Here is a 48,930-nt window from a genome sequence, read left to right on the forward strand (position 1 = left end):
TCGATGCACTGATGCTGGCCAAAGCCATGCGCATGTCGCTGTGGCGCGAAGGCAGCCCTGAGTTGCGCGCTGATTTGGATAACTTTGGGGATCAGCTTGAAGCGATGATCGGCCGGGTCACAACGGCCGCGCAAGGGGTGCGTCTGCTGACGAGACACGCACCCGAGGCCCAGAAACTGGAGACGCAGGATGGCTGATGACACCGGCACCATCGAAGCCCTGGCCAGTTGGTTGGCGCGGATCATTCAGCCGGTGCGCGAACGGCTGAGCGAAGGGCAGGTTGTCGAACTGCTGGCCGAAATGGGGTACGAGCCGCGCGCCGGTGTCGAAACCGAAGGCGCACTGCAATCCGCGGGCGCGGCACTGGCGCAGGATGCCGCCGTGCTGTTGCCGCGGTTGGAAACCCTGATCGAGCATATCGAGGCCGAAGATTTCGGCGCGATCCTGTCCACGGCCATCCAACTGGGTCAAGACGTCAAATCCTTCATCGAAAACGCTGACGACTTTGCCACAGCGCTGCAGGCTCTGGGACCTCATCCGGGGGCCAGCAATGCCGAACTGGCGGAATTGCCGCGTCGCCTGCTGGATGTTCTGATCATCCGTTATGCGGAAAATAGCCCCGGAAGTGCCGAGGCGCTGGAACTGCTCGGCCTGTTCGATTTGGAACCCGTCATCGTGGGCGGACAACAGGTCGTGCACCGCCGGATCGCGCTCGAACGGTTGGGTGATGTGCTGACCAATCCGGCTCAGGCCATGGCAGACAAGTACGGCTGGGGTACACCGGGCTTTGACGGATCTGTGCTGTTGCCGATCCTACGGCGGCAACTGACGCGCAATGGGTTGCCTGCCATCGTTGATACAGGGGTGAACCCGCCGGTTCTGGATGCGGTTGTGGCCGAGATTTCGGCTGACACGTCGATGACTCCTCCGGGGTTGGAGATCCGCTTCAATGACACAATTGGCTTTGATGGGACACCGACATTCGACGGTGATGGCTGGTCGGTCGCGCTAGAGTTGACCTCGGAAATCGTGCCGGATTTCAGCGCCACAATCAGCCCGACGGGCAATGTGACATTTACGCCGCCGGCAGGGTCGGCGGCGGGCAAGGCGGCGCTGGTCTTTACGGCAGGCTCGGCAGATGGCCAGCCCTTCACAATTATTGGGCAAGCGGATGCCAGTCGGGTCGAAGCGCGACAGTTCGAGGCTCGGCTTGAGGCGCTGATGCAGGCCTCAGCCGCGGGTGCAGATGGTGAGGTTATTGTCGCGGGCGAGGTGCAGGGCGGCCGCGTCGTCATTGATTTCAGCGAAGGCGATGGATTTATTTCCACACTTCTGTCCGGGATCGAGCTGGAATCCGATTTCGATATCGGTATGGGCTTCTCCTCGGAAAAGGGTCTGTTCTTTCACGGTAGCGCAACACTGGAAGTGCAGGTGCCGCTGCATGTGGATCTTGGCGTTGTGAAGATCGGAGCGCTGACGCTGAGCGTCGGGATCGACAACGGTTCGTTCCCGATTGGAATCGCGACGGACATACAGGGTAATCTTGGTCCGTTGCAGATGGTGGTTGAACAGATTGGCATGACCGCCGATTTCGAGATTGCCGAGGACGGGCAGGGCAATCTTGGTCCGCTGGACTTTGGTGTCGGCTTCAAGCCGCCTGTGGGTGTCGGCGTTTCTATCGACGCAGGTGCGGTTCGCGGTGGCGGGTATCTGCGCATCGATCCTGACCGGGGTGAATATTCCGGCGTGCTGCAACTGGCCATTCTCGAGATCGTCGAGGTTACGGCAATCGGTATTATCAACACCAAGATGCCCGACGGATCGGACGGGTTCGCATTTTTGGCGATCATCTCGGTCGAGTTCAATCCGGGCATTCAGTTGGGCTTTGGGTTTACCCTTCTCGGGGTTGGCGGGCTTGTCGGGCTGAACCGGTCGATGGATCTGGATGCGCTGGTGGCTGGGGCCAGATCTGGTAGCATCGACACCATCCTGTTCCCACAGGATGTCATAGCCAATGCACCGCGGATCATTTCCGATCTGCGCACCTTCTTCCCGATTGAAGAGGACGTGTTCCTGATCGGGCCCATGGCCAAGTTCGGTTGGGGCACGCCGACGCTGATCAGCCTGTCCCTTGGGATCCTGATCGAGATTCCAGGCAATGTGGCGATTGTTGGCAAGCTGACGGTGGCGATCCCGGACGAACGCGTGCCGCTGATCATCATCAACGTCGCCTTCATGGGCGCCATCGAGTTTGACAAAAAACGCGGTTGGTTCTTTGCGGCGCTCTATGACAGCCGCGTAATTTACATGACGCTGGAAGGTGGCATGGGAGTTCTGGCGGCCTTCGGAGACGACAGCAATTTCGTGGTCTCAGTGGGCGGTTTCCACCCGATCTACAACCCACCGGCGCTACCGTTTCAGGATATTCCCCGGATCGCCATCAACGTGCTGAACACACCGGTGGCCAAGGTAATTGTGACGGCTTACTTCGCGGTCACCTCCAACACGGTGCAGTTTGGTGCCCGCGCCACGCTGTATTTCGGCATCAAGATTGCCAGCATCGAAGGGCATATCGCCTTTGATGCGCTGTTCCAGTTCTCGCCCTTCTATTTCAACATTACCATCTCTGCCTCGCTGTCGGTAAAGCTATTTGGCGCTGGGTTGTTTTCAGTCCGCTTCCGCGGCTCGCTTGAAGGGACATCACCCTGGCACATCGAGGGCACGGGCAGCATTTCGGTCCTGTTCTGGGATGTGGATGTGGATTTCTCGAAGACCTGGGGCGACAAGGAGGACACCAAGTTGCCGCCGATCTCGGTGATGCCGATCCTAGCGGCCGAATTCGAGAAAGTGGAGAATTGGACCGCCAAGCTGGAAAATGCCAATGCGCTGCTGGTGTCGCTGCGCACGGTCGATGCGCAGACCGAACTGGTGCTGCACCCGGTGGGCAGCCTGTCCATCACACAGCGCGCGGTGCCGCTGGGGCTGACGCTGGACAAGATCGGTAATCAGCGCCCTGACGATGCCAACAGGTTCAGCATTGAGACCGCCACGATAGGCATCGAACGGCGGGGTCGGATCGACGAGAGCTTTGCCATCGGGCAATTCCAGGATCTGAGCGATGATCAAAAGCTGAAATCGTCAGATTTCGAGATGGAAGAGGCAGGTGTAGAACTGTCGGTTACCGGCAATCAGACCAAGACCAGCCTGATGACCAAACGCGTCGTGCGCTATGAGACGATCATAATCGACAAAGCGTTCCGTCCGTTCCTGATGGGGATTGTCACACTGATTGCGGGTCTGTTCACTCATTTCCTTGGCGGCAATGCGGTGGCGCAGGCACCGATGTCGATCCGTTCCAAGACGCGCAAGCATCTGCTGGATGAAAAGATCGCGGTTTCGCCCAATGCCTATGTGGTGGCCAATCTGGCCGACAACACACCGCTTGAAGACGTAGGTGAGGTCGTGTTCCTCAGTCAGGCAAGGGCACAGGAATTCATGAACCAACAGACCCAGGCTGATCCGGAATTCGCCGGCAAGGCCCATGTGCTGCGTGGTCATGAAGTAAGGCAGGCGGCATGAGCGACACGCTTGGCACATATTCCTTCCTGCCGTGGCTACGTTTAGGCATGGCTAACAACATCTCCAGTGCGGATATGGACCCGTCCGTCACGGCCCGCGCAACAATGCAGGTCGCGCTGGAGCTGACGGGTGAGCCGGTCGAAGGCGACACAGATCTGACCGCCAATGTCACCCGTGACGTTGAACTCTACGGCCCGGGTGACGTCGTTGGCATCAATCAAAGCGCCATCGTCAAGGTCGAGCCACGCGCTAACATCACCAATTTCGAACCCAACTATCTGCCGTATATCGAGTTCTACGAAGAAGATTTCCCATGGCGCTACACGCCCGCAGCGCCAGATCTGGCGCTGCACCGGCTTCGTCCTTGGATCATCCTTGTGGTACTGCGCGATGACGAATTCAGCGAGGCGGGCATCAATGCGGCGCGCCCCTTACCCGCCATCGAATTGGGCGCTGCCACCGAGACCACCTTTCCCCCCGAGGATCAGCTTTGGGGATGGGCCCACGTGCATGTGAACCGCGATCTGATTAAGTCTGACGGCACAACACGTTCCACCGATGGGGATATGGCGGGCACCCGGCTTGAAAATGTGTTGAAATCCAATGCGGACCACGCCTATTCCCGCATTATTTCACCGCGCCGCCTTGCGCCGGATACCGGCTATCATGCGTTCCTGATGCCCAGTTTTGAAAGCGGGAGGCTTGCAGGGCTTGGCCTGCCGCCCGATGATGGCAATGCCGAACGCTTTGCAACGCAGGCGGCCTGGGCCAATTATACCGGCCGACCAGTGCCGGGGCTCTACCCCTTCTATCACCGTTGGTATTTCAAAACCGGCGAGATTGGTGATTTCGAATACCTCGTGCGTCTTTTACAACCGCGCCCGCCAGACCCCCGGCTGGGTCGGCGCGACATGGATGTGCAGCGCCCCGGTGCAAACCTGCCGGGGATTGCGATCCCGGAACTGGACGGAGTGTTGCGCCTTGGCGGTGCGCTGAAAGTGCCAGACGAAGCGCTGGATGACGATGAAGAGGCGGAACGCCAGGCGTATGAAGATTGGGACCAGCCATTTCCACATGCGTTCCAGACCGGGTTGGCCGATTTCATCAACTTAGCCGACGATTATCAGCAGAACGGCGATCCCGATCCGCTGATCACGCCGCCGCTGTATGGGCGCTGGCACGCGTTGCAAGATCGTTTGCTGTCAGAGGCCGATGGTGATCCGATCACACCCGATGAAAACTGGCTGCATGAGGTCAACCTGGATCCGCGCTTCCGCGTCGCGGCGGGGTTTGGCACTAAGGTGCTGGAGAAGAACCAGGAAGAATACATGGACGCCGCCTGGGAACAGGTGGGCGATATCATTGCCGCTAACCGACGCATCCGACTGGCTCAGATGGCACAGGTTGCCACGGGCGCTTGGTATGGCAGCAGCCTGGGCGGCGTGCGCGATCTGAGTACGCAGCGGGCGCTGTACCTGACCGCTCCGGTGCAGCGGCGGGTGCTGTCGCAAGGGGTGAACGTACGGCATCAGCTGCGGCAAAGCACGGTGCCAAGCGCAATCTTGTCGCCTACGATGCGGCGTATCCTGCGACCGCGCGATCATGTTGCCGCCGAGCTGGGGTTTGACAACCCAAAAGGCCCGGAGGATTTGGTGGACCGGGTCAACAGCGGCGAAATCAGCGCCGCGCCTCCGCGCGTGACACCAGAAGGTTTGCCGACTGTCGAAGAGCTGGCCGAAGAGCTTGAACAAGATGGCCCGTTGGGCGGGCTGCCAATCCCCGAAGACGTGTTGCGAAACCCGTTTCTGAAATGGATCGTGCTGGGGATCTTTGCGCTGATTGCGCTGCTGTTTCTACTGCTGGCGCTTTGGCTGCCAGCGCTGATTGCCATAGCTTTGGGCGTCGCCGGCTATATCCTGATCGAGCGGCTGCAAAGGGCGCGCGAGATTGCAGATGCGGTACTGCCCGAAGGCAATGCGCCCGAGGTCATTGATGCGCTGCCCGAGTATCCCGACTTTGAACTGGCGGACGTCCCGCCCCTGACCGGAACTGTACCCGAATTGCCCGAACTGGTGCCCGGAACCTCGGACAGCCCCGAGGCGATCCGTTTCAAAGGGGCGCTGAAAGATGTGCATGCGCTGCTGGATGTCAGCGCCAGCATCGGTCAGTTTCCGCAGCGTGACCCGATCGACATTCCGGCGATCGTCGGATCGGTCTATACCGGGTTGGATCCCAAGGTTACGATCCCGGACTTCACCTATACTGGCATCACCTTCCCTGCCCATATTGTGGCGCTGAATTTTGAAATCTTCCGCGAGGCGATGGCCTACCCGGAATTCGATATCCCCATGTACGAGCCGTTGCTGGCGCTGCCGGGGGACAATTTCCTGCCCAATATCGACAAGATCCCGCCCAACACGATCACCCTGCTTGAGACCAATCAGCGCTTTATCGAGGCCTATATGTTGGGCCTGAACGTCGCCATGGGTGCCGAGCTTTTATGGCGCGAATACCCAACAGATCAGCGCGGCAGCTATTTTCGTCAGTTTTGGGACCCGGCCGGCGTTCTGGACCGCGATGGGCTGAGCGCAGAGGAATTGCGCGAGAAACTTAGGGATATTCCGCCCATTCACCTCTGGTCGCGGTTCAGTGATCTGGGTGATCACGACCACCGCGAAGAACCCGGGGATGACGAGGAAGAGGTCGTTCTAGTGATCCGGGGCGAGCTTTTGAAGAAATACCCAAACGCGGTGATCTATGCGCAGCGCGCCCGCTGGCGGTTAACCGAAGAGGGCGAGATTGACCGCTTCAACCCGCGCGAATTCGAAACGGTAGGCAGCGAAGAGGATCTTGTCCGAACGCCGCTCTATGAGGCGAAAGCGCCACCTGATATCACCTTTATCGGGTTTGATTTGACAGCCTCAGAAGCACAAGGCGGTACGGGCGAAGAAGGCGACGAAGATCCTGGCTGGTTCTTTGTAATCAAGGAACGCCCGGGCGAGCCACGTTTTGGACTGGATATCGAAAGCGCGGGCGATCTGGTGACGTGGAACGATCTGGCCTGGCCCGACGTGTTTGATCCGGCAGCCGATGACGGGTTCCTGCAAATCGGCGCGGGTACGCCAACGCTGAACCTAAGCGCGCCGCCCGATGATGCCAACACATTCGTCGTCACCCAGCATCCCGAAGACCTGCAGATCGAATGGCGTCCGCAGATGAATGCCGCCGAACTGGCCTATATCCTCTATCAGGTGCCGGTTCTGGTGGGTGTGCATGCCGCCGAGATGTTGCCGGAATGAGCGGACAGGTTGGCATAACATACAGCGCGAATGCGCGGGGGAGGGGCCATGTCTGAGTTCGAAGACCGCCAAGTCGAGCTTGCCGCTGCCCACGCCGAGGTTGAAAATCAGGATTGCGCATTGCGATCTGCACGCGCGGCTTTGGAACGCAGCGGTCGTGCCCGTTGGCTGCAAGGGCGTGGCGGTGAGAACCCGGATGCAGCCGCAGAGCTGGACGCGCGCCTTGCCGAGCACGAAGCGGTCGTGACAGATCGACGGGCGCGCCTTGCAGAGGCGCGTCTGATTGAAAGGGACCTGGTGGCGCAGTTCGCCGCCGTACACCCGCGCGAGCGTATCTCCAATCTGAACGACCGTATTCCCATCTGTCTGGTGCCGTTGCGTATTGAAACGCGATTCAAACCAGCGGATGAGACCGATGGTGACACTGGGCAGCTTTGGGTGCGGGTATACCCCGACGATTTCTCGGTCGACAGTTTCGAAGACACGCCGTCAGATACCGAAGCGCAAAGCGCGCGCGCCTATTGGGCCGGGATTTGGGCAGCAGGGGATGTCGAAGCACAAGAGCGTGGCGCCTGGGCTGTGATGATGGCCGGGCAGGGCGCTGGGCGATCTCACTGGATCACGCAGGCCTACATGCCGCTGAACGAAGCCGACCGCCCGGATCCGCCTGAAACCGGCGCATGGATCGTCCTGACCATCCCGACCCGCTCTCCGCTGGGCCCTGCCGAGGCCGATGCCCTGCGGACGTATTGGGCCGCAACCTGGACTGCAGGCGAAGACCTTGCTGCGCAAGCCGCTGCGCTGAGCGCGCTGGAGGCTGCAACAAATGCGGCGCGCGCCCAGGAGTTACGCGAAAGCTACATTCCTACCAACCTCGCGGACACTCCGCCCGAGGGCGTGGCCCGTGCGGATGTGCAGGTGCAGGTCGCCTTTCTGCATTTCCCCACCGACGAGGATGCCGGATTGCGGCTGCAGGGCTGGGCCACAACACCACGCGCGCGGCTGTTGCCGGATCGTCTGGTATTCATGGGTCTCAATGATGGCGAAGTGACCGAGGAACACTTGGGCGCACCGATCCAGCCGGATCTGGCGGTGGCCCCAGATCCACAGGCCGAAGAGGATGAACAGATCCGCCCTGATGGTGATGATCTAAAGGTCGGCGATGAAATGGAATGGCTCACCGACTTTGATAGGGCCGTTTCGGTTGGCATGGGCTTTCGCATCCCGCTGGATCCGGTGGCATTTCGCCGTGGATTCGACAAGGTTCTGATCTTGGGCATGCGCCTGCGCGATGATGCCGAGGAAGGTCGTGCCGGGATGGAAGACCTGATCAGCCGCCATCACCGGTCCAAATCCGGCTTTACGATACTGCCGCAGGGACGGCCCACAAACAACGTGGAAAGCGCTGCCTCGGATTACAACTGGCGCGAAGATCCCGATGTCAGTTTTGATCACTATTTTGGCGCAGCCCCGCCCGACCCCGCAGGTTGGTATGACAAAACCGATGGGCGTTGGTTGGCCGAGATGCTGGGACTTGACCCGGGGGCGTTGCGCGTGATCCCGCATTACGGGCGCACCGATATCTGCGATGCCAAGGCGATGAATGTGGCGCTGTGGCCTGCAACGCTTGGCTATTTCTGTGACACGAAGCTGCAACCTGTGCTTGAGGATGCGACGATCCGGCGGCTGCGCGATTTCTTCAACCGGCATGTGACGGCGCGCGGCAATATCCCGGCGATCCGTGTTGGGCGACAACCCTATGGTATCTTGCCGGTCACACCTCGATCACGCCTGCGATGGATGGCGCCGCGACACCGCGATCCGATTGGTGCGGCCAGTGTGAACACTAGTGCGCTTGGGGGCGATCCATTCCTGCTCCGCCTGTATGGCATGATGCGGCAGTTCGAGGGTGATCTTGAGCCGCTTTTGGATCGCGTGTCTTTCATCGGCAAGCCTGGCACCACTGACCCACAGCAGGTGTTGTTGGATGTTCTGGGGTTGCATCCCGGTTCCGTCGAGTTTCAGCAGCGCTATGCCGAGAGCTTGCAACAACTGTATAACCGGATGCGGCTGAGCGGGGCAGGTGGCGGGTTGCTCGCGCTTGTCATTGCACTGGGATACGCTACCAGTGGGCTGAATTTGCTAAGGGAATACGGCTATGACCCCAATGCGGAAGACGCCGAAATCCCGTCCATTCTGGAAAAGTACTTCACCCGCGCGCCCAATAATCTGAGCGGGCCGCTGATCGATGATGTGGCGCTGTCGGAAACGGATGCGATCCGCGCCTATACCGATACCGGGCAGAATTATCTGGCTTGGCTGCGTGAGGCGGCGGCGACCTCTCATGACACGCTGCGCAAGCAAGAGGGCTTCGCCGATGGGCGGCCCCGCGCGTTGTTGTATCACATGATGCGCCACGCGCTGGACTTAAGCTATGTCGAGACCAGCGTGCAACTGTTCGTCAATGCCGGATTGATGACCTCGATTGAAGCGCGACAAGCCCGGCGTGAGCCGGAATTTATCCAGGTGAGCGAGGCCGCGCTGGCCGATCCCGCGCAAGAGGCGGCGGGCAATTCGCGCTGGGCGCGGTTGTACCAGCGCGAGGCAACGATCACAGGAGTGGCTGATCGGCGCATTGGCGATTTCATCCCGACGGTGATGAACACGATGACGGCCACGGCCTATCTGAGCCGTCAGTTGCGCGCACTGGATCATCTAAGTGGGCGGCCCACCGCCGCATTGGAACGGTGCTTTGCCGAGCATTTGGATTTGTGCACGTACCGATTGGACGCTTGGTATGGCGGGTTGATGAGCGCGCAGCTTGAGCAGATGCGCTATTCGGCGCCTGTTGATCTGGATGGTGACGGAGAGCTGGACCGGGGCGAAACCGGCGTGCAAACCGGGCTATATGTTGGCGCTTGGGGATATCTTGAAGACGTGCGGCCCGAGTTCAAGAATCTGGAGCCTGTGCGTCTAGACGGTGAGCTGGGGGCAATCTTCAACACACCGGACGCGCCGCCACTGGCCCGCGATGACAAGAACCAGGGATATATCCACGCGCCATCGTTGAACCATGCGGTGACAGCGGCGGTCCTGCGCAATGGCTATGTATCCAACGCAACCCCGGGCAATCCCGAGAGTCTGGCGGTGAACCTGACATCCGAACGTGTGCGTATGGCGTTGTCGATCATCGAAGGGATGAAGGCCGACCAAAACCTTGCCGCTCTGCTGGGGTATCAGTTCGAACGTGGCTTGCACGACCGTCACGATGTCGAGGTGGATGAGTTCATCTACGATTTGCGCAAAGTGTTCCCGCTGGCCGGGGACCGGCTGCGACCGACCCGCTCAGGCAAGGCGATCAGCATTCGCAAGGTCGAGGCGCGCAATGTGATTGATGGGCTGGAATTCGTTGATCACCTGAAAGACGGTGCGCAGGACTACCCATTTGGACTGGGTGATGATCTGCCTCCGGCAAGCCCGGCGCAAGCCGCCGCAATCAGTGATGAGGCAAAACGTCTTCTGGATATTGCCGATGCCGTGGCCGATCTGGCAATGGCCGAAAGTGTGCATCAGGTGGTGCAGGGTAATTACGACAGGGCAGGCGCTGTTCTGAACACCTATTCCAAAGGTAAATTCCCGGTTACGCCCGATGTGATCCGCACGCCGCGCACCGGTGTGAACCTGACGCACCGCGTTGCGCTGCATCTGCCGGTGGCGTTGGATCCGGCCGATGCCGCCCGCATTTCGCCGCGTGCGCGCTGTGAACCGGCGCTGGACGCCTGGCTGGCCGGGGTGCTGCCCGATGCCGGGCGCGTTGCCTGTGTTGTCGAGTTGATCGGGCCGGATGGTGCATCGCTTGCTGAACACGAGGTCAGTCAGGCCGACCTGGGACTGGCTCCACTGGACATGCTGTACGTGCTCGACCCCGATGATGATCGGGCGGGCAAGGCGCTGGATGACATGATAGAGGCGCATGTGATCCGCACTCATGCCCCGCGCCCGGATGTGGCGATGACGATCCATTATCGCCGCCGTATTGGTACGCTGGCCGGGCATGTGCCGTTCTTTGAATTGACGGCGATGATCAAACCTTTGCGTCGGATGTTGCTTGAATCGCGCCCGCTGCGACCAACCGACATGGCCCTGCAAGACGAGGCAACCGAGACACAGGACGTGAGTGTCTCGCTTGATCCACAACGCATTGCCCTGAACCGAACAGCCATGGCTGCGGCGCGAGACGATCTGGATAGTTTTGCGGTTGCGTTGTCGGCACAAATCGACGCCGACCCGCAGCCCACCGCCCAAATCGTGACACAGATTGATGTCACCGCCGACGATTTCGTGACCGCTATTCTTGCGGCGCAGCCCTTTGCGCAATTGGAGGCCGGAACCGGGGTGATCTATGGCGACCGGAGCCGGATCTTTGCAGGGCTGCAAACCACGCTCACCGACCGGGTGCAGCGCTTGGATGACCGGCTGGCCGAGTTCGATGCGGCGATCGCTACCTTTGACGGAGATCCCGGCGCGGGCGACAATGCTAAATTCGAAACACTGATCCTGGCCGAGCGGCTGATCGCAGCCACCAACACCGACCCGCAACCCGCCGACCCGGATGCTTATCGCAACGATCTGGTGAACACTGCGCGCCCCGCTTTCGTCGCCGGACGCGACGCGCTGGCAGCGATTGGCCCAGCACAGGACACCGCTTCCGGCCTGCATGACGCCATCGAGGCACGGCTTGCGACCTTGGCGGATTTCGACACCGAGCCGCTGGACCTGAGCGCTCATGTCACCGGCATTGTCACATTGGCCACTGACATGGCAAGCCGTGCGGCGGGCATGGCCGCTGAAATGACGACGCGCCTGGAAGCGGTGGACGCTTTGATGACCCAAGCGGATTCGCAAACTGATCCACGGCGACAGGTTGAAGACCGGACCAAGGCTGCGCAGGCGATCTTTGGCGACGATTTCCAGATGGTGCCCAGCTTTGCCCTGCCTCCCCTTCAAGGGGCCGAATGGCGCGCAGCCTGGGGGTTGGGGGCTACAGCCGATCGCGCGATCCTGTCCTATCAGGAAACCACGCTGGGCCGACCCTTCCCAGTGGATGATTTCATGACCGGTTTTGCCCGGGTCCGGGACAAAATCGGCGCCTTTGAGACCGTCACCCAATTGACCGAGGCCTTTGGCACCGCCGATCCGGCGCTGCAGCCGCTGCAATTTCCGCACCGGCCCGATCTGCCTTGGCTGGCGCTTGATTATCCGCAGACCTTGCCGGATGGCAGCGATCTGGTGATCGACGAAGACAAGCTGCTTTATACCGCCCACTACGCGGTGCCCTTCGACGAAACGCAAGATCAGGCCGGGTTGTTGCTGGACGAAATGACCGAGACCATACCCAGCCGGACAGAAGATACCGGCCTGACTTTCCACTATGATCGGCCAAACTCTGAGCCGCCACAAAGCCTGCTGCTGGCTCTGCCTGCCGAATTCACCGGGGCGTGGCGCTGGGACGATCTGGTGGACAGCGTACTGGAAACCATGGATCTGGCGCGCAAACGGGCGATTGAACCGGACCATATCGACACCACTGGCTATGGGCGGTTCCTGCCCGCAGTGATCTCAGCTGTGACCCTCTATCCGCTGACGGCGGCGCTCAACTTTGCGGAAAACAACAATTTTTCTGCCGTCATGGCCAATATTGCACAAGGAAACAGTGATGAATGATTTCGTTGCCCTTTCGAATATCGAGGCGGTGTTCACCGCCAAACGGACATTGCCGACGGTCACTTTATGGAACCGTCTGGAAGGGCGGCCGCGCCGGCATGATTTCGATCGTGCGCTTCAGGCCGAAGTTCGCGATGCGCTGTGGATGCTGACCAAGCAATGGCAGATGGGCGAATTCAAGGGCGACGACGCGGGATCACCGGTCACGGCCAAGGTGCATTTTGAAACCTCTCAGCTGACCAAGTATCGTCCGCGCGGCCATGATGCCGAAGCCTTCGATGACGATGTCCCGCTTGAGGCCAAAGTGGAACAGCGCCCGATCCCCTTTGAAGCGGGCGCGCAACCAATGGCAATCGATATCCGTGCCGAAATGGGCCGCCGTTGGCTTAAACTCGTTGACGGGATTGAAGTCGGCTTGCGGCAGAAATTCATCAATGAGTTCGGCTTTGACGAACCTGACCCGTCGGTGTCCGCAGATGCCGCCGTCTGCGCGCATCTGGACAGTTGGCAAGCGGTCTCGGCGTTGGCGGGCCGGGCAATGGACGGCTATGAGCTGCTGCTTTGGTTGCGCACGCCCGGCCAGCATGCGCATGACCGGATTACGCTAGACAATGCGGCGAGTGCCGGACCCATCGAGGATGCCGAGGCGGTGTTCCTTGCCTGGTATGAACGGTTGTTTTATCAGCCTGACGAAGGGGTCGGTGATGCCTGGCAACCACCTAAGCTAGAGTATTCCTTTGATACATCGGCGCCTATTCACGGCGGTGATGAGGCCCATCTAACGGCGGATGAGTATTATCACGGCCATCTGGATTGGTATAATCTGGATTTCGAACCGGGCGGCAACGGGCTTGGTCCGGTTGCGGATGCCCCGGCACCGGCTGATGTTCTGGACGCGACCACGTCGAGCTTCCTGCCCACTCCGATCAGCTTTGAAGGTATGCCGCACACGCGCTGGTGGCGGTTCGAGGACGGCAGCACCAATTTCGGCGACGTGGATCCTGACACGACCGAGATCAACAAGCTTTTGGTGATGGAGTTTGCGCTGGTCTACGCCAATGATTGGTTCATGCTGCCGCTGACGATGCCTGCAGGTACCTTGTCCAAGGTGCGGGGGTTGAGCGTGACAAACGTCTTTGGCGAACGATTGTGGATTGAGGCGGCGGGCAAAGGCGATGACGAGGATTGGCAGCGTTGGTCGATGTATAACCTGGCGACGCGCGGCTCGGATGACATTCCGGCTGATACCAGTCTGCTTGTGATCCCTTCGGCACCGAAAATCCACGAAGGTCGTCCGCTAGAGGCCGCCGAGTTGATCCGCGACGAGGTGGCGAACATGGTCTGGGGTATCGAAACTCGGGTGCCGTTGCCGCATGGTCAAAGCCGCTTCGGACGCCGTACCGGACACGAAACCCGGCGCTATTTCAAAAGGTTGGTCGAAGATGACGGCCCCTTGCCCGACCCCCCCGATCCGCTGGAAAACGACGCCGCGTGGCGTTACCGCGTGATGACTCGCGTCCCGGAAAACTGGATCCCCTTTGTGCCGGTACATGTACCCGGCAGTACCCGCGAAATCCAGCTACGCCGGGCCGCTATGCCCCGCCTGATCGACGGCGATCCAAACCCGCCCGAACCGATCCGTCCGCGCACTGCGTTGCTGCGCCACAATCTGGGCAGTGGCGATCCGTATGATTTGCACGAAGAGGAAGTGCCCCGCGCAGGTGCCAAGATCAGTCAGAGCTTTCAACGCACAAGGTGGTATGGCGGCGAAGTGTTCACCTGGCTGGGCGTGCGCAAACAGACCGGCCGCGGCGAAAAGTCCAGTGGCCTGCGCTTTGATCAGCTGCGGCGCAAGCGTCGCTGAAGCTAGTTTTGATTGTAACGAGTGCGCACTTGTTGCAGGTCTGTCGCACCCATCGCGTCGATAGGTCCTCTTTGCGGCAAAACCAAACCTTCGCCAGACCATCAAATTCCAGATTCATATTTCTGCAAGTGTTCAAGTATTCTATTCATGAAACGCTCACACAAATTAATCAATTTGTCGAATTTTCAATGGGAGCCATTTTCGCTCTACTGGCTTTGGCCTGCAGGTGGTCAGCAGTGTGCCATGGTGCACGAAAACCCAATCGAAACGGGATAAACAGACCGCTAAACGGCTATTGTGCAGCCTAGTCTATTGATAAATCCTTGTTTCACTTTGCGCGCGCTGCCGTCATCGAGACAACGACCGGAGAGTGTCCGGCATCGGCAAAAACTATCCAAGCGAAGCTATTTCTCTTTTGTGCAATTTGAACTCGAAGCATTCCGTTGTAGAATGAGTGGTATTATCAAGCAGTTCTGATTTAGACGGAAACCGTCCGAATGCGTCCGTCTGGCCGCTAGAGGTAAAAGACAATGCCTGTCTTCGTCGTTCTTACCGATGCCAATATATCTGATCCGTCATTCTGGGCGGGTCTGGACGTCGGCCCGGACAGTACAATCGACGCGCGCGGTATCAGTGACAATTTCCAGATCACCATAACTGGTAGCTCTATTACTTTTTCCGACACATCCACCGGCACGACCACGACCTACACCGATGCGGATCTGGCTGCGGGATCGTTCAACCAGTTTGTCCAGTATCAAGGCAACGATGCCGACAGTAACGTTAGCGGATCGGTCGGCCTGAATGGCAGTGGCTATACCGGTGGCAGCGGTAACGATACCTTTCAGGACGACGGCAGTCTTGGCGGCACTCTGACCGGCGGCGATGGCAATGATACGCTGATCGGCGGCACCGGGAACAACAATATTAACGGTGGCGACGGTGACGATCTGTTGCGTGGTGGTTCAGGGTCGAACAACCTTTCCGGCGGCGAAGGCAATGATGTACTTTTTGGAGAAGACGGTTCCGGGAACCTAGATGGCGGCGAAGGCGACGACATCATTAATGCGGGGCTTAACACGGTTTTCGTCCAGGGCGGAGCGGGAACTGATAGTCTGGTCCTGCCGGCGGGATCGACATTCGTACCGTTCTCGCCCGGCTCAACAGGGGGTAACGTCACCCTGCCCAACGGCAATACTTTCGTCTATGTCAATGTTGAGAATGTCACGGTCGCCTGCTTTACTGACGGTACGCCAATCAGAACACCCAAGGGAGATATGCTGGTCGAAGACCTTGTCTGCGGCGATCTGGTTGAAACCTTAGATCATGGCCCAAAACCGATCCGGTGGATCGGCAAACGGACTGTTTCCGGTCGCGGCAAGCATGCTCCAATCTGTTTTCTACCGGGCTCAATTGGCAACAAGCGGCGGATCCGACTTTCTCCACAACATCGCGTTCTATTGTCCGGTTGGAAATGCGAGCTTTGGCTTCAGGAACCTGAGTTGCTTTCCGCCGCGAAGCATCTGTGCAACGGCGACCGGATATTTCGCGAGCCCTGCGATCAAGTCACCTACACGCACTTCATGTTTGACCAACACGAAATCATCTTCTCTGACGGCGCGCTTCTAGAGAGCTTTTTCGCTGGCGATTACATTACGCAAGAGGAACAGGCAGGTTACGAAGAACTGACCGAAATCTTTCCAGAGTTATTGCACGGAACGAAAGATACGCACACTACAGCTCGACCGGTCATAAAGCGCTTCGAGGCGAGCCTGTTCAGTAGCCCTGAGCTTACCTGATCGAAGCATCGTGATACTTACGAGATTGGATTTGGCGCAAATTTTGATGCCTCGTCAAAGCGGGCTACTGCACCCAACCGGGCAGCCCTGGCATCGATGTTATGTCTGGAACGTAGGTCCCGATCGTCACAAATTCCCCACGCGCCATGTTCGTAACCCTTAGTTTGCTGAACATGTTGGCAAGCTCCACCGCGACTTGTTTAAGGGTGCTGATCTGCCCCGCCAGGTTCAAAAGAACAACAAGCAACAGGGGAGGGAGATCAGTTCGAGCATCAAGGCTCCTATGAGGCGCAGGCGGGGTGATCACGGCCATCGCACCAAGATCGGCTGTATTCCTCAGACCTTGAGCGGATGGGTCAAGCAGGCCGAGAAAGACAGCAGGATGTGAGACGGTATCCCCACCGAGGAAAGGGAGCGGATCAAAGCTCTCGAACGTGAGGTCCGCGAGCTACGCCAAGCGAGTGAGATCCTCTGCAAGACAAGCGCCTGTTCTGCGCAAGCGGAACTCGTCCGCCCGCTGAAGCGATGATCGCCTTCATTGAAGCTCAGCGCGTTGTTCACGGTACCGAGTCGATCTGCAGGGTGCTGCCGACTGCGCCGTCAACTTTCTATCATCAACTTGCATGCTGCGCTGTGCGGTAGAGCGCCGACTGAAACAGATTGGCATCCGGGGTGCCGCGCGCGGATGAGTGGCCAAAACAACGGTCCCCAACACGCCAGCGCGATGTCCACCTGATAAGGTGAACCGCGTGTTTCGGGCCCCAGCACCAAACTTGATGTGGGTCAGTGATTTACGTACATCTCTGCCTAGCAAGACATTGTTCTCGATGCTCTGGAACAAGCCCTGCATGATCGACGCTCTGTCCAGAAAGAGGGATTGATCCATCACTCGGATCGCGGTCGGCAATACCCGTCCAAACGATACACAGAGCGTTTGGCTGAAGCCGAGCTCGAGCCGTCGGTCGGCCGCGCTGGCGACAGTTACGATTATGCCCTCGCTGAGACGATAACGGTCTCTACAAAACCGAGCTTGTCTATCAGCCGGGGCCCGAGGCGCAACGTGCAGGATCTGGAAATGGCCACCCTCGTATGTATCGATTGGTCGCGCGAAATGAATCTAAGGGCCTCCGGCTAAACCGGAGCGATTCAGATTCCGCATGTTGAAATGCTCGATTCGGCGTGGTCGAAGCGACCTCTCAATGATCACCCTGCTTCCTCAGTGTTTGACATGGATCGGGCATTGGTAGCGTTGATGGCTGGCGCGCGTCAAATTGTTGCCACACCCCTAACGTAGACTGCTTTCAGATGTAAATTCACTTGCCTGAAATGATTGCAAAAACACGGCCCAAAATGAAGCCAATGCTCGCCACCATACTCTTCAAGCCCTTGCTTCGAAACGAACGAATACTTGCCTAATGCCGAATTAACTATACCCGGCAATCAACTCGGCATATGGCATGTATATAGGAAAAAGAATCCAAACCTTTCCCGGCACAGGTGTCGTGCTCGGGAACGCTCATTTCGACGGTAACGTCACGCTTTAGACTGTGTCCTTGCGGTAACCGGTATGGATTTTCGACCTAAAACCAGGACTGACGCCTCGCATCAAAGTTGCATAATCCTTAACAAACAGTTTAGCCGTTCAAATTAGTTCAGAATTTCAGTAAGAACCCGAAAGCAGAAGAATGTTCACCAACATACCCCGTCCCTCAGCTTCTTCCCCTCTCAGTGCCATTCAGGGTAATTATGCCTTTGGTGATGGGAATCCCAATACGGTTACGACCATCACGTATAGTCTCGCCCAGTATTTGGACACAGGGGCTTGGACGCCAAGCCTCAGAGCGCAATTCAAAATGGCTCTGGATGTGATTGAGTCGGTGGCGAACATAAATTTTGTTGAAACAAGCATCGCCAGCGCTGATCTGATCGAGGTTGTAGCACCCAGTTCGTTTTTTTCGCGGCCGTCAATTCTGGGCTTTCACCAGGCTCCGGTCGCCGGGGGCAGCACGCCATTGTATGGCGCCTTCAACACTGATTACTGGAACGCCTCGAACGGTGCACCTGGCGGGTATTTTTTCACTACGATTCTGCATGAGCTTGGTCACGCTTTGGGTTTGGGTCACCCTCATGATGACGGGTTAGGTTCTTCGGTGATGGCTGGTGTGACCCAGCCATTTGACTCGTTCGGTGTAGCGGGCCTGAACCAAGGTATTTTTACCGTCATGTCCTACAATGACGGGTGGACCAGTCAAAATGGCATCCTGCCTTTATCCGCAACCTCTGGTGGCTCTACAGGGCTTGGTGCTTTGGATATAGCGGCGTTGCAGGCAATGTATGGCGCCAATACCTCGACCAACTCTGGCAATAACACTTATACGTTGGATGCGGTAAATGCTGCGGGAACCGGCTATCAATCCATTTGGGACACCGGTGGTATCGATACATTGGCACATATCGCCGGCAACGATGCCGTTCTGGACCTCCGCCCGGCGACGCTTGACTATTCAGCCACGGGTGGTGGAGCGGTCTCGTCTGCCTCAGGCGTGAGAGGTGGATACACCATCGCCCATGGTGTTGTGATCGAAAATGCGTCCGGTGGATCGGGCAACGACATAATCTTTGGCAACCTTGCGTCGAACGTGCTGTCTGGCAACGCAGGCAACGACGTCTTCTATTCCTTGTCCAACGGCTATAACGGCAACACAATCAATGGCGGCAGTGGCAACGACGTGATCTATGTCGCTGCAGGAGCTGGTGTAGATGTGGTCAACGGTGGGGGCGACAATGACATCGCAGTTGTATCCAGCAACGGCGGATCTTTCATCGGCGGTTCGGGCTTCGACACGATCCGGTTCGTCTACACCATCACTGACTACCTATTCCTGAACAATGGTACGACTTTCGGGTTCACAAATCTTATTAACGGTGTCACGTTTACTGTTTCCAATGACGTAGAGACGTTCCAGTTCTCCAATGGTTTGCAGGGGTTCACTCAAGCGGGTGTGATGCAGGCCATGCAAATCAGCGACATCGAAACCAATGGTACGGTTCTGCAACATGCGGCCCACGGTATCTATGTCCTCGATGGAGGATCGGACAATATTGCCTTGAAATTGAATGGCCAGGTCATCGGGCAAAACTCACTAGCAGGTTGGAGCGCTATTCAGGCTGAAGAAACAGCAACAGGCTTCCGCCTGCTTTGGCAGAATGTGAACGGTACTTATTCAGAATGGACTCTGAACAGCCAGGGCGAAGCTACAGGTGGCTCGAATGTTGCCAATGTTGTTGATTTGGAGACGGTGTATGGGGCCGATCTAAACGGTGACAACAACATTGGTCATATCACCACAACGGTTGAAAGTGCTGGCGCTGTCACGCTTCAGAATTCGACACAAACTGGCTACATCATCGATGGCAAAGATTTGATCTGGAACGGGCAGAACTTTGGCCCAAACACTCTGCCGGGATGGACTGTCATCCAGGCCGAAGCTTTTGAGATCGATAGATACAAAGTGCTGCTGCAAAACACTGACGGCACCTATGTCGAATGGATTTTGGACAGTGATGGAAAATTTGATAGCGGTGCGGTTGCAGGCAACGTGTATGACCTAGAAGCATTCTATGGCGCTGATTTGAATAACGACAGTGCCGTTGGTCATGTCACCACAACCGTTGAAAACGCTGGTTCTGTCACGCTGCAGAATGCGACACAAACCGGCTACATCATCGATGGTGACAAGGAATTGACCTATAATGGGCAGAACATTGGCCCAAACACTCTGCCGGGGTGGACCGCGCTACAGGCCGAAGCAATTACCGGCGGCTATAAAGTTCTGTTGAAGAACACAGATGGCACCTATGTCGAATGGACGCTGAACAGTGCTGGCGAATACGTCGCTGGTGAGGTGATCGGTAACGTCGCCGATGTCGAGACCTTCTATGATACCGATATCGATGGCGACAACAACGTCGGTCATGTTGTCACGAATATCGAAACCAACGGGTCCGTGAACCTAGCCGTTTCGACGCAAGATACATATGTTGTGGATGGCACCAAAACTCTGACCTGGAATAATCAGAACTTTGGCCCAAACACTCTGCCGGGATGGACTGCGCTACAGGCCGAAGCTTTTGGGGGCGGCTACAAAGTGCTGCTGCAAAACACCGACGGCACCTATGTGGAATGGACTTTGAACAGTTCCGGAGCTTATGTCAGCGGTGCGGTTGCAAGCAACGTGTATGACCTTGAAGCTTTCTATGGCGTCGATTTGAATACCGACAGCACTGTTGGTCATGTCACCACAAGCATTGAAAGCGCTGGCGCTATCACGCTTCAGAGTTCGACACAAACCGGCTACATCATCGATGGTGACAAGCAATTGACCTATAATGGGCAGAACATTGGCCCAAACACTCTGCCGGGGTGGACTGCGCTACAGGCCGAAGCAATTGCCGGCGGCTATAAAGTTCTGTTGAAGAACACAGATGGCACTTATGTCGAATGGACGCTGAACGGTACTGGCGAATACGTCGCTGGTGAGGTGATCGGCAACGTCGTCGATGTCGAGACCTTCTATGATGCCGATATCGATGGCGACAACAACGTCGGTCATGTTGTTGTCAGCAATATCGAAACCAACGGGTCTGTGAATCTGGACGTTTCGGCGCAAGATACATATGTTGTGGATGGCACCAAAACTCTGACTTGGAACGGGCAGAACATTGGCCCAAACACTCTTCCGGGATGGACAGCATTACATGCCGAAGCTTTTGGGGGCGGCTACAAAGTTCTGCTGCAAAACACCGACGGCACCTATGTGGAATGGACTTTGAACAGTTCCGGAGCTTATCTCAGCGGAGAGATTATCCCTGACGTTATCGATGTCGAAGACTTCTACCAATACGACATCAACGGCAGCGGAACGGTTGGCTACGCCTTACCGAAATTTGCGCAATTCCAAAAGCAGGCCCCAATTGTGGACGACTCTGACGAGATTCACTTTGTTGAAATTCAGAGCGACGCGCCGATGGAGACCGATCAGGAGATGATCTGGAACTCATTGCAACGAGACGAAGCCCCAGAGGTGGAGCCCGTGCCATCCAAAGACGTTGACGTTGCAGGGTTGGGTCTTCTTGATGATCTGCTGAATGACGATGTCTTTTTGATCTGAGCTTGTTGGTATCGGGTGGCGTGACTTAGCCGTACCCCTGGGCGGCTCAGCTGTCTGACATCGGCGTTTCTGGATCATTGGGATCAGAACCAAAGTCGGACGGTTCGATACATTCTCTGCTCGTGGCCCTCAGCCGACATTCGCGGATCCCAGCCGGGGTCCCTGAAAGCCGTTGTTCGTGGAAACTACAACATTATGCCCATACTCGAGGGTTGCAACGCGCACTTTCACAAAGACTGCGTGGTTTAGTAACGTCACGCTTAGCTCGAAGAGGCGTTCTAACGTCAAGGCCAATGACATCTTGTGGATCATATGGGCTTCTTGTGGGGGGTCGTATTCCGCGGCCGTTTGGGGGAATACTCATGCGCATCTAAGCCGCGCTATTATCGTCGAAAACTCATGGGCCGTGTCTCGCCATTGGGGCAGCGTAGATGACCGTTGTAACGACAAGCGAGAGAGCCGTTGTGCCTCGCGCGTGTTCTGAATGACCCGTTGCAAAGCATCTGCCAAGCCGCCAGGATCGTCGGGCGCAACTAAAATCCCAGCCTTGCCAACTGTTGTCGGCACGGCACCGACACGGCAAGAGACGATTGGTAACCCGTACATCATCGCCTCGCTCAGCACCATGCCGTAGCCTTCGTAGCGCGTGGCCAAAACAAAAACCGATGCTGCATTGAAACGGGCCGTCAGGGCGTTCTCATCAAGCTCGCCTGTAAAAGTGACGCGCGCGTCGATGTTAAGCGCGCGTGCCTGCTTGAACAAGGCGGCGGCATAGTCCCAATCATGTGTCTTGCCTACGATTTCGGCCTGCCAAGGGAGGGCTTCGAGATGCCCTAAAGCGTCTAGTAAGACATCGTGACCCTTACGAGGTGCCAAAAGCCCGACGGAGAGAACGAGCGGTGGATCAGAGAGCTGACGGTTCACAACCGGCCTATCAAAACCGGGCGGTGCGATTGTGATCCGGTGTGCTTCTGCACCAAAATCATGGCATAAAATGCGCGCTGTTTCAGAGCTCGGAACCACAACATGATCGGCATGGCGCAAAGCGGCAGCTTCATTTTGCAGCAGAAAAGCGGAACGCGCTTTGGGCAGTCCGGTTTCCAGGCCAAGAGGATGGTGGATCATCGCAATGATTGGCGCTTGAACTTCGGCAAGACCGTCGGGATCGATTGCCCCAAAAACAAGACCATCCAATATGATTGGTTGATCCGAGGGCACAGCGCACAGGGCATCCAGAGCCGCCGCCATGTCTGCGGTGGTAGGATCGGGAAAGCTGTCCGGCAATCGCAAATGAGCTATGCTGCAGCCCATCTCGTTCAATTCATGCAGCACACGGGCTTCATATATGAAGCCTCCGGTGCGGCGATCCTTGTCGCCCGGGATAGCAAAAACGGCTTGAATCATCACACCTGTTCATTCGCGTATATGCGCAGGACCCTATGCTCCACTGCGGCGACAGCGGCATAAACCACCACTGCGACAACCGCGAGGATCACAACGCAGGACCATAGCATGTTGTAGTTGGATGTGCTCGCCGTTGTGGCCATCAAAACGCCGATGCCTTTGCCTGTCGCAAGCCATTCTACTGTTGTGATCGCCAGCAAAGCGGCTGGCACGGCCATGCGGGCAGAGGCGAAAAAGGCGGGCAGCATTGCTGGTATTTGTGCTGCGCGCAGCAAGTGCCAGCGACCGGCGTCATAGCTTCTGAAAAGGTCAACGACCTGACCGGGCGTTTGGCGAAGACCCTGCTGGCAGGCGACAAATGTCGGGAAGAAGATCATTACTGCGACGACGACCACGGTCCCGACCAGACCGCGCCCGAAGGCAAGCACCAGAAGCGGTGCAGTCGTGATGATCGGCACAGCACGCAGCGCTACTGCAACCGGCATTGTTGCGCGGTTCAATGTCGGCGACAAAACCACCAATGCGGCCAGCGCCGCGCCAAAGGCAAGGCCGGCAAGGTATCCAGGTAAGGCAAAAGACAAGGTTTCAGCGAGAGCCGACAAAACTGTGTTCCGATTTTGCGCCTCGGCCAGAAAGGCCCACACATCGCCGGGACGTTTCGCAAAAAAGCGGTTGAGATCTAATGCATCCATCGACACTTGCCAAAGGATCAGCACGAAAGCCGTAGTGAACCCAATCTCGACCAGGTACTTCCATGGTCTCTGACGTGCAGAGACGGCAGGTGCCGACAACAGAATGACGGGCCTGTACGCAACGACGCGCTGACCAAACCAGCCGATCGACCCATAAGCGATCATGGCGATCAGTGCAGCAATAAGCGCCAGCGCCCATGTCGCATTTGTGTCCAACCCCCGCATGGCGCGCAAGGTCAGTACACCCAGCCCTCGTTCTGCACCCGTGAACTCGCCGATCATGGCCCCCAAAAGGGCGGCAGGTGCGCTGATTTGTAGGCCCACGAAGAGATATGGCAAACTTGCGCGCGCCCGCGCGCGGATCAGGGTCGACATCGGACCACGGCCATAAACGCGCATCAGATCAGTCCAAGTTTGTGACACAGCGCGCAAGCCGACGAGTAGCGTGAGTAGGGTTGTGTAGTAAACTGCCAAGGCGGCAAGCGCGATCTGTGGCCCAGTGCCTGGCCCAAACAACACGCGCAAAATGGGTCCACTGGCAATCAACGGCACGCAAAACACAAGCAGGCAAGCGGCAGATAGCGTTCGCGCGCTGCGGGGGAAGACGACCATTATGGTGCCCAACCCTATCGCTGCGAGATTCCCCCAGACAAAGCCCTGTGCGGCGTTGACAGACGTCTCTAACGCAGCGCGGGCAAGCAGCGCGGCATTGTTTGATACATATCCCGCAATTGCCAAAGGACTGCTTACCAACAGGCTGCCCGGCACCAAGCGCAAAGCACCTTCCCATAAAACCAACACAACACAGAGCCATATTAGCAAGCGCAGTACGGTCATATGCTGTCCTCTAAAACGGCGAAGATCTCTTGCGACAAGGCTGCGAACTCTGCAGTCTGGACAAGTTTACTGTCCCGGGTCCCTGTCAGTGCAATCGGGATGTCCGCAACCACGCGCGCGGGGCGCGGTGACAAGACCAAAACACGGTCGGACAAAAGCACGGCTTCCTGCACTGAATGGGTGACAAGCACAACGGTCGCCCCACGGGATCGCCAAAGCGGTGGCAGATCTTCGTTTAACCGTCGACGCGTCATGGCATCGACTGCACCGAAGGGTTCGTCCAGCAACAACACATCGGGTTCTGAAATCAAGCTGCGTGCGATCGCGACGCGTTGGCGCATACCGCCTGATAGCTCACCCGGGCGGTGGTCGGCAAAACCGCCAAGTCCCACAAGGTCAATCAGCGCATCAACATCACCCACGGGTTTGCGCGCCAACTCGGCTCCAAGGGCAATGTTTGCGCGCGCGCTGCGCCAGGGCAGCAGCGACGGATCCTGAAAGGCCATGGCCAATGCTCCGTTCCGAGCAACCGTCCTAGGTGGCTCTGCACCCAGTGCTACCGTCCCGCTGTCTGGCGTGTCGAGCCCAGCAATCATCCGCAATATAGTTGACTTTCCACACCCTGAAGGACCCACGAGCGCGGTGGTCTGCCCTGCGGCAAGCGTTACAGAAAATGGTATAACCACTTCGGTTCCGCCAAATCGTTTGGTGATGCTATCGCAGTGAATGTCTACGCTGGCCATGCCGCGGCAATCCTTGCGCTGGATCAGCCATGCACCTCTTCCAGTATCGACCTGTCCCATAAACCCGCCGACACGTCATGGTCGAGCAGGGCCAAAGTCTCAATGTTCTTTGACACCGTGTCATCGGTGAACCAGCCAAAGCCGTTTTCGGCGGTCAGGTCAGAGAACATCAACGGGACTTGACGTGCGGCCTGTAGCTTCTGGGTTTGTAGGTCGAGACCTGCATCAGGGAACATCTCGACCGTCAGCGCAGCGGCGGCATCCGTGTCGTTCAGGTAGTCATTCCAGCCCATCACCTCGCCCTTGATCAGTGCAACGAGATCAGCACGCTGGTTGGCGATCGACTCCTCGGTCGCGATATAGGTTTGGGAATGCAGGGCATAGCCATGATCCGCCATCAGCATTGTCGTATTATCGACGCCCTTTACGGTCATCGCGACCGGTAAATCCGTTTCCCAGCACAGCAGGCAATCGACCTGACCGCTGACCAGTGGGGCGGGGTCATATTGCGTTGGCACAATCTCGATATCGTTGATGTCGACATTGTTCAGAGTGCAAAGCGCCTGCAGCACCGGCGTATTGGCGACCGCCATGCCGATCCGTTTGCCCACAAGGTCTGCCGGCGTGTTCACCGGGTTCGCCGCCAGCGATGCAATGGCGAACGGGTTCTTTTGCATGGCCACGGCGATGATCTTGAACGGTGCGCCCTGGGAAACAGCGGCGGCTGTGTAGTCGGCGGCGGAAACCCCGACCAAAGCTGTGCCAGAGACCACCGGCGGCTCGACCGGGGCGTTGGGACCGCCTTGACTAAGCGAAACATCGAGGCCTTGTTCAGTCCAGTACCCCTTTTTCGCCGCGATGTAGCTGCCACCGAATTGTACGGAATGCAGCCATGAAAGCTGGAAGTTAACCGACGTGGCGGCGAACGCAGGCACGCCCGCGGCTGCGGTTGCCACCCCTGCTGCACTGGTTTGCAGAAAGAAACGGCGGGTGAGATGTGCAGGTTGTGTCATGGTAAATCTGGTTTCTCCTTGTTTAAGGTGGTTCCGGAAAAGCTCTGGGCCACAAGAATAGCAGCAGCGGGCAGCGCTGCGACGAAGAGCACGACACCGTAGGTGACCCCGGTTGCGATACCCGCGCTGGCGGGCGCACCGATCATCGGAAAGAGGGCTGCGGCAGCGCCCTCTCTCCAACCCCAGCCGCCAACCGACAGAGGGATCAGCATCGCGCACAATATCAGCGGGATCAGCGTTGCCCACGCCTCGGCCGGAATGACGGTGCCTATTGCCCGCGCGCAAGCGTAAAAGCCAAAGATCAGACACAGTGTGGTGATTGCACAATGGAGAAGAATGACAGGTTGGGGGATCAGCTTCAGGACCTTTTGAACGAACCGTCCAGTCTCGCTATCGCGTCTTGAAACCAACCAAGCCGTCGAACCGCACCCTGTCAGGACCACCAAGACAAGCAGACTCAAACGGGTCCAGTCGGGGCCTGCAGGCATCGCTAGAGTGATGGTAAAACCTGCGTACATGAGACCGAGAATGGCGACCTGGCCAAGCATCCGTTCGGCCATCACCGATTGCGCAGCGCGGATAACATCCGCAGCGCCACGGGCCCGGACCGCTCGGGTCACATCACCTGCGACGCCACCGGGCAAGGCGCTGTTGATTAACTGGGCGAGGTAGTATTCGCGCAAGGCGAACGCGTAACTGAAGCGTATGTCAAATGCGCCGGCGGTGGTTTTCCAGCGGTCGGCCATCGAAAAGGTAGCGACTGTCAAAGCTAGCAAGGACAGCGCAATCCACTTCATGTCCGCGCCGCGCAACTGCGCCAGCACCTCTGCGGGGTTGGTCCACCAAAGCAAAATGGCAAGGCAGCCAATTGAAACCGCAAGTTTAACCCCACCCATACTCATTGGCCGGCCATCTTCGAAAGTTGCGCATGCGTGAAAGCATCCAGAAAGTCATTGCGGAAACTGTCCATGCGTCGCACCGGACCCTCTGCTGAAGGGACAAGCCCATCGGTCCATCCCCAATGATCAATCAGGTTCAGAAGGTCCGGCGGGCCAATCATGTGCACGGCGACATCCTTGTTGTCGCTTCCCGCCACAAATCCTGCAGCCTGATGATCGCCTGCGACGATTGCCAGCGGCGCGTTATCGCCCAGGTCCGCCACATGCTCGAACGTAACCCGCAGCGCGTAGTCCACGGACCTGCGATAAGCATCGCGCACAGCGTCCCGGTCGCGCCAGAGATCTTTTGGCGCAGGTCCGCGGGCCGCCATTTCGTTGAAAACCGTCCCATTGCCAACCCTATCCCACGGCACCACATCCGGGATTGGCGTCCACGGGGCATGCGAGGAGATCAAGGCGACTTGTATGAAATCCGGGCGCGGGTCCGCGGGTAATAGTGCAGGGTAAGTGGCCAATGTGAACTGGTCAGGCATCGTGACCCAGCGAAAGCGCGCGCCCTCATAGGGGATGTCTGCTGCCGGGATGACCGTGTCAAAGCCCATCGCAAGGCTTTCTGGCCATCCCATAGTGATCGCGGGCATGATCGCCGTCGTGCGGTAGCCTGCATCCTGAGCGAAGTGGAACAACCACTTGTGACCGCTGGCCAGCATCGCGGTGTAGCGCCCACTGTCCGTCGTCCATAGCCCGCTTGCCAAGGCACCATGAGCAAGCCAGCTCTGACCGCCCGAGGTGGGTGAGGTCAACCAACCGCTTTTCATCGCCATACCAGAGCGTGCGATCTCGAACTCGGCCACGCGCAGTGTTTCCAAATGGGTCGGCGCATATAGTGGATTGTCAAAACTGGCGCGCCCGTAGCTTTCGATCCAGATCAAAACAACGTCCCGACCTTCAAGCGCATTCAAGAGACCGGCAGAATTCGCGTAGGTATCTTTGTTTGCCTCTGCAGTAAATCGGGCAAGCTCCGTGGCGGTTTGCTGCACCTCGATTCCGCGTTTGAGTGTTAAGCGCGTGGTCCAGGCCGTGCCCGGCGGGCTCTTGTCAAAGCGCCAGTATTCGAAGTGATGCCCGGTATCTGCCGCAGCCCAGCCCGCGCACAACAGCGCCAGAAAAGCCGCTGTTACGCGCAGCGAGCGAGCGGGCCCAATTGAAGCCCAAGTGCGCAAGCTGCGCTCGAGCACCAGAAACAGAAGAACCAGCAACCCTGCGGTCCCGATGATCACCAATACGGTTAGCACGCCCCCAACGCTTTCGCGCAATAGAGACAGACCTGCGCCAATTAGAAACGTATCGAGGATGGGATTAAACGTGCGGTTGAAGGCGCTGAACATCCCGAAATCTGCAACTTTGATCACGATAGCCAGCAATAGCAAAAGCGCACAGACGTAAGTCACACCCATACGCCGCCCAATGGCCACCATACCCAGAAGCAACACTGGCAGCTCCAGCGGCCAGCGGTTCAGCGTGTTCCATGCCACGGCGCCCGGATGGTTCGGCAATACCAGAACGGCAAAGACCACCGCTGCGGAAACGGCCAGTGCCACAACGCGCCTCATGCGGCGCGCCTCACAAGCCAAAGGATGTCGACCAGAAACGACCAACTTAGCAACAGGGCTGCAATTGCAGCGACGGGTATTGCAGCGACCTGCGGTGTCAGGGGAAAGATCAGAAAGATCAGCGCTGCGATCTGAACGACACAGATTGCTTTGCGTCGGAATGCTTGCGGCAAGGGCGCTTGCAACGCCGGCCACACGAAGGCTGCCGCGACAAAAGCGTAGCGCATGAATCCCAAGATCAGGATTTCAGCGCCGATGGTCCCGCTGATCAGGAGCCATAGTGAAATCACTGCCCCCAAAGCGGCATCCGTTTCCATATCGAACCACCCACCGAAATCCGAAACCAGATCCGCTCGTCGGGCCAGCCACCCATCAACGCCGTCCAGCGCAAAAGCCAAACTTGCCACTGCAAACACCACCCAGACGGACACGTCAGGCGACACAAGCGCCCCAGTCAGAAAGGCTATCATGGCCACGCGCGCCAGGGTGACGATGTTGCAGGCGCCCAGAACCGGGTGCGGATATCTGTTGTTCAGAGCATGCCCCGCCACCGTCGCTGCCCCGGCGAAGATCAAAATCGGCACTGCAAACATGCCGTAGACAAAGAACGACACCAGCGCCAGCACAACTCCCAGAACAGCAGAAACACCCAAGAACCCGATTATTGGTGTGCGGGGCTCAAGCGTCTGCTCGACAAGGTGTGGTGTGCTGCGAAACATGTGTTACTTCACCCAATTCGTCTGTTACTTAGGTCCGCGGGCGGCATTGGACACCTTAGATAACCCACGGCCACGCGGACTATACAACCACATCACGGAACTGTGACCGTCGCCTCCAGGGGCAGATGGTCCGAGGCCAGAGCTACCTTTGTCGACGTAACGGTGCGCAATTGCAGCACCTTACCCGGTGCGTTGGTCAGGATACGGTCCAGCGGCAGAAGTGGCCATCTACTGGGAAATGTGCGGCGGGCAGGGCCGCGCAGCGCAGTACCAATCAGTCGGCGATTGAGCATCAGCCCGCTCCAGGGACGCCACTCGTTCAGATCTCCAAGCAGGATGGTTTGCATGGGCGGGCGCCGTCGCAGATATTGCCCGATGGTCCTCATCTGGATGATGCGTAGAGGCTGCGACAGAGACAAATGAGTGCTCACGATCCTGACCTCGCGTGTGTTAAACGTTGCCTCGACAGACACGGCACCGCGGTGACAATGACCCGGTAGATCTATCAAGTCGGTTTTCGTACGTTCCAGCGACGGTGACAAAAACAGGATGGTGCCCAGAAACCCATCACTTTCGGTTCCCCATCTTAGCGCGCAGTCATGGATGTATTCGAGCCCGGTGCGGGTTGCGATCTCTTGCACATTGACCACACTTGCGTGAGGTCGGCACTCTCCGTCTGCCTCTTGTAAGGCCAGAACATGTAGGCCCAGAGGTGTGAGTGAATGATCAATAGCCTCGACAATGCGCCCAGGATCGACGTTGCCGTCACTTCCCTTGGCGCGGTGGATGTTCCACGTTGCACATCGCAGCTGCTCAGCCTGCATCAGATCGAACCTGCCCTATCTCTCAACCACCCTATATGGCACAATAGCAGAGTTAGACCGCGCGTCCCCGATGGCGATGTTTTCGCCCCCCGAGGCATTTCACGCGCTTAGAACAGGACACATAAACCATGCGTACGCTCCTTGTCACAACGGCTTTCTTCACCACTTTCGCAGCAACTGCGCAGGCGGACATGGCGCGGTATGAACTCGACCCGGAACACACATCCATCTACTTCACCGTGGATCACATCGGCTTCGCCAAGACACTCGGTATATTCACCGACGTCAACGGCAGTTTCATGTATGACGTGGACACCCAAGAATTGGGTGATGTCTCGGTGACGATAGGTACGGCGTCGGTCAACACGTTCAACGAAGCGCGCGATGGGCATGTGCGCAAACCTGATTTCCTGCATGTCTCGGAACATCCCGAAATCACCTTTGTTGCCAGCGGCGGCGCTCCTACCAGCGATACCACCGGAACCGTCACCGGCGACCTTGCGATCCTTGGCGTGACCCAGCCTGTGACGCTTAACGTGACGCTGAACAAGATTGCAGACTACCCGTTCGGCCACCAGCGCGAGGTTCTAGGCTTGTCGATGACTGCCACGATCCAGCGCAGCGATTTCGGCATGACCTATGCGGTGGAAAACGGGCTGGTCGGGGATGTAGTCAACATCAGTATTGAAACCGAGGCGATGAAGATAGAGTGATGTCAAGTTGGGTCGACATCCAAGTCTGATCGAACCCGATTGGAAACATGCACGGCGGATCAGGTCAGATCGATACAGTTTAATAAAGATGCACTGCGCGCATGGTATTGCCGCGTTACCTCCAGAATTCTGATGTTCAGATTTCAACCTACCCAGCTGGTGGCATCCAGGCGCCAAAAGCCTTGATTTCATCGATCTTCAAAACATAAGGACCACTTCTTTGAGGAAACCCGAAGGGTCCAGGCCCCGATTGGTTATGGCACGCTTGTTGCCCAGATCAGATCGGCATCGGCGATGCTGCGGAAATGTCCAAGGAAGTAGAACGCCTCGCAGTGTTTCGGTGCCGACCCGAGCTGAATAAAGGATATGGACCAAAGGTGGCTTTGCACTAGGAGAGTTGACACGTGTGATTTTTCAGAAGCGCCAAACGGCCTTCCGGCAGGAATGACATCTGTAATTGTGGTAGGCTAGGAAATGGACCCTGATTTGATCGCTACATACTGTTCGGCGTTGGCGGGCGCGAAAAACCAAGCAATTTGTGGAATGGTTAGCCTGCGGTATCCGAATAGATGGTTCTGATCCAATCTGAAAAGGCACGGATCTCGTCGCGGCGCTCAGAGCCATCGCGTTCTACCAGAAAATGAGCGGGTCGGATGGCAATCTTTTCCGTCACCGGCGACGTAACGAGCCCTCGTTGAATGAACGATTGCGCAAAGCTCTCTAATACGATGGCCATCCCGGGCCCTGCGCTGATGGCCTGCAAAGCCATCAAGGATGAATCAAATCGTGTTACCCTGGCCTGAACAGGCATCGAAAGGTCGAGTTGTTGAAATAGCTGTGGCCAATCGGATTCAGACCCGTGAATTGTAATGATCTGCTGTGCGGCCAGTATATCGAGGGTTGGTTCGCCTTGGAAGTTTCCTAGGAAATCTGGATGGCAAACTGGGACAGCAAATTCATGACCAAGATGTGTAACACGACCATCTGACCAATCTCCGTATCCAAAACGGATATCGACATCACTTATCCCCTCTTGAAATCTGTTGGCCCAGACGAATGTAGACAGTTCTACGTCGATATGGGGATGATTGGCGAAAAATTCGTTCAGCCTGGGTGCAATGATCAAAGCCGCAAAAGAGATTGATGCCCGAACCTTGAGTTGTTGTCGCTTCGTCTTGCCAAACAAACCCGCAGTGGCAACCTGCATGTCGCTCAGGCCTTTGCGAACAGGTTGGGCATAGGCTTTGCCCATATCCGTCAAAGCAACGCCGCGCGGCAGTCTTTCAAACAAAGTTGTTTTTAGATGCTTTTCAAGCAAGCGCATTTGTTGACTGACTGCTGCTGGCGTTAACCCAAGTTCAGCCGCCGCGGCAGAAAAACTACCGAGCCGAGTGGCCGCCTCGAAGGTACGGAGCCAGGTTGGGTGAGGTAGGTCCATAAGCGCACAACCTTTAAATAATTTTAGGTCAATACCATAAAATCCATTGTTTGAATTAACAATCATCATGTGGGAACTCTTTGCAGAAATGTCACCGGGCCAACGATAGAGCCGTGGCAATTGCAGGGAGAGGCGTGGGTGGAGGCGTACGATTTCATTGTCGTAGGAGCGGGTTCAGCAGGATGTGTTCTGGCTGATCGGCTTTCGGCGAGTGGACGTCACAAGGTTTTGCTGATTGAGGCGGGCGGCAGCGACCGCCGCTTCTGGATCAAGGTACCGCTGGGGTATGGTAAGACCTACGATAATCCATCTTTGAACTGGTGCTACACCGCCAAACCCGACGCTGGTCTTGCCAATCGCGCTGCCTTTTGGCCGCGTGGACGGGTGATTGGCGGATCGTCTTCGATCAATGCGATGGCTTACCTGCAAGGCCTTCCCCATGACTTCGACGATTGGGAGACCGCTGGTGCGACGGGTTGGAACTGGCAGTCTGTCAGCGCAACCTATTCCCAACTTGAAACCTTTGAAAACCGATATGAAACCGAAGGGCCCAGTTTCGGGCAGGTGCATGTCAGTGACGTCGGCACGCGTATGCATCCGTTTTCTGCCCATTTTCTGCAGGCTGCCCAACAAGCGGGGTGGCCTGTCGTTGATGATTTGAATGGGGCAATACGAGAAGGGGTTGCGCGTCTGCGCTGTACTGTAAAAAACGGGCGGCGCTGGTCGGCAGCTGATGCGTTTTTGCGACCTGCATTGAAGCGGCAAAACCTGCGGGTTGTGCCAAACGCTCTGGTAGAACGAATAGTACTGCAAAACGGTGTCGCCACTGGGGTCGAGTACAGTCAAGGCACGCGGCGGGTGCAGGCCATGGCGGGACGTGAGGTGGTTGTCAGCGCTGGCGCGATCAACTCGCCACAGCTTTTGCAGCTTTCAGGGATCGGCCCGGCAGAGCTGATGCAACGCCACGGGATCAAAGTTCAGGCCAACCTGCCGCAAGTGGGTCAGGGGCTGCAGGATCATCTGGGAATTTCCTATCAGTTTGCCGCCACCGAGCCGACGTTGAACAACCGCTTGGGCAGCTGGCCCGGGAAAATCGCGGCGGGTTTACAGTATCTTCTGACACGGGCCGGGCCGCTCAGCGTACCGATCAATCAGGTCAGCGGCTTTGTAGGTTCCGACCAAGGCCAGCGTGCGGATCTGCAGATATACTGCAACCCGATGTCCTACGCAGTGCGCGCTGGTGGCAAAACTGACGTCGCAGCTAAGGCCGGGTTTCTGATATGTGTGCAGCCCTGCCGCCCGACCAGCCGGGGTGAGGTGGCGATCACCTCAGCCGATCCGAATGCTGCGCCAGACATCAGACCTTATTCGCTTTCGACCAACGAAGACTGCGCGCTTGCCATTGCAGCAGGTCGTGCCGCACAAAAACTGGCAGAGACGCCCGCCATTCGGTCTGTATTGCGCGACGGTCCGGATATCGCGGCCATGTCCGACAATGATTTGCTTGCCGATTTTCAGGCGCGCGCCAGTTCGATCTATCACGCCAGCTGCACCTGCCGCATGGGCGCCTCGGCTAAATCTTCTGTTCTGGACGCGCGCTTACGGGTGCATGGCGTGTCAAGATTGCGGGTGATCGATGCATCCTCTTTTCCCAACGTGACGTCTGGCAACACCAATGCACCTGTCATGATGCTGGCCGCGCGCGGCGCTGAAATGATCCTGCAGGATACGGCACAACCGATCCGGCAAGGAGGTGCAGTATGAGACTGGAAAAGCTTGAAACCTTCGTAGTGGCAAACCCGCCGCCACGCCACGGCGGCCGGTACTTTATCTTTCTGCGCCTCATAACGGCCTGCGGCATCACCGGCGTGGGCGAAATCTACAATGCAACCTTCGGGCCCAATCTTTGTACCGCCATGGCGCATGATGTGTTTGAACGGCAATTCGCTGGTCGGGATCCGCACCATATTGAACGGCTCTGGCGTCAGACCTATGGCGCCGGGTTTACTATGCGCCCCGATGTAACTGTGATGGGCGTGCTGAGCGGGCTTGAAATGGCCTGCTGGGACATAATCGGCAAAGCCGCCGATCAGCCGGTCTATCAGCTGTTGGGCGGCAAAGTTCACGACCGCCTTCGCAGCTACACTTACCTCTATCCCGCCGAAGGCGATGTTTACCCGGACCCTGATGAGCCCAACGTCTACAATGACGCGGATATCGCCGCTGAGGCGGCGGTGCGGGCTGTTGAACAGGGCTTTACTGCCGTCAAATTCGACCCCGCAGGTCCATCACAGTTTATGACGGCCATCAGCCACGGCTCAGCGATCTGGACCTGTCCGAGGCTTTCTGCCGACAGATCCGTAGCGCTGTGGGCGATAAGGCCGATCTTCTGTTTGGTACCCACGGCCAGTTCACAGCGTCGGGTGCCAAACGGATGGCACGACGGCTCGAGGCCTATGACCCGCTTTGGTTTGAAGAGCCCATTCCGCCGGAAAACCCGGCCGATATGGCAGAAGTTGCCCGTTACACTGCCATCCCGGTTGCCGCAGGTGAAAGGCTTTGCACCAAGCATGAGTTTGCCCGCCTGCTCGAAGCTGGCGCAGCCTCAATTCTACAGATGAACCTGGGTCGGGTAGGTGGCTTGCTGGAAGCTAAGAAAATAGCATCCATGGCCGAAACGCGTCAGGCGCAGATTGCTCCGCATTTGTACTGTGGCCCCGTTGTGGCCGCAGCAAATATCCAGATCGCAACTTGCAGTCCCAATTTTCTGATCTTGGAATCCATCGGTCGCTTTGACGGCCCGTTTATGGACTTCCTGACCACGCCCATCTCCTGGGAGGCGGGTTTTGTCCTCCCCCCGGTGTCTCCGGGGTTGGGCGCGGAGTTAAACGATGCGGTCATCGCCGCGCATCCTTATACCGGCAAAGAATTGCACCTGAATATGGTGGCCGAGCCCGTGAACACATGATCACTCATGAATGGTGAACGCAATGGAAAAGCTGAACAAACACTATATCGATGGCGGTTGGGTGGCTTCGGTCGATGGCACGCGCTTCGCTATTAAGAATCCTGCAGACGATAGCATTCTGGGCGAAGTCACGCTTGGCACCGCTTTGGATGTCGATCGGGCTGTTGCATCCGCAAGCCGGGCCTTTGAGACGTTTTCCAAAACCTCCAAGGCTGAGCGTATCGCGCTGCTGAACCGCTTGCTGGGAGTTTACACCAACCGGCTGGAAGAGATGGCTTGGGCGATCACCCGCGAAATGGGCGCTCCCATCGATATGTCGCGTGCGATGCAAGCGGGTTGTGGGGTAGACCATATCAAGTCGTTCATCGAGGTGCTGAAGGCTCACGTTGACTGCGAGACCCTGCCAAACGGCGATGTGCTGCATCGCGAACCGATCGGCGTCTGCGGGTTGATCACACCGTGGAACTGGCCAATCAGCCAGGTCGCGCAAAAGGTCCTGCCTGCTTTGGCGGTTGGGGCCACCTGCGTTTTGAAACCTTCGGAATACACACCGCTTTCGGCAGCACTTTTTGCCGAGCTCATCGACGAGGCGGGATATCCGCCAGGTGTTTTCAATCTGGTCTTCGGGGATGGCCCAGAGGTTGGATCGGCAATGTCGCGTCATCCAGACATTGCCATGATGTCCTTCACCGGCTCGACCCGGGCAGGCATAATCGTGTCAAAGGACGCCGCCGATACAGTCAAACGTGTGGCGCTGGAACTAGGCGGGAAATCCCCCAACCTGATCTTTGCTGATAACGGTAAGGATCTAGAGGCGCGCGTAACTGCATCGGTTGCCAATTGCTTTCAAAACACTGGCCAGTCTTGCAACGCGCCAACCCGTATGCTGGTCGAGCGCAGTTGTTATGAAACCGTCCTTCAGATTGCATCCCGTGCCGCCGCTGATCAAAAGATTGGGGAGCCTGCTGATCCCGGTGATCATATTGGTCCTCTCTTCGGCCAGTTACAATATGACCGCGTTCAGGCAATGATTCAGGTCGGGCTGGACGAAGGCGCGCGGCTTTTGGCTGGTGGCCTTGGCAAACCCGTTGGGTTTGAACACGGCTGGTATGCCCGTCCGACCGTTTTTGCGGATGTGAACAACCAAATGCGTATCGCGCGCGAAGAGATCTTTGGCCCTGTTCTGGTCATCATCCCGTTTGAGGCTGAAGAGGAAGGGATCACCATCGCCAACGATACGTTATTTGGCCTGGCCGCATTCCTTCAGACAGGAGACGCGGAGCGTGCCAAGCGCGTCTGTTCCGCGCTGCGCGCGGGCACCGTCACGATCAACGGTCAAAGCACCAACTACGGCTCGCCGTTCGGGGGGTACAAACAATCCGGTAACGGGCGCGAAGGCGGGCCGTTTGGGCTGGAAGATTACCTAGAACTCAAAGTCAGAGGCGGGCTTGGGCTAACGACCTGAGCCAAGCCAAATCCTAACATTCGCAACATCAACCCTGGCTGACCAAAAAAGGCAGCCATTTCATCGGAGAGTGCAATGTCGCACACCACCCTCGATTTTCTTCCGGAGCCGTCTGCCTCCGGCTCCGAAAATACAACCAGCGCTTGGGCGACCCATCGCGACGACGCGCCAATCGAAGGCGGTTTTGACGCGAGGTATGGCGACGTGATGTGGCAAACGTTGATTTGTGGGGACCGTATGTCATCAACAGATCTGGTCCTGGGGATCGCGAGTATTCCGGCCTTCGGCAGTTTGCCACTGCACAGTCACGACCCGGCAGAGTTCTATTTTGTCGTATCCGGATATGCAGAGGTTTCAATTGACGGCAAGATTACATCAGTTGGCCCGGGCATGGCGATCTTCATTCCGGGCGGGGCAATACATGGCATAACGGCTGGCACTGAGGGCATTGAGTTCGTCTACGGATTTCCGGAAAATCGCTTTGGTGACGTGGTTTACAACTTTTCTCAGCAACAGGGTGGGGAACAATGAAAATAGGATTTATTGGCCTCGGCAATGTCGGTGGCAAACTCAGCGGTAGTCTGCTGCGGAACGGCTTTGATCTGACTGTGTTTGATCTGAACCCTGATCTGGTTGCCGAAAAAGTCACCAAGGGCGCAACGGCTGGCGAAAATCCGGCACAGATGATGCGTGACTGCGATGCGGTAATCACATGCCTGCCGTCACCCGCCGCCTCTGATGCTGTCCTACAAGAGATGTTGCCTGAGGTTCGCGAAGGCAAGATCTGGATGGAGATGTCGACGACTGATCAGGCCGAGGCCGAGCGTCTAGGAGGTCTGGTTATCGCGGCGGGCGGGGCCGCTGTTGACTGTCCCGTGTCGGGTGGATGCCACCGGGCTGATACAGGGAATATTTCAATCTTTGCAGGCTGTGATCGCCCCACGTTCGAACGTATTTTGCCTTTGCTGACCACTTTAGGACGTCGGGTATTGCATACCGGTGATCTGGGATCGGCGTCGATGCTGAAAGTGTTGACCAACTATCTGGCAACCGTTCATCTGGCGGCCAACGCCGAGGCGCTTGTCACTGCGAAAGCTGCCGGAATGGACCTGAACACCACATATGAGGCAATCAAGATCTCGTCGGGAACATCCTTCAGCCATGTCACCGAAAGTCAGGTCATTTTGAATGGGTCTCGGGATATTTCATTCACCATGGATTTGGTTAAAAAAGACGTGGGGCTATTCCAGGAAATCGCAGAGCGCAACAACGTGCCTTTGGAGATCTCACCGTTGATTTGCAGCATCTTCGACGATGGCATCGCTCGTTATGGTGATCGTGAATTGTCACCAAACATCATCAAGCGTCTGGAGGATGCAACCGGTCTGGATATCCGAGCACCGGGATTTCCACCGGAAATGACGGACGATGAACCCGAGGAACCCGGCTATGAGGTCATCCCAACGGGGCGGAGTTGAGAGGAGAGGTGTTCGCCGCTTAGCTAAGTGACAACGCGTCTTCATGGGCACTTTTAAAAGTCAATATATGTCAGGTACTTGTCTGTTATCGATGGTTTGAGACAGGTGCCAGCTTGACTTTGTTTTGTCACTTCTCATCTGGTTTAAGCTAAGCTGCGGATTTGGCGTGCTGCAGGTGCCCTAGTTTCATGGTTCTCCTTTTTGCCTTCTCGGGTTCACACAGTATTGGTTGACCGCGGCTGCTCAGGTATCGGCAGGCGATTGATCTCCGCATTGTTCGCGCCAACACCTGGCTGCTTCGCAGTAGGCTTCGCTAGTCAGAAACGTCTTGAAGGAACACGCTTTGTCATTGGTGCGTTGGTCGATTGCGGCTTCTGGACAGAGGAGCATATCGCAGTTGTGCCGGATCATCCGAGAACCCAAGACTTGTGTCTAAAAAGCGTTATTGAAGATGTGACGCGATCATCCGCGCCTTTCAGACCAGCCTCTTCGAAAGGAAGTTGGCGCCTCGCCATAGCGTTTTTTAAATCGAACTGTAAGTTGAGTGGCGCTGCCAAAACCTGTGGCAGCCGCAATTTCTGACACTGTCATCTCGGTTTCATTTAACAAGGCGTAAGCCCGTGCAACCCGTAGCTCGATGTAATACTGCGTAGGCGAGGTCCCGACATATTTCTGAAAAAGCCGTTCTAACTGACGGCGGGAGATATCTACGGCTTCAGTGATTTCGGAGATATCGAGCGGTTCTTCCAGGTTTTCATGCATGATCTGCATCGCGTTGATCAGATGTTGGTTCCGGCTGCCCAATGCCACCGAAAAGGCGGATTTTTGAAGGGTTTGCCTGTTGTTCGAACGGGAGTGAATGCACATGTCAGAGACGATTATCGCCAGGTCTTTTCCAAAGTCGGATTCGATCATGTCTAACATCAAGTCTGTTGCCGCATTTCCACCTCCACAGGTCATCAGATCATTGTCGATTTCATATAGATTTGCTGACGGTTCCAGATCATTGAAATGCTCAAGAAATGCCGGTTGGTTTTCCCAGTGCAATGTGAACCGCCTGCCGGTCAGAGCTCCTGCCTGTGCAAGTGCAAACGCGCCGGAACAAATGCCGCCGGGTTTGCACCCAAAGGCAATCTGTCGGCTGATCCAGGACTGAACTTTGCGATTGGTGCTTTCTGCTGGTTCTATACCCGAACAGACAAAAAATCTGGATGAACGGGGTAGATTTTGCAGGGCAAAATCCGGGGTGATTTCGATACCGTTGGAGCACATTACAGAGCTTCCGTCTTCGGTGATCAGAAACCATCTGTAGAGCTCTTTGTTGGTGACCTGATTGGCAATCCTCAGAGGCTCGACTGCTGCACTGAAGGCCAGCATGGTCAGCTTTGGTAGCAGCAGGAAATAGATCTCTTTCGCTGGCCCGTCGTAGCTAATGCGAAAACTGGCGGCCCCTTTGGGTACAAAGTTCTTTTGGGTCATGTCCTCTCCCCCCACAATGCAGATCGCGACGGATCAAAGGCACCAATACACCGGGTGAAGGTGCTGACTAGATCAGGCACATACCTGCGTAACAGTGTTGCCGCTCGCCTTCCACAAGGAGATCTCTTCGTCGCTGACCTTTGGTGAGGAGAGTCTGGTCATGGTCTAGACGATGCCAACTAAGGGAAAGAAAAAGCATGTATATGCAAGTGAAATATTGGCAGACTTTTGAAATTTTCGCGCGCTACGCTGAGGCCGAATTCAGGGATCACGAAAGCACCGTCCGCATTACACGGGACTGGTCGGGAAACCGATTTGCTTCCTTCGTCCACTGTTCGAGGCAGATACAGAAGCGGATAGGAAAATTGCTTTAGGCCGGTCTACGCCCCCAGGCGCGGGTTACGCTTTTGGCCTCAACGCGGCACCACGATACGGAGGTTCTGTGTTTCTGGATATTGGGTCGACGACAGCTCATGTGGCGACCGTGCTAAAGGTCAGATCAGAAATGAACCGCCTTCGCTGACCCGGCCGTGACCAACGCTGAGAAGGTTGATCTGACCCATCAGCTTGTTCTGAAGCGCTAGATCACAGGAGGCGAAAAGTCCGTTCTTCTCGCGCCGCGATCAAAGTAAGGGGCCCCGCCCTCTCAATTCATCTCAGTATTTGTCGCACATCCGACTAAGCCATCTGCATAAGTCAATTCAATCGCCTTGCTCGACAGTCAAAAACACTAAAGTACGGTTTTCTAAACCTTTGTCTTTTATTGCGACGCGGTAAGCGCCATCATTGGCGATCATTTCCTTGAGTTGATAGCTGTCTGGGTGATTTACGGGCTTGTCGTCAGAAGAAGAAACCATTTTTTTACAATCTGTTACTTCGGCCCAGATGACGGTGAACATGCTTGTGGCTTCGGTGCTTCTGAATGGAAATTCCCAAAAGCACGAAACGCCTCTTGAGTAGATCAAGCCAACGAAAGTCTCGCATATTGATCCTTCAGGGGCGAGACCAGTGTCTTCATAGCTTTCAAGCGCAGAAATTCGCGTGCATGCGTCAGCCATACCAGATGTTGGTTGAATGGCCATAATCGTCACGATGGCAAGTCGCTTGAGCAATGGAATTCCATGGCTTGTTATGGCTTCTGGTCCTGTTTTGGGGACACTCCGAGCTTTGACGTGCTCACTGAACTTGCACATGTGAACCTCGAAAACGCTGTTTTTTGCTGCAGACGCTAAGGCAAATTCGAGATTGTGCTTTTAGGCCTGCATCAGCTTTCATGCCAATTTCACGCTCTGTACAATACACCTGCAGCCGAGCAGTCATTCGGCTGCGTCAGGAACATCTGCTTTGGAATACAGGCCTTTCACACGCTCCTTCGTCGGATCGAAATGCGGGAAAGGGACGATTTTGGCTTTCAGGCGCTTTTGCTGACCGTCCAGTTGTCCGATCTCGATATCGCTTCCTATGGTGGCATGGGTGGTCGCAACCCGGCCCAAGGCAATGACTTTGCCCAGGATTGGAGATTTCATGGCGCTGGTGATCTCTCCGACCTGTGCTTTTCCGAAGCGCACGCAGTCGCCCGGCGACGGAACCGTTCCCCCCTCGATTTCGAAACCAACCAGCTTGCGGTGCGGGTGTGCCTTGCGGTCTTCGATCGCGGCACGTCCGATAAAATCATCGGTTTTCGATTTCAATGGCACCGTAAAGCCGATGCCAGCCTCAAACGGATCGGTCTGGTCGTCGAATTCAGACCCCGCAAAGATCAAACCGCCTTCGATCCGCAACATGTCCAATGCAGCGAGGCCCAGAGGTGTAACTCCGTAATCTTGCCCAACCTCCCAGACGCGATCAAAGATTTCGGTGGCATCTTTTGGGTGGCAGAAGATTTCATAACCTAGCTCGCCGGAATACCCCGTTCGTGAAATCACGACAGACGTACCCTGCACATCCCCAACCCTTGCAACTGCAAGTCGGAACCACGGCAATTCCTCGATTGTTGGTTGCTGGGGTGGCGTCCAGAATATCTTTGAAAGGATGTCGCGGCTGTGACGTCCCTGAACCGCGATGTTGTGCAACTGGTCGGTCGAGTTGCGCACCCAGACATTCATGTTCCGCTTGAGCGCCTGTTCCTGCAGCCACAACCCGCTTGTGTCATTGCCGCCGATCCAGCGGAAGTTTGTCTCGCCCAACCGATAGACCGTACCATCGTCGATCATACCGCCGTGTTCATAACACATTGCCGTATAGACGACCTGGCCAACGCTTAGCTTTTTCATGTTGCGGGTCACGCAAAGCTGCATCAGCTCTTCCGCATCGGGGCCCATCACCTCGTATTTTCGCAGCGGGCTCAGGTCCATCACGGCGACCTTGTCCCGGCAGGCCCAGTATTCGGCAATCGCGCCGTGATTGGTCATGGTGTTGGGTAGCCAATAGCCATTGTATTCGACAAAATCACGGGTGTGCCGGGCAAAGCAGTCGTGAAATGCAGTTTTCTTGGTGTCTTCCACGTCCGCCTCCGCAGATTTTCTGTAGCCATAGGATCGATTGAAATCCTCGGTCGCCTTGTAAGTTCGCACCTGAATGTCGGTGGGGTTCCAGCCATTTGCCGGATCAATGTCGCAGGGGCAGCCGGTGCTGACGCAAACCAGATCGGTCAAGGCGCGCAGCAGGACGAAGTCCCCCGGCCGTGACCAGGGGTCGTCCATGCCGATCGCATTTGTGTCGTCCAGCATTGTATTGAAGAAGAAGTTGATCGCAGGCCAACCAGCACGTGGCTTTACACCGTATTGATCCAGATCCTTGTTGATATTGTCCGAGCAATTCAGGTGCCCTGGATAGCCAAGATCTTCGTAGTATCGCGCAGTGCAAGCCAATCCGAAGGTGTCATGACGCCCGCAGGTATCCTGAACAATCTCGATCAGAGGTTCCTGATCAACCGACCAGTATTTCGAGTATATCCCTGGTTGCGGGTAGAGACTGCCCATCAGGCTGCGGGTGGTCGTCGGGTCAATTTCGCGCTCGATTCCCTGATCCAGTGCGCGGCGGCTGAAGGCCTGGAAGTCCGAGCATTCGCGCCCCCTGATATCCACGATCTGGATATACTCTCCGGCCTTGACCTCATAGGATTTGGCGTTGCCCGGTTGAATGTTGAGATCTCTTAGTGGGTCGGCCAAGGGTTCGGGCGGACCCACATCGGGCTTCTCCAGACCCGGGGCGGCGCGCTGGATATACAGGATGATGTCTGTTGGGGGATTGCTCTTTTCCGGTCGCATAGCCTCACCTGGGGCGGCCACGATCAGAAGGCCATCACATTCGGCCACGAAATGCACCATGTCGCCGGGTCGCGAGCCTTCGGTGAATGCCCGGATTGCGTCGCCGTTACCGATGTTGAATCCGGCGGCTTGCAAGGCGCGCAGCACCTTTTTGCCCGAGGGCGACCCGTTTGCCAGGGTCGCAATCAACCCTTCGGGACGGCCGTGGCTTTGTGTTCCAAGCATCGCTGCATCAGAGCTTCGGTCGGGGGCAAAGAAGACCATCTCGGCGGGTTGCATTCCGTCTCGATCCAGCAAGGTGATTGTATCGCCCTTGGAGACCGGAACAGCCCGCGACCCGGCACCGGGTACCGGATGGCGTTCCGTCCCGTGCGGCAGGATGGGAAGACCGGGGGTCAGAACGCCGCTGCGTTCATAAGGTACTTCAAAGACGGGCTGAACGTTCATCTTCGATCCTCCGGTTAATCCAGACCCAAAGCGCGTTTGCGCTTTTCGGCCCAACTGCTGATTGCCATGTCAAAGGTCAGTGCCATCAGCGACACGTTCAGGCCCAAAACAAAATTCTTACCCAGTTCGGTCCCGGCTAGTGTGCGCTGTAATTCCTGTCCCAGATCCTGTGTGCCGATGAAGGCAGCGATAATGACCATGAAGAAGGCAAACATGATTGCCTGATTGAACCCGACCGCCATTGTCGGCAGCGCCAATGGAAACTGGACCGACATCAGCTTTTGATGCCTTGTGGACCCGGACATGTCTGCTGCTTCGGTCATTTCCGAGGGCACACTGCCAAGACCAATAATGGTGTATCGGATCAGCGGCACCGCTGCGAAAATCAGGATTGAGAACACCACAGCGACGTCATTGACACCGAACAGCATGATCGCGGGGATCAGGTATATGAAGCTGGGGAAGGTCTGGGCGGTGTCGCACGCCAAAAGAATGCTCTTGGACCAATATGCCGAACGGGCCGCAACCACGCCCAGTGGAATGCCGATCAGTGTTGCCAGCGCAACCGCAGAGATCACAGTATAGAGCGTGATCACGGACCTGTCCCACCAGCCTGAGAAGGCGACAATGGTAAAAAAGATCGCGGCATAGATGCCCGGTCGCCGCCCTCCGACCCAATAGGCGAATGCAACAACAAGCAAGATAAAGGCAGGTGTCGGAATGGCCAGCAATGTGTTGCGGAACGGGATCAATACCTTGACGTTCAGGAACCAGCGCAGCCACTCGGTCGTTCCTTTGATGAAGTCCACGGCCAGGAAAGATTTGATGACCACGTCGATTTCTTTGCCTTGGCTAAGGTGTTGCTTGCGACCAATTTCAGCCAGGATCGGGAACAACTGCGACAGCAGGATGAACCCGACGAACAGACCTAAAGCGACAAGAGAAATCTGATGCCGTTTCCACCACGGTGTGCCGCGTTCGAAATGAACCGGTTGCTTGACGACCCAGGCTTTGGACATCCGATCCAGGGTGACTGCCAGCAGAACAATCGTGATGCCAATCTCAAAGGATCGGCCAAGCTTGAAACTGCCCATCATGGCCAGCAATTTGGCACCAAGGCCCGGCATGCCGATGAAGGCGGTCAGAACAACCATTGCCAGACACAGCATGATGACCTGATTGACGCCAACCAGAATTTCAGTACGTGCGGCCGGAACATAAACGTGGCGCAGCATCTGCCAACGGGTGCAGCCAGACATCTGACCCGCCTCGATCACCTCCGGGCTGACTTTTTTCAGGCCCAGAGTGGTCATCAGGATCATTGGCGGAATAGCAAAGGTAATTGTTGCCACGGCCCCGGCGGTTGGTCCCACCTTGAAAAAGATGACTGCTGGCAAAAGATATGTGAAAAAGGGCAGGGTTTGCAGCACAGACAGGATGGGTTTTAGCATCCGCTCGAACCAGCCGTATTTCCAGGCGGCGATACCCAGACCCAAGCCCAGCAGAAACGCCAATGGTGCGGCGACCACGATGACAGACATCGTCTGCATGGCGATCTTCCATTGCCCGATTGCTGCGGTCCAAATAAAGGTTCCCGCACCCAAGGCGGCCAACCTCCACCCACCAACAGCGTAGCCAATGACAGCGGCCACGGCGGCGATTGCTGACCACGGGATAGGTCCCAGAAATGGCCAACGCCGTTTGCCTTCTAAAAGGTTCGCTGACGTGTCCAGTAAGAACTCTAGCGGGCCTTCGGCAATAAATCGGGTCACATAGATCAGACCGAGGTCATTCTGAATGAAGCTGAAAATCGCGTCCAACACTTGTGCCGTCGGAGGGATCGCCGCTTCTGGGATGCGGTTCAGCCATCCAGGCAAAATACCCGCTGCCTTGGCAAGGATCAGCGCAAAGGCGGTGACCAGTAGCACCGTCAGGACTCTGGTACGACCCCACGGCTTGCCTGCTGTGCCTGGCAGATCGGTGGACAGTGTGGCCATCAGTCGGCTCCGAGAAGAACGTTCAACGCGGCGTCGCGCTCCAGCACGCCGGTTACAACGCCTTGGTCATCTGCCACCGGCAGCAGGATGCGGTTGTCATTGACCAACACACGTGCCAGTTCGTGAATGGTGGCACCGCCATCGATCGGGGCACCTTCCAATGCATGTCCGTTCACCGGTTTTGCCAAACCTCGCGCATGCACGACCCGGGCTTTGTCGATGTCCTCCGTAAATTTCGCCACGTATTCGGTCGCAGGGTTCATCACGATCTTGTCAGGGGTATCACATTGCTCGACCGCGCCGTTGCGCATGATCGCAATCCGATCGGCAAGGCGCAGCGCTTCGTCAAAATCATGGGTGATAAAGACGATGGTTTTGCCCAGTAGTTCCTGAAGTCGCAGGAATTCGTCCTGCATTTCACGACGGATCAACGGATCCAGTGCCGAAAAAGGTTCATCCAGAAACCAGATGTCCGGCTCGATGGCCAGTGACCGGGCAATCCCAACTCGCTGTTGCTGACCGCCGCTCAACTCGCGCGGAAAATATTCTTCTCGTCCTTCGAGCCCAACAAGCTTGATGACTTCCAACGCGCGTTCGCGTCGGTCGTGGCGATCTTGTCCACGCATTTCCAGTGGGAATGCCACGTTTTCCAGAACCGTACGATGTGGCAGCAGACCGAACGACTGAAACACCATACCCATCTTTTTGCGACGTAACTCGATCAGTTCGCGCTCGCTCAGGCTCATGACGTCCTGCCCGTCAACTTCGATAGTACCGCCCGTAATGTCATGCAGGCGCGAGAAGCACCGCACTAGTGTCGATTTGCCCGATCCTGAAAGTCCCATGATGACCAGCATTTCGCCACGACCCACTTCGATCGAGACGTCTTTGACACCGGCGATGTATCCATCGGCCCGGATCTCATCGAAGCTGCGGCCTTCGGGCAAAGACTTGAGATAGCTTTCTGGCGAAGGCCCAAACAGTTTCCAGACATTTTTGGCTGAGATCACAGGTGCTGCGGCGGACATGGCTGTTTTTCTTTCCAGTTAGACGCGGCCTTGCGTCGCTGAGACAAACAAGGCCGCGCCAATTTCGTTAAGATTGACCGAATTACCCGCTACAGGCGCTGATCCAGGGATCAACTACGGCGCGATTGGCGTCCAGCCATTCTTCTGCCGCTTCTTCCGGTTCAAGCTCATCAGTGTCGACCAATTTCGCCATCTCGGCAATCTGAGGGTTGGTGAACGAAATCTCGGTCAGGGCGCAATACGCGGCCGGCCATTTGTCCTTCATTCCGTCCCATGCAGCTTTTTTCAGATAACCCTTGGCGGGGTTGCCGCAATCATACAACGCATCCGGGTTCGGACCCTTGGCCGGATCTTTGTCGCATCCGTCTTCCCATGCGGGGAATTCGACGAACTCACCAGGCCAAACAGCTTCGGCGAAGTTTGGCGTCCAGTTGAACACCAGAACCGGCGTTTTGTCGGCCTCAGCCGCGCCAATCTCGGCCCAGAGGGCCGCGGCCGAGCCCGCGTTGATCACGGTAAAATTCAGATCCAGCGCCTCGGCCCGTTCTTTACCATGCTTCAGCCAGTCAACCGGACCATCGAGATACCGACCCTTGTCGCCGGTTTCCGCTGTAGCGAACAAATGTGCGCAATCATTCAACGCTTGCCAATCTGGCAGACCAGGGCAGGAGTCCTTGGTCCACATCGGGTACCACCAATCCTCACGCGTGACTGCGTCGTGATCGCCAGCATCGTGCAGGCCACCTTTTTCCAGAGCCGCGCGGTAGGACGCGCCAAACGCGCCTTCCCAGACTTCCATTTCCAGCGCCACGTCACCCAGGCGCACCGATTCATAGACAGCCTGGCTGTCGGTGGTGACATATTCGACGTTGTTGCCCATCTCTTCGAAGATCAGACCAACAACGTTCGACATCACGATCTGGCTTGACCAATTGTGAATGGGGATAACGATCGGATCGCTGCTGTCTTCGGCGATCGCGCCGGTTCCCGCTGCCGCTGCCAAGGTTGCAGCAGAAAGTAGGTTTGTAAGTTTCATGTTCGCTCCCTGAGTGACGAGTATTTTCAGCGTAAGGACTCTTCCGGTCCCGAATTTTTGCATTCTGCCCATAAATACGGGGAACACAGAACAGAGATTTGAGGGGCTTTGCCTATAAATTCTTGAGGCAAACTAGAAATTTTGTTATTTTAACAATCGGTTGTCTGGTCAAACGTGTTTTGCCCCGGGAACATCGATACTGATCGTGAACAGGTCCAGCTTGGGATTATGTCGTCAAATGCCAAAGAAAGCGCCAGCTACCGGTAAAGTTCTACCGCCGCTCGACTATCTTTTGGCCTTCGAGGCCGCAGCCAAGGCGCAGAGTTTTGCGCAAGCGAGCAAGGTTCTGAATATCTCAGAGACTGCAATCAGTCGAAAAGTACGTTTGCTGGAACAACACTATGATGTGCCCTTGTTCGTGCGGGGGCATCGGTCGGTGTCCCTGACGCAACAGGGTGCCATTCTGCTCGCAACAGTAGAACAATCGCTCGATCTGATGCGAGATGTCAGCCGGGATATGTTGGCCAAGCATCAGGCAAATACGGTCTCGATTGCTGCAACCAATTCCGTGGCTTCGCTTTGGTTGATGCCGCAATTGCGGAAGTTCAACAAGTCCAATGGTCGGATACGGATTTCGCTTGTGTCCTCAGACAGCGACGCCGAGTGTTTGTCTGAAGCTATGGATCTGACCATACTGCGCGGAGATGGCGATTGGCCCGGATACGAGGCACAACTTCTGTTTGGTGAAACAGTGTTTCCTGTGTGCAGCCCAGAGTATTTAAGAACTAACCCGTCGGCGACTGATCTCACTGCCCTGCCGCAGCTGGACCTGATCGAAGTCACAAGCAGCCACGCAGAATGGATGACATGGCGCACCTGGCTGGGGGCGAACGGTGTTGCAACGTCTCCTATGGAACGTGCGGTGGCCTTCAACACCTATCCATTGTCCGTGCAGGCAGCAGTCGATGGTTTGGGTATCGCGTTGGGATGGGCGCATCTTGTTGACCCCTTGCTTGAGAGCAAAGCATTGGTTCGACCAATTGACGGTGCATCGGTTAGGACAAGCTCAGGATACTATCTGCTGAGAAGCCCCGCACACAAAGCGTTTCCGGAACAGCGTATTGTCCAAGACTGGCTTTTGGGGCTCAGCGCTGGACGAAAACGTTACGCGTAATTTTTCTGTCTGATTTCAATTATTGTGCCTTTCGGAAACTGCGTCTGATCCAGTTGCTGTACAATTCAAACATTGACCATGGGGAATATTTATTTACTTTAAAGAAATAATTTGATTCTGCACCCGGTCTACCAGACTGTCGGGTCCGGACGTGTTTGGCCTATTCTGCAGGGAGGCAAAAGCCCACATGAGTTATAAATCTGACATTGAGATTGCCCGAGAGGCCAGTAAGCAGCCGATCCAGGAGATTGGTGGTAA

29 protein-coding genes, 2 pseudogenes and 1 other annotated feature (1 of these 32 cut by a window edge) are annotated in these 48,930 nt (G+C 56.6%); of the genes and pseudogenes, 16 read left to right on the plus strand and 15 right to left on the minus strand.

What is annotated here, in order from left to right:
• The 8 genes and pseudogenes from Q1B13_RS21675 to Q1B13_RS21710 form a co-directional block, all read left to right on the plus strand.
• On the plus strand, positions 1–197 hold the final stretch of the coding sequence (locus Q1B13_RS21675; RefSeq protein ID WP_299083763.1) for a hypothetical protein. It extends 1,366 nt beyond the left edge of the window; only the last 197 of its 1,563 coding nucleotides appear in the window; the start codon falls outside the window, past its left edge; the stop codon is at positions 195–197.
• Positions 190–3,579 (plus strand): DUF6603 domain-containing protein, encoded by a 3,390-nt coding sequence (locus tag Q1B13_RS21680; protein WP_299083761.1) that lies wholly within the window; start codon positions 190–192, stop codon positions 3,577–3,579. The genes Q1B13_RS21675 and Q1B13_RS21680 overlap by 8 nt, the downstream gene beginning before the upstream one ends.
• The gene (locus Q1B13_RS21685) at positions 3,576–6,878 is read left to right on the plus strand and encodes a hypothetical protein (RefSeq protein WP_299083758.1); all 3,303 of its coding nucleotides are present in this window, start codon (positions 3,576–3,578) and stop codon (positions 6,876–6,878) included. Before Q1B13_RS21680 ends, Q1B13_RS21685 begins: the two co-directional genes overlap by 4 nt.
• A 48-nt stretch (positions 6,879–6,926) precedes the next feature.
• Positions 6,927–12,602: a hypothetical protein gene (locus Q1B13_RS21690; protein ID WP_299083756.1), complete on the plus strand. Its 5,676-nt coding sequence runs from the start codon at positions 6,927–6,929 to the stop codon at positions 12,600–12,602.
• Positions 12,595–14,466: a hypothetical protein gene (locus tag Q1B13_RS21695; protein ID WP_299083753.1), complete on the plus strand. Its 1,872-nt coding sequence runs from the start codon at positions 12,595–12,597 to the stop codon at positions 14,464–14,466. The genes Q1B13_RS21690 and Q1B13_RS21695 overlap by 8 nt, the downstream gene beginning before the upstream one ends.
• A gap of 530 nt (positions 14,467–14,996) precedes the next feature.
• Entirely contained in the window at positions 14,997–16,265 is a 1,269-nt protein-coding gene (locus tag Q1B13_RS21700) for a Hint domain-containing protein (RefSeq protein ID WP_299083751.1), read from the plus strand.
• A 264-nt stretch (positions 16,266–16,529) separates the two neighbouring features.
• A pseudogene (locus Q1B13_RS21705) lies at positions 16,530–17,367 on the plus strand (IS3 family transposase); the annotation flags it as partial.
• Positions 16,749–16,865 (plus strand) — a sequence feature (AL1L pseudoknot). (Overlaps the previous pseudogene by 117 nt.)
• A 583-nt stretch (positions 17,368–17,950) precedes the next feature.
• Positions 17,951–21,436 carry a matrixin family metalloprotease gene (locus tag Q1B13_RS21710; protein ID WP_299083748.1) on the plus strand — a complete coding sequence of 1,162 codons (3,486 nt, stop codon included), beginning with the start codon at positions 17,951–17,953 and terminating at the stop codon, positions 21,434–21,436.
• Between the two features lie 360 nt (positions 21,437–21,796).
• On the opposite strand, the gene Q1B13_RS21715 is transcribed toward Q1B13_RS21710, so the two are convergent.
• From Q1B13_RS21715 to Q1B13_RS21750, 8 genes are all read right to left on the minus strand, one after another.
• A complete protein-coding gene (locus Q1B13_RS21715; RefSeq protein WP_299083745.1) occupies positions 21,797–22,840 on the minus strand; it encodes a glycosyltransferase family 4 protein in 1,044 nt (347 codons plus the stop codon).
• Positions 22,840–24,369, minus strand: a complete 1,530-nt coding sequence (locus tag Q1B13_RS21720) for an ABC transporter permease (RefSeq protein WP_299083742.1) — start codon at positions 24,367–24,369, stop codon at positions 22,840–22,842. The genes Q1B13_RS21715 and Q1B13_RS21720 overlap by 1 nt, the downstream gene beginning before the upstream one ends.
• Positions 24,366–25,112, minus strand: coding sequence for an ABC transporter ATP-binding protein (locus Q1B13_RS21725; RefSeq protein ID WP_299083739.1), 747 nt, complete (start codon positions 25,110–25,112; stop codon positions 24,366–24,368). Before Q1B13_RS21725 ends, Q1B13_RS21720 begins: the two co-directional genes overlap by 4 nt.
• Positions 25,113–25,135: 23 nt before the next feature.
• A complete protein-coding gene (locus Q1B13_RS21730) occupies positions 25,136–26,125 on the minus strand; it encodes an ABC transporter substrate-binding protein (RefSeq protein ID WP_299083736.1) in 990 nt (329 codons plus the stop codon).
• Positions 26,122–27,027 (minus strand): lysylphosphatidylglycerol synthase transmembrane domain-containing protein, encoded by a 906-nt coding sequence (locus Q1B13_RS21735; RefSeq protein WP_299083733.1) that lies wholly within the window; start codon positions 27,025–27,027, stop codon positions 26,122–26,124. The genes Q1B13_RS21730 and Q1B13_RS21735 overlap by 4 nt, the downstream gene beginning before the upstream one ends.
• On the minus strand, positions 27,024–28,637 hold the full coding sequence (locus tag Q1B13_RS21740) for a sulfatase-like hydrolase/transferase (protein ID WP_299083730.1): 1,614 nt from the start codon (positions 28,635–28,637) through the stop codon (positions 27,024–27,026). Before Q1B13_RS21740 ends, Q1B13_RS21735 begins: the two co-directional genes overlap by 4 nt.
• Entirely contained in the window at positions 28,634–29,356 is a 723-nt protein-coding gene (locus Q1B13_RS21745; RefSeq protein ID WP_299083728.1) for a CDP-alcohol phosphatidyltransferase family protein, read from the minus strand. The genes Q1B13_RS21740 and Q1B13_RS21745 overlap by 4 nt, the downstream gene beginning before the upstream one ends.
• A gap of 92 nt (positions 29,357–29,448) precedes the next feature.
• Positions 29,449–30,180, minus strand: a complete 732-nt coding sequence (locus Q1B13_RS21750) for an endonuclease/exonuclease/phosphatase family protein (protein WP_299083725.1) — start codon at positions 30,178–30,180, stop codon at positions 29,449–29,451.
• Between the two features lie 128 nt (positions 30,181–30,308).
• Between Q1B13_RS21750 and Q1B13_RS21755 the strand changes: the two genes are divergently transcribed.
• Positions 30,309–30,893: a YceI family protein gene (locus Q1B13_RS21755; protein WP_299083722.1), complete on the plus strand. Its 585-nt coding sequence runs from the start codon at positions 30,309–30,311 to the stop codon at positions 30,891–30,893.
• 547 nt (positions 30,894–31,440) lie between these two features.
• Here Q1B13_RS21755 and Q1B13_RS21760 read toward each other — a convergent pair.
• Positions 31,441–32,400 carry a LysR substrate-binding domain-containing protein gene (locus Q1B13_RS21760; RefSeq protein ID WP_299083719.1) on the minus strand — a complete coding sequence of 320 codons (960 nt, stop codon included), beginning with the start codon at positions 32,398–32,400 and terminating at the stop codon, positions 31,441–31,443.
• 69 nt (positions 32,401–32,469) lie between these two features.
• Between Q1B13_RS21760 and Q1B13_RS21765 the strand changes: the two genes are divergently transcribed.
• The 6 genes and pseudogenes from Q1B13_RS21765 to Q1B13_RS21790 all read left to right on the plus strand — a co-directional run bounded on the left by Q1B13_RS21765 (position 32,470) and on the right by Q1B13_RS21790 (position 38,242).
• Complete coding sequence (locus tag Q1B13_RS21765) at positions 32,470–34,095, plus strand: GMC family oxidoreductase (protein WP_299083716.1); 1,626 nt, start codon at positions 32,470–32,472, stop codon at positions 34,093–34,095.
• A pseudogene (locus Q1B13_RS21770) lies at positions 34,092–34,385 on the plus strand (mandelate racemase/muconate lactonizing enzyme family protein); the annotation flags it as partial. The gene Q1B13_RS21765 and the pseudogene Q1B13_RS21770, both read left to right, overlap by 4 nt.
• Before the next feature lie 314 nt (positions 34,386–34,699).
• Positions 34,700–35,299, plus strand: coding sequence for a mandelate racemase/muconate lactonizing enzyme family protein (locus tag Q1B13_RS21775; RefSeq protein ID WP_299083711.1), 600 nt, complete (start codon positions 34,700–34,702; stop codon positions 35,297–35,299).
• A 22-nt stretch (positions 35,300–35,321) separates the two neighbouring features.
• Positions 35,322–36,764: an aldehyde dehydrogenase family protein gene (locus Q1B13_RS21780; RefSeq protein WP_299083709.1), complete on the plus strand. Its 1,443-nt coding sequence runs from the start codon at positions 35,322–35,324 to the stop codon at positions 36,762–36,764.
• A 75-nt stretch (positions 36,765–36,839) separates the two neighbouring features.
• Positions 36,840–37,295 carry a cupin domain-containing protein gene (locus tag Q1B13_RS21785; RefSeq protein ID WP_299083706.1) on the plus strand — a complete coding sequence of 152 codons (456 nt, stop codon included), beginning with the start codon at positions 36,840–36,842 and terminating at the stop codon, positions 37,293–37,295.
• Positions 37,292–38,242, plus strand: a complete 951-nt coding sequence (locus Q1B13_RS21790) for an NAD(P)-dependent oxidoreductase (RefSeq protein WP_299083703.1) — start codon at positions 37,292–37,294, stop codon at positions 38,240–38,242. Before Q1B13_RS21785 ends, Q1B13_RS21790 begins: the two co-directional genes overlap by 4 nt.
• Before the next feature lie 462 nt (positions 38,243–38,704).
• On the opposite strand, the gene Q1B13_RS21795 is transcribed toward Q1B13_RS21790, so the two are convergent.
• From Q1B13_RS21795 to Q1B13_RS21820, 6 genes are all read right to left on the minus strand, one after another.
• On the minus strand, positions 38,705–39,721 hold the full coding sequence (locus Q1B13_RS21795) for a GlxA family transcriptional regulator (protein ID WP_299083700.1): 1,017 nt from the start codon (positions 39,719–39,721) through the stop codon (positions 38,705–38,707).
• A gap of 701 nt (positions 39,722–40,422) precedes the next feature.
• Positions 40,423–40,914: a hypothetical protein gene (locus tag Q1B13_RS21800; protein WP_299083698.1), complete on the minus strand. Its 492-nt coding sequence runs from the start codon at positions 40,912–40,914 to the stop codon at positions 40,423–40,425.
• Between the two features lie 123 nt (positions 40,915–41,037).
• Positions 41,038–43,437: a DUF1989 domain-containing protein gene (locus Q1B13_RS21805; RefSeq protein ID WP_299083695.1), complete on the minus strand. Its 2,400-nt coding sequence runs from the start codon at positions 43,435–43,437 to the stop codon at positions 41,038–41,040.
• 14 nt (positions 43,438–43,451) lie between these two features.
• Positions 43,452–45,434 carry a proline/glycine betaine ABC transporter permease gene (locus Q1B13_RS21810; protein ID WP_299083692.1) on the minus strand — a complete coding sequence of 661 codons (1,983 nt, stop codon included), beginning with the start codon at positions 45,432–45,434 and terminating at the stop codon, positions 43,452–43,454.
• On the minus strand, positions 45,434–46,462 hold the full coding sequence (locus Q1B13_RS21815) for a glycine betaine/L-proline ABC transporter ATP-binding protein (protein WP_299083689.1): 1,029 nt from the start codon (positions 46,460–46,462) through the stop codon (positions 45,434–45,436). The genes Q1B13_RS21810 and Q1B13_RS21815 overlap by 1 nt, the downstream gene beginning before the upstream one ends.
• An 82-nt stretch (positions 46,463–46,544) precedes the next feature.
• On the minus strand, positions 46,545–47,498 hold the full coding sequence (locus Q1B13_RS21820; protein WP_298934777.1) for an ABC transporter substrate-binding protein: 954 nt from the start codon (positions 47,496–47,498) through the stop codon (positions 46,545–46,547).
• Between the two features lie 238 nt (positions 47,499–47,736).
• Between Q1B13_RS21820 and Q1B13_RS21825 the strand changes: the two genes are divergently transcribed.
• The gene (locus Q1B13_RS21825; protein WP_299083686.1) at positions 47,737–48,672 is read left to right on the plus strand and encodes a LysR substrate-binding domain-containing protein; all 936 of its coding nucleotides are present in this window, start codon (positions 47,737–47,739) and stop codon (positions 48,670–48,672) included.
• Positions 48,673–48,930 lie beyond the last annotated feature (258 nt).

The sequence above is a fragment of the uncultured Ruegeria sp. genome (assembly GCF_947489545.1).
GTDB lineage: Bacteria > Pseudomonadota > Alphaproteobacteria > Rhodobacterales > Rhodobacteraceae > Ruegeria.

Coding starts and splice junctions, on each gene's coding strand:
- Q1B13_RS21795 (WP_299083700.1), bottom strand. CDS start 39,721: ATGACCCAAAAGAACTTTGTACCCAAAGGGGCCGCCAGTTTTCGCATT.
- Q1B13_RS21780 (WP_299083709.1), top strand. CDS start 35,322: ATGGAAAAGCTGAACAAACACTATATCGATGGCGGTTGGGTGGCTTCG.
- Q1B13_RS21810 (WP_299083692.1), bottom strand. CDS start 45,434: ATGGCCACACTGTCCACCGATCTGCCAGGCACAGCAGGCAAGCCGTGG.
- Q1B13_RS21785 (WP_299083706.1), top strand. CDS start 36,840: ATGTCGCACACCACCCTCGATTTTCTTCCGGAGCCGTCTGCCTCCGGC.
- Q1B13_RS21685 (WP_299083758.1), top strand. CDS start 3,576: ATGAGCGACACGCTTGGCACATATTCCTTCCTGCCGTGGCTACGTTTA.
- Q1B13_RS21680 (WP_299083761.1), top strand. CDS start 190: ATGGCTGATGACACCGGCACCATCGAAGCCCTGGCCAGTTGGTTGGCG.
- Q1B13_RS21695 (WP_299083753.1), top strand. CDS start 12,595: ATGAATGATTTCGTTGCCCTTTCGAATATCGAGGCGGTGTTCACCGCC.
- Q1B13_RS21730 (WP_299083736.1), bottom strand. CDS start 26,125: ATGACACAACCTGCACATCTCACCCGCCGTTTCTTTCTGCAAACCAGT.
- Q1B13_RS21805 (WP_299083695.1), bottom strand. CDS start 43,437: ATGAACGTTCAGCCCGTCTTTGAAGTACCTTATGAACGCAGCGGCGTT.
- Q1B13_RS21735 (WP_299083733.1), bottom strand. CDS start 27,027: ATGAGTATGGGTGGGGTTAAACTTGCGGTTTCAATTGGCTGCCTTGCC.
- Q1B13_RS21820 (WP_298934777.1), bottom strand. CDS start 47,498: ATGAAACTTACAAACCTACTTTCTGCTGCAACCTTGGCAGCGGCAGCG.
- Q1B13_RS21710 (WP_299083748.1), top strand. CDS start 17,951: ATGTTCACCAACATACCCCGTCCCTCAGCTTCTTCCCCTCTCAGTGCC.
- Q1B13_RS21790 (WP_299083703.1), top strand. CDS start 37,292: ATGAAAATAGGATTTATTGGCCTCGGCAATGTCGGTGGCAAACTCAGC.
- Q1B13_RS21760 (WP_299083719.1), bottom strand. CDS start 32,400: ATGATGATTGTTAATTCAAACAATGGATTTTATGGTATTGACCTAAAA.
- Q1B13_RS21740 (WP_299083730.1), bottom strand. CDS start 28,637: ATGAGGCGCGTTGTGGCACTGGCCGTTTCCGCAGCGGTGGTCTTTGCC.
- Q1B13_RS21715 (WP_299083745.1), bottom strand. CDS start 22,840: ATGATTCAAGCCGTTTTTGCTATCCCGGGCGACAAGGATCGCCGCACC.
- Q1B13_RS21690 (WP_299083756.1), top strand. CDS start 6,927: ATGTCTGAGTTCGAAGACCGCCAAGTCGAGCTTGCCGCTGCCCACGCC.
- Q1B13_RS21825 (WP_299083686.1), top strand. CDS start 47,737: ATGCCAAAGAAAGCGCCAGCTACCGGTAAAGTTCTACCGCCGCTCGAC.
- Q1B13_RS21750 (WP_299083725.1), bottom strand. CDS start 30,180: ATGCAGGCTGAGCAGCTGCGATGTGCAACGTGGAACATCCACCGCGCC.
- Q1B13_RS21755 (WP_299083722.1), top strand. CDS start 30,309: ATGCGTACGCTCCTTGTCACAACGGCTTTCTTCACCACTTTCGCAGCA.
- Q1B13_RS21815 (WP_299083689.1), bottom strand. CDS start 46,462: ATGTCCGCCGCAGCACCTGTGATCTCAGCCAAAAATGTCTGGAAACTG.
- Q1B13_RS21720 (WP_299083742.1), bottom strand. CDS start 24,369: ATGACCGTACTGCGCTTGCTAATATGGCTCTGTGTTGTGTTGGTTTTA.
- Q1B13_RS21725 (WP_299083739.1), bottom strand. CDS start 25,112: ATGGCCAGCGTAGACATTCACTGCGATAGCATCACCAAACGATTTGGC.
- Q1B13_RS21700 (WP_299083751.1), top strand. CDS start 14,997: ATGCCTGTCTTCGTCGTTCTTACCGATGCCAATATATCTGATCCGTCA.
- Q1B13_RS21800 (WP_299083698.1), bottom strand. CDS start 40,914: ATGTGCAAGTTCAGTGAGCACGTCAAAGCTCGGAGTGTCCCCAAAACA.
- Q1B13_RS21745 (WP_299083728.1), bottom strand. CDS start 29,356: ATGTTTCGCAGCACACCACACCTTGTCGAGCAGACGCTTGAGCCCCGC.